The sequence below is a fragment of the Ruegeria sp. A3M17 genome (assembly GCF_003318255.1).
GTDB lineage: Bacteria > Pseudomonadota > Alphaproteobacteria > Rhodobacterales > Rhodobacteraceae > Ruegeria.
The window spans coordinates 111495-166898 of sequence record NZ_QOCF01000025.1 but is presented as its reverse complement, the minus strand read 5'-3'; the positions used below and the strand labels follow the sequence as shown (position 1 = coordinate 166898).

Here is a 55404-nt window from a genome sequence, read left to right as displayed (position 1 = left end):
CCGAGCGAGCGGTGGAGTTTCTTGAATATGATGCCGACGAAAATGGTGTGGTGTCCCCGGATGAATTTGTGGCCATGGAAGTGCGGGATCTCATCGAGTTCCCCGATCCGGAAATGGATGAGCCGCTGTCGGCCGAATGCCTGACCATGGTTGAAAGCGATAAGATCGAAGGAATCGCCAAAGCTTGTATCCCCGCGCATGAGTTGCGGATGGTCATGGCCGAGTTTGACGCGGATTTTGATGGCAGAGTCACATTGCGCGAATTTCTACAGAACTGACCCCTCGTCGCGCGACGAAAAAGGCCGCCCAACGGGGCGGCCTTTTGAATTTGTTTGGGCGGGAAATCAGTCCATCGCTTTGAAATTGAACTCGCCACCTTCTTTGATGCCCGATGGCCAGCGCGCCGTCACAGTCTTCGTGCGGGTGTAGAATTTGAAGCTGTCCGGGCCGTGCTGGTTCAGGTCACCAAACATGGATTTCTTCCATCCGCCAAAGGTGTGGTAGGCCAGCGGAACCGGGATCGGAACGTTGATCCCGACCATGCCGATATTCACACGGCTGGCGAAGTCGCGTGCAGTGTCGCCGTCGCGCGTGAAGATTGCAGTGCCGTTGCCGTACTCATGGTCCATCGCCAGCTTCAGCGCTTCTTCATAAGACCCTGCGCGCACGGTCGACAGAACCGGGCCAAATATCTCTTGCTTGTAGATGTCCATCTCAGGGGTGACGTTATCGAACAAGTGGGGGCCGACAAAGAATCCATCCTCATAGCCCTGCAGGCTAAAGTCGCGGTTATCGACAACCAGCTTCGCGCCTTGTTCTACGCCCGAGTTGATCAGACCAAGAATACGCTCTTTAGCAGCACCGGTTACAACTGGGCCCATGTCGACGTCATCGCCGGCGGTGTAAGGGCCGACCTTCAGCTTTTCGACACGTGGGATCAGCTTTTCGATCAGAGCGTCGGCGGTTTCTTCGCCAACGGGCACTGCAACCGAGATGGCCATGCAGCGCTCGCCCGCCGCGCCAAACCCGGCACCGACCAGAGCGTCGGCAGCCTGATCCAGATCCGCGTCAGGCATGACGATCATATGGTTTTTGGCACCGCCAAAACACTGCGCGCGCTTACCGTTCGCGGTTGCACGGGAATAGATGTATTGCGCGATCGGGGTCGAGCCAACAAAGGAAACGCCCTGAATGGTGTCGCTGTCCAGCAGGGTATCGACGGCCTCTTTGTCGCCGTTGACGACTTGGAAGACGCCCTTGGGCAGGCCGGCCTCAACAAACAGCTCGGCCAGCATCAGCGGAACAGAAGGGTCACGTTCGGACGGTTTCAGAACCACGGCGTTGCCGCAGGCCAGCGCCGGGCCGACGTGCCACAGCGGCATCATCGCCGGAAAGTTGAACGGCATGATGGATGCGACAACGCCCAGCGGCTGCCGCATCGAGTACATGTCGATGCCAGGGCCCGCACTGTCGGTGAATTCACCTTTCAGCATTTGGGGCGCGGCGATGCAGTATTCGATCACTTCCAGACCGCGCTGCAGATCGCCCTTGGCGTCTGGGATAGTTTTGCCGTGCTCGCGGCTCAGTGCTTCGGCCAGCTTGTCCATGTCGCGGTTCATAAGGTGAACCATCGCCATCATGACGCGTGCGCGTTTCTGCGGGTTGGTCGCACCCCAAGCAAGTTGCGCGGCGGCTGCGCTTTCGATTGCGGCCGTGGTTTCGGCAGCACTTGCCATCGGGCATTTGTACTGCACCTCACCGGTGGCCGGATTGAAAATGTCGTCAAATCGTCCTGAGGTTCCGGCGACATTCTCGCCATTGATGAAATGGGACAGCTCGGTCATTGCGGATCTCCTTCAATGCGTTTGCGCACACAATAGGCTTGCATAAATTCCTTGAACAGAGGCAATGTCTCAAAGATGTTTTGCAAAAATGCAAAGGACAGGCGGTGACACCGAACTGGGATGATATGCGGGTCTTTCTGGCCGTCGCGCGAGAAGAAAGCCTTTCGGCTGCTGGGCGTCAGCTGAAGATCGACCCAGCCACCGTCGGGCGGCGGATTGCTCGGTTGGAAGCCTCATTGGAAGCCCCCCTGTTTACCAAGTCGCAACAAGGTTACCTTTTGACCGCTCCGGGTGAGCGCCTAATGGAACACGGGTTGAAAGCCGAAGAGGCGATGCGCGCGGCGGTTGGCGCGATGGCGGGTACGTCGAAAACGCTCAGCGGACAAATACGGATTGGCGCGCCGGACGGGTCGGCCAACTATCTTTTGCCGCAGGTCTGCGCGAAAATCAGCGATGCAAACCCCGATCTGGATATTCAGATCCTGGCCCTGCCGCGCGTGATCAACCTGTCCCGGCGCGAAGCCGACATGGCAGTGACCGTCAGCGCGCCGACGGCCGGGAGCCTTCTGGTCCAGAAGATCACCGATTACAAACTGCACCTGGTTGCGACGCGCGACTATTTGACCTCTTACCCGGCAATCCGGACGATCCAGGACCTGAGTGGCCATCGCATGATTGGTTACATTCCCGATATGATCTTTGACCGCGAGTTGGACTATCTTGTGGATATCGGTGTTGACCGTGTCGCGCTTGCATCGAATTCGGTGTCGGTTCAGTTGCGGCAGGCCACGCTTGGAACGGGGGTTTGTGTGGCGCATGACTTCACCTTGCCGTTTCATCCCAACCTGCAAAAAATCCTGACGGATCAGGTAAGTTTGACCCGGAGTTTTCACCTGGTGCGACATCAGGGCGATCAGCGGAATGAAAGGTTGAACCGCTTCGCGCAGGCCTTGTCGCAGGGTATTCGGGAAGAGGTTGAGCGGCTTGAAGCCCAAGTGTCACCTTGACAGGTTTAAACATTCCGGCAACGTTTTGGAAAACAGGACATTATTTCGGAGGTAACGCTTATGCTCGTTCAGGCCATTCTGAAATCCAAGGGCAGCGGAGGGGTCGTCACTGTCTTGCCGTCAATCACGGTGTCTGATGCTTCGAAAATTCTCTCGGAAAAGCGGATCGGTACAGTGGTCGTGTCGGAAGATGGCGGCGAGACGGCTGCAGGAATTCTGTCGGAACGTGACATTGTAAGAGAGCTGGCCGCAACCGGAAGCGGATGCCTCACGCAACCTGTCAGTGCGTATATGACCCGGGATCTGGTGACGGCCACGAAACAAGATACAGTTCAGGATATCATGACGCGCATGACTGAAGGGCGCTTTCGCCACATGCCCGTTGTCGAAGATGGCAAGCTGGTGGGGATCGTGACGCTGGGCGACGTGGTAAAGGCGCAGCTGGCAGAACTGGCTATGGAAAAAGACGCGCTGCAAGGCATGATCATGGGGCATTGAGGCCCTTGAATCCCAAAGCTGCCTCTTGCACCTGCGGCGAAGTTATGTTTGCTTGCGCAGAAATTTTATTGCGCAGGAGGCCACGATGAGGGTTGGATTATATCCCGGAACATTCGATCCAATCACCCTGGGTCATATCGACATCATTCGCCGTGCGGCTGCTTTGGTGGACAAGCTGGTCATTGGCGTCGCGATCAACCGCGACAAGGGCCCTTTGTTCTCGCTCGAGGAACGCGTTGCGATGATCGAGGCAGAATGCGCCCATCTGACCGAGCAAACGGGAACTGAAATCGTTGCGCATCCCTTTGAAAACCTGCTGATCGACTGCGCTCGTGATGTCGGGGCGCAGATCATTGTCCGCGGACTGCGGGCGGTTGCGGATTTTGAATATGAATTCCAGATGGTCGGGATGAACCGGGCGTTGGATGACACGGTCGAGACAGTCTTCCTGATGGCCGAGGCGCGGCATCAGGCCATTGCCTCCAAATTGGTTAAGGAAATCGCCCGGTTGGACGGGGACGTGTCGAAATTCGTCACGCCCCGCGTTAATGCCGCACTGCGTGAGCGTTTAGGCTAGGGCACCCATCGCTGCGGCGGTGTCCAGCATCCGGTTCGAGAAACCCCATTCGTTGTCATACCATGCCAGCACACGCACCAGTGTGCCGTCGGTCACCTTGGTTTCCGGTAGCGAAACGGTCGAGCTGTGTGGGTCGTGGTTGAAATCTACCGAGATCAGCGGGCGGTTCTCTGCCGCCAAAACCCCGGGGATTCTGGCTGCGGCTTCGGTAAACAGCGCGTTGACTTCATCCTCGGTTGTCGGGCGTGAGACTTCGGCGACCAGATCAACCACGGACACGTTCGGGGTTGGGACACGAATAGCCTGACCTGTCAGCTTGCCGGCCAGTTGCGGCAAGACGAGGCCAACGGCAGAGGCCGCGCCTGTCGTGGTCGGGATCATCGACAATGCTGCCGCGCGGGAGAGGTATGGGTCTTTGCCGGCGGTGTCGTGGACGGGTTGGCTGGCTGTGTAGGCGTGAACCGTGGTCATGTTGCCATGCACTATGCCAAGCCCTGCATCCAGTGCTGCGGCCACCGGTGACAGGCAGTTGGTGGTACAAGACGCATTGGACACAACGTTATCTTCGGCCGTCAGCTCGTGATCGTTAACGCCGAACACGATTGTCTTCACAGCGCCATGGCCGCGGGCAGGGGCCGAGATCAAAACCTTCTTCGATCCGTTCGCAAAATGGCGGGATGCAGCTTCGCGTGTGCGGAATACGCCAGTACATTCCAAAACGACGTCCACATCGGACCAATCCAGTTTTTCCGGCTCGCGTTCGCTGCTCAGGCGGATCGGACCGTTTCCAACGTCCAGGCCTGCCTCGGTCAAAGAGACCGGTTTGCCGTACCGGCCATGGACGCTGTCGAATTCGAACAGATGCGCGTTCATTTCCGGCTTTGCCAGGTCGTTTATTGCAACGATTTCAACGTCCGTGCGCCCGGATTCCATGACCGCTCGCAGCACGCCGCTTCCGATCCGTCCAAATCCGTTGATTGCCAGCTTGAGTGTCATGTCCTGCTCCGTCCGAAATGCGGCTAATGTGAAGTTAGCGCTAACAAAGCCAGATTAGAGAAAAAGTCAAGCAAAACCTCTGTCAACGCCAGAATGCCAGCCAGTCCAGAAAGAAGTAGAGTTTCTTGCCAAGGAACACGAATTGTTCGGATCCAAAGAGGGCATAGCTGATAACGAACAAGCCCAGAATGAGCAGGGCAAGCCAGATGGCGATTTGATTAGTCATGCAGGCCCCGGACGAAAACGCCCGCCCAGTTAACCTGAGCGGGCGGAAAGGTTCAAGATTTCAAAGCAACCTTAGTTAAGGCGACCCATCGCAACTGCAACATCTGCCATGCGGACCGAGAACGCCCATTCGTTGTCGTACCAAGCCAGAACACGAACCATGCGGTCGCCGACAACGCGGGTCTGATCGGGTGCGAAGATCGAGCTTTCCTCGGTGTTGTTGAAATCGGTCGAAACCAGCGGGGCGGGTTCATAGCCCAGAACACGCTGCATCGAACCCTGCGAGGCCTCGCGTACGATGGCGTTCACTTCTTCTACTGTTACATCACGTGCGGCGCGGAAGGTCAGATCAACCGCAGAAACATTAGGGGTCGGGACACGAATGGCCGAACCATCCAGGCGACCTTTCAGATTGGGCAGAACCTCGCCCAATGCTTTCGCGGCACCTGTTGAGGTCGGGATCATCGACATGGCCGCAGCACGTGCGCGGTAAAGATCACTGTGGCGACGGTCCAGGGTCGGCTGGTCGCCTGTATAGGCGTGGATCGTGGTCATGATGCCGTTCTCGATGCCGATGCCCTCGTCCAGTACCTTGGCAAGCGGAGCAAGGCAGTTCGTGGTGCACGAGCCGTTCGAGACCATTTTGTCATCGGTCACAAGGCTGTTGTGGTTTACACCATAAACGATGGTCTTATCGACGTTCTTGCCGGGGGCAGACAGCAGGACCCTTTGAGCACCGCGATCCAGGTGCGTTTTGGCTTTCAGACCGTCATTGAATTTACCGGTGCATTCCAGAACGACATCGCAGCCATCCCAGTCCAGTTCGTTCATGTCATAGGTCGAGAACATCTCCATCGGGCCGCGGCCCAGATCCATGGTTTTACCATTGATTGCGACATCGCGGGGGAAACGTCCGTGGACACTGTCATACTTTAGCAAGTGCGCTGTGGTTTCCAGCGGGCCGGTTGCGTTGACCTTGATCACTTCGATGTCGTTGCGGGCGGATGCCGCGATATGCGACAACGTGCAGCGGCCAATGCGGCCAAAACCATTGATACCGACCTTGATGGTCATGTGCTGTCTCCAAATGCGCTTGCTTTGGACGCCATATAGCGGTCAAAGCGCATTCTCAAAAGACCAAAAGTGACATATTTTTAACGTGTTAGCGCAAACCTATGCCGGTTGCGCTAACGCTTGCGCTAGCCGTCGGATCGGGTAGGCTCCGGTTGCGGCAGGTGAAGTGAAAGGAAACACCATGAGCGGTCTGTTGGCCCTGTTGGATGATGTAGCAGGTATTGCAAAGGTTGCGGCATCGTCTGTGGATGATGTGGTCGCGGCAGCCGGAAAGGCGGGCGCAAAGACCGCAGGTGTGATTATCGACGATGCCGCCGTGACCCCGAAATACGTTCAGGGATTCGCCCCGGCGCGCGAGTTGCCCATCATTTGGCGCATCGCGCGTGGTTCCATATTCAACAAGATTATCCTGCTGTTGCCAGTTGCCTTGCTACTGGCGAATTTTGCTCCGTGGCTGATTACGCCTTTGCTGATGATTGGCGGCTCGTACCTGTGTTTCGAGGGGGCCGAGAAAATATTTCATGTCCTATTCCCTCATGGCAGTCATGTCATCAATGAGGACATGACCAATCGCGATCCCGGCCATCTGGAAGAGCAGAAGGTCAAAGGCGCGATCAAGACGGATTTTATCCTTTCGGCTGAAATCATGACGATTGCATTGGCTGCGATTGAGGCCCCAAACCTGTGGATGCAGGCCGCGACCTTGGCGGTCGTGGGGATAGGTGTCACCGTGGCGGTCTACGGATCAGTTGCCCTTATCGTGAAGATGGACGACGTTGGATTGTACCTCGCGCAAAACGCACCGACACCGATTGGGCGAGGGCTGGGGCGCGGGTTGGTCAAAGCCATGCCGGTTGTCATGAAAATCCTGTCCATAGTCGGCACCGCGGCAATGCTGTGGGTTGGCGGATCCATCATCATTCACGGGATGGAGGTTTTGGGCTTTGGTTGGCTGGGGCACCACATCCACGATTGGGCCTATGCCATTGGGCATTCTGTGTCCGAGCAGTGGACCGGTGTTGTTGAATGGGTATCCAAGGCGACGATGGACGGTGTGTTCGGTCTGGCATGGGGATTTGTTCTGATCCCGGTGGCGACAAAGGTGATCGGGCCGATGATCGGGATGTTTTCAAAGAAGACCGATGCGCATTGAATTGAGAATCCTGAAGTGAGTGACCTGAGCCATTTACCGACTTTTAGACCGGTCCAGAATTGGGTCCGCATACAATTGAAGGGGCGCGCAGCCAAACGCAAAGCGGCGGCCTTATCGGTTACGAACCTTGGCGCGGAACAAATGCCGTTTGAGCCGATCAGGCTTTACCGGGTACTGCAATTCCGGATCGATACGGCGGACACCGCGGCCCGACGCGCCAAGTGGGCAGGGGGTCGGTTGTTCAACCTGCTCAGCGGCCAGTCGACACAATTCATTCCGCTATATGGAACGCATGTTAGGCAGGTTTTGTCTGCTGCCGGGCAGAATGTGCCCGATGGGATTGTGCCAGCAAAACGGTATGAGTTGCGGTTGGATTATGCGAAACGGGCCTATACGGCGTTGATGGCCGATCTGGACCAGGCGAAATAGAAAAGGGCGGCCAAGGCCGCCCTTTGTGTCTGACAGATGAACAGAGCGTTTACAGCTCCAGCAGTTCCTTGACCTTGGCGACGGTCGCCTCGGCGGTGATGCCGAAATGCTTGTACAGCTCACCAGCGGGGGCCGATGCACCGAAGCTGGACATACCGATGAATCCGGCTTTGGCTTCGCGACCACGTTCGCCCAACAACCAGCGATCCCAGCCACCGGCGCGGACTGCGGCCTCAATCCCGACGCGGACGGGGCCGCCCGGCAATACGCGCTTGCGATAGGCTTCATCCTGCTGCGCAAACAGCTCCATCGAGGGCATAGAGACGACGCGGGTGCCGATGCCTTCGGCCTCGAGCATTGCTTTGGCTTCCATCGCCAGCGAAACCTCAGAGCCGGTGGCGATCAGAATGGCCTGACGTTTGCTTTCCGCATCAGCCAGAACATACGCACCTTGCGCAGTCAGGTTCTTGGCCTTGTGATCCTTGCGCACCGTCGGCACGCCCTGACGGGTCAGCGACAGGACCGAAGGGCTGTCCTTGAACGTCAGCGCCAGCTCCCATGCCTCAGCCGTTTCAACCACATCGGCGGGACGGAACACATAAGTGTTCGGTGTCGCGCGCGAGATGGCCAGATGCTCAACCGGCTGGTGGGTCGGGCCGTCTTCGCCCAGACCAATCGAGTCGTGGGTCATCACGAAGACCGTAGGCACCTTCATCAAGGCGGCCAAACGCATCGAGGGGCGGGCATAGTCGGTGAACGCCATGAACGTGCCGCCATAGGGGCGGATACCGCCATGCAGCGCCATGCCGTTCATCGCGGCGGCCATGCCGTGTTCGCGGATTCCGTAGTGGATATAGCGACCCTTGCGGTTTTCCGGCAGGAACACGCCCATATCCGCAGATTTGGTGTTGTTCGACCCGGTCAGGTCGGCGGAACCGCCAACGGTCTCGGTCATGATCGGGTTCACCACGTTCAGAACCTTTTCCGAAGAGGCGCGGGTGGCAAGTTTCGGCTGATCTTCCGACATCTGCTTTTTGAACGAACGGATGGCACCGGCCAGCTTCTTGGGTGCATCAAACGCATAGGCGCGGTTGAATTCGGCCTGTTTGCGTTCGGAAATCTGCGCGAAACGCTCTTCCCATTCGGCGCGCTCAGTCGCGCCACGGGCACCGATGGCCTCCCAAGCTGATTTGACGTCAGCAGGGACCACAAAGGCATCATGGGGCCAGCCATAGCCGTCTTTGGCGGCTTTCAGCTGATCCTGATCGGTCAATGCGCCGTGACCTTTGGAAGTATCCTGTGCGGCGTGACCCAGCGCAATATGGCTTTCGCAGGCGATCATGGATGGTTTGTTCGACGATTTGGCTTGCACAATGGCCGCATCAATCGCGATCGGATCATGGCCATCGATTTCAATCACGTTCCAGCCCGACGCCTTGAAACGGCGTACCTGATCGGTGCGATCGGCAATATCCACGGTGCCGTCGATGGTGATGTTGTTGTTGTCCCAGAAAACGATCAGTTTGCTCAGCTCATGACGCCCCGCCAGGGTGATGGCCTCTTGGCTTACGCCTTCCATCAGGCAACCGTCGCCTGCGATCACATAAGTATAGTGATCGACTACTTTTTTACCGTAGTGCGCACGCTGGATTTCTTCGGCCATGGCGAAACCAACTGCGTTGGAAATGCCCTGACCCAGTGGTCCGGTGGTGGTTTCGATACCGTTCACCAGGAAGTTTTCCGGGTGACCCGCAGTTTTCGCACCCAGCTGGCGGAAGTTCTTGATCTCATCCAGTGTCACGTCCGCATGACCAGTGAGATACAACAGAGAATAGACCAACATCGAACCGTGACCAGCAGACAGGATGAACCGGTCGCGATCAGGCCAGCTCGGGGCCGAGGCGTCGAATTTCAGGTGCTTTTCAAACAGCACGGTCGCAACGTCGGCCATGCCCATCGGCATACCGGAATGGCCGGAATTGGCGACGGCGACGGCGTCAAGGGTCAGGGTGCGGATGGCCGCAGCCTTGTTCCAGTGTTCAGGATTGGCATTGCGCAGCGCAGTCAGGTCCACGGGCGTTGTTCCTTTGGATTACAGGCAGATGGGGCGCTCAATACCATCCACCCCCCAAAGTGCAAGTGGAACCGGGGGTTGCGTCGCGTTCGTGGTTCAAGAATGCTGTCCAAGTGATTGAAAGCAAACAGTGGGTATTTTCCGTTTCATTCGGTTAGACTAGGCCAATACCCGGCCTGTATTGATTCGGATGGGCCGCGAAAAAGTGAACCTTGGTAAAGAGGTGGCAGGGGCATGAGCCAGATCGAAGAATTACAGCGCCGTATCGTTGCCGCGATGGAGAGGATTGGAACCGGTGTCGACGCCCTGCGTGACACGGTGCCCGCAAGTGGCGGTGATGACACCGCTTTGCACACGGCATTGGAAGACGAGCGCGTCGCCAATGCGCAGTTGGAAGAGCGGCTGAAAACCCTCAAGGAACGGCACGAGAAAGAAGTCGACGCTATGCGCGCCGACATGGATGCGCTAAAAGCAACGCCAGCCGAAGATCCTGAAAACGGCGCGTTGCGTCAGCAGCTTTCAGAGGCCACCGCCAAATTGGCGGCGGTCGAAGCGGCCAGGGCCGAGTTGGCAGAGGCTAAAGTTGCATTGGAAAACCAGGACGAACTGGTTGTTCTCAAGACAGAAAACGATGAACTTAAAGCGGTTGTGAGCAAAGCGCAGTCGCTGGAAGATGAGAATAAAAAGTTGCGGTCCGAATTGGCCGACAGCGAGCGTGTTGCAGAGTTAAGCTCAGAGCTTGAGATGCTGCGTGCCGAACGTGCCAGCCACGGCGCGGCCATGTCGCGTTTGGATGATGATCTTCAACGTATGCGCAAGGCGAATGAACAACTGCGCAACTCGGTGGGTGAGTTGCGGGCGGCCAGCAAGGACGGTCTGGCTGATGCCGAGCTGTTGAACCGCGCGACTGTGGCCGAGCTTGAGGCGACGAAGGCTGCGCAGGCGACAGATGCAGCCGAAGCTCAGGCAGTACTTGCCCGGCTGGAACCGTTGCTGTCGCAGGCAAAGCTGGCTGAGGGAGAGGTTGAGTAATGCCCGAATTGAACATTCATATCGGTGGCCGCGGTTTTGAAGTTTCGTGCCAGGACGGTGAAGAGCCATTTCTGCAATCTGCGGCGAAAATGTTGGATGACGAGGCACAGGTTTTGTCTGATCAGATCGGTCGGATGCCCGAAGCACGCATGCTGTTGATGGCCGGGCTGATGCTGGCCGACAAGACCGCCGCTACAGATGACAAGCTCAAACGGGCAGAGGCCAAGCTGGCCGAGGTTGAAGCCGAATTGCAAAGCCTGCGCAACCGGCCCGAGCCCGAACCTGAAAGGATTGAAGTGGCCGTCGTCCCGCCTTCGGTCACGGACACACTGGCCGAGCTGGCCGCACGCGCTGAGGCCCTGGCCTCGGTGGTTGAGGAGAATACGGCGAAATGAATGCGTTTAAAACGGCAGCGTTGGCCGGTTTGTTCGGCCTACCAGGGGGCTTGGCCTGGGCGGACATGGATATCCTGCCGGTTACCTTCACCTGCCAGAATGGCGTTGAGTTGCAGGTTGCGTATTTCAATGCGTCCGACGGCTCCGGTGCAGCGGCGATGATGGTAGACAACCAATTGGTTGCCCTGCAGCAAGTGCCCAGCGGATCAGGTATTCGCTATGAATCCAAAGGAGAGACCGGGTCGTATATCCTTCGGTCAAAAGGGTGGGATGCGACCGTCAGCTTTCTGGCGACCGGAGGGGCCGCCAGTGAGCAGGTTGTTCTGGAGAATTGCAGCAGTCGCTGATCAGGCGTTTGCTTCGCGGATCTTGTCGGCGGCGTCCTTGTCATAGGTCACACCGTTTTCGTCAAACATCGTGTCGAGTTCGCCTGACAGGGTCATTTCGGTGATGATGTCACAACCACCCACGAATTCACCTTTGACGTACAGCTGGGGCACGGTCGGCCAGTCAGAATAGTCCTTGATGCCCTGCCGCAGGTTTTCATCCGCCAGAACGTTCACGTCGGCAAAGTCGACGCCCATGTAGTTCAGCACGCCCGCCACGCGGGACGAGAAGCCACATTGAGGCATCTCTTTGGTGCCTTTCATGTAGAGCACCACATCGTTGGCTTTGACGGTTTCGTCGATCTGAGTCTTAACGTCGGTCATCTTGCTTGTCCTTTTCACCCGCGTCGAGGGCGGTCGTTTCATCCTGTGACGGGTCGGGGACCCATCCTTCTTCCTCTAGTCGCCGATGCTCGGCCTGTGCCAATGCCAGCGGATCCAACCCGTATCTTTCAATGCCGCCGACTTTGCTGATCTTGTCCGGGTCCGGGCGCATGTCGGCCAGCTTACGCTTTCTGTTGCGCTTCACATAGGCTTCGATAAGCGCCGCGGCAACTATCAATGCCGCGATTGCTGATATCCACACCAGCCATGTACTCATTTCTTCGGAGCCATGGCTTTAGCATATTCCTGAGGGTCTCTGGTGACCCGGGAAACTGTTACGTGCCCGCCACCGCCACCCAATACTGTTCCGTGGTCTATCAATTGATCGCCTTGACCAGGTTGCACGCCCCGAATTTTCTCAGAGCGCTCATTTTTTATCACAGATCTGACAATAAGGACGCTGCCGACGACTGCGATCAGCCCGCAAACGCCATATATCAAAAACGTTGTGATCATTCAGGCACTTTTGTGGTCAACGCCAGCGCATGCAACTCTCCGTCCGCGCCGTCCATCTTGCCCTTCAGGGCCGAATAGACCGCGCGCTGCTGTTGCACCCGGTTTTTCCCGCGAAAGCTCTCGTCCACGACCATTGCGGACATATGCACGCCATCGCTGCCGCCAACCTGAATCTCCGCATCCGGAAAGGTTTCACGCAGTAGGGCTTCGATTTCGTGGGCGCTCATCGACATGTAAGTTTCTCCTGAAGGTCTTTCTCAAGATGTAGAGCGCCCGGACGGGGCGTGCAAGGGGAGGATAGGGGCCCTGAAACGACAAAACCTGCGCCGGGACAGGCGCAGGTTTCATGTTGCAAAGATTGCTTCGGTGTTAGGCGACAGCCTCAGCAAAGCTGGTGCGGAACGTGGTAGCCAAATCCTCTAACGCAGCCTCAGAGCTGCCAACCCGAATGCTGTCGCCAGTGAACCGGCCTACAGACACCAGAGGGACGCCTGCCTGACCAGCAGCGATCATCAGTGCCTCGGCCTGATCAAAGTTGCACGCGACCAGATAACGGGCCTGATCTTCGCCGAACAGGAACTCGGTCGAGGCTTCATCGAGGTGAACGCCGACGCCTGCAGATTCCGCCAGCTCAAAGGCGGCCAGCGCCAGACCACCGTCACCCAGATCGGTGCAGGCCTTGATCATCTCACGGTTGGCGCGGATGAACTCGCCGTTGCGTTTTTCGGCATCCAGATCAACATGTGGTGCGTCGCCGTCTTCGCGGTTGAACACTTCGGCCAGCAGGGCGGACTGACCAAGATGGCCATTGGTTTCGCCGATCACCAGTGCCACATGCCCCTCGCGGACCTCATTGCCGATGATGTCGTCCGTGTGAGTCAGCAGGCCAACAGCGCCGATGGTCGGGGTCGGCAGGATCGCCTGACCATCGGTTTCGTTATACAACGAGACGTTGCCCGAAACGATTGGCATATCCAGCGCGGCTACGGCTTCACCGATGCCCTTGATCGCGCCGACGAACTGGCCCATGATCTCGGGCTTTTCGGGGTTGCCGAAGTTCAGGTTATCGGTGGTCGCCAATGGGTTGGCCCCAACGGCGGTCAGGTTGCGGTAAGCCTCGGCCACAGCTTGCTTGCCGCCCTCTACGGGGTTTGCCCGTACATAACGAGGGGTTACGTCGCTGGTGAAAGCAAGCGCCTTGTCAGTGCCGTGCACGCGGACCATGCCTGCGCCCAGACCCGGCGTGCGGGCGGTGTCTGCCATGACCATGGTGTCGTACTGTTCGTACACCCACTGCTTGCCTGCGTAGTTTGGCGAAGCGAGCAGAGCGCGCAGACCGTCGATCGGATCGATTTGTGGGACTTCGGTCAGCTCTTCAGCTTCCGGCGTCGGCTCCCACGGGCGGTCGTATTCTGGCGCCGTCGAGGACAGCTTGGACAGGACCAGATCGGCTTTGACCTCGCCGTTGTGGAGGATCAAGAAACGGTCTTCCGCGATGGTTTCGCCGACGATTGCGAAATCCAGGTCCCATTTTTCGAACACGGCGCGGGCTTCGGCTTCAAGCTCGGGCTTGAGGACCATCAGCATGCGTTCTTGCGATTCAGACAGCATCATCTCATAGGCTGTCATATCCTCTTCGCGCTGGGGAACGTTTTCCAGATCCAGACGCACACCCAGACCGCCCTTGTCGCCCATTTCAACGGCGGAACAGGTCAGACCGGCCGCACCCATATCCTGGATCGAGATCACGGCACCGGTCTGCATCAGCTCCAGCGTCGCCTCCATCAGGCGCTTTTCAGTGAACGGGTCTCCGACCTGAACAGTGGGGCGCTTTTCTTCGATTGTGTCATCGAACTCAGCCGAGGCCATGGTTGCGCCGCCAACACCGTCACGTCCGGTTTTTGCACCCAGATACACAACGGGCATGCCGACGCCCGACGCCGCCGAGTAGAAAATCTTGTCGCTGTCGGCCAGACCAGCGGCAAAGGCGTTCACAAGACAGTTGCCGTTATAGGCAGGGTGGAAACGAACTTCGCCACCTACGCAAGGGACACCAAAGCAGTTGCCGTAACCGCCAATGCCTTCGACCACGCCGTTGACCAGCTGGCGGGTCTTGTGGTGGCCGGGCTCACCAAATGACAGCGCGTTCATCGACGCGATGGGACGCGCGCCCATGGTGAAGACGTCGCGCAGGATGCCGCCAACACCTGTGGCCGCACCCTGATAGGGTTCGATATACGAGGGATGGTTGTGGCTTTCCATCTTGAACACCACCGCCTGACCGTCGCCGATATCCACTACGCCGGCATTTTCGCCCGGTCCGCAGATTACCTGAGGCCCAGAGGTGGGCAGGGTGCGCAGCCATTTCTTGGACGATTTGTAAGAACAGTGTTCGTTCCACATGGCCGAAAAGATGCCGAGTTCGGTAAAAGTCGGCTCGCGCCCGATGATCCCGAGGATCATATCGTATTCGTCGGGCTTCAGCCCGTGTGCAGCAATCAGATCCGGGGTGATGGCGGGCTCTTGCATCGTTTGTCCTTGTCCAGGTTGGCCGGGATTGCGGGCCTTTTAGGGCAAGGTGCCGCTTGTGGAAAGGGTCAAGTCAGCGCAGGCCAATTGTGAAAGTAAAAAACGGAACCGGCGATTGGGCCGGTTCCGTCTGTTGTTTGGACCTTGCGCGTGTCATCCGCTGACTTATCAGCGGATGATCCGATGTCGTTAAGCTGGGTTTTGCGCCTTTCTGGACGCATCCGCCGCCGCAGCGCCAACTGCCGCTTTTTGCTCCTCAGTCAGGTTTTCAGCTTCGTCCAGTCCCGGGATAGCGACGCGAACTTCGCGACGGGCAAAGTCGATACCGTTTTCCTTGAAGGCAGCCTTGACCCGGTTGAAGATCTCTTTGCGCAGGGTGAACTGCTTGCCCGGTTTGGCCATGAACTTGCCGCGGATGATCATGCCGACATCGTCAAAGTCGAACACGCCCTGAGATTTGAAGGGCTGCAGGAAGCCGTCCTTGTGAACTTCATCCTCCATCATCTCGGCACCGATCTTCTTGAAGATCTTCTTCACCTTGTTGGGATCTGTATCGAAGGGCACGGTGAATTTCAGCTTCATGATGACCCAGTCGCGGCTGAAGTTGGTGATCTTCTGAATCTCACCATATGGGATGGTATGTACCAGACCGCGGTGGTGGCGCAGTTGCATGGAGCGGATCGAGATCTTTTCGACCGTACCCATGGTGCCGCCGATATCGACATATTCACCAACCCGGAACGCATCGTCGATAAGAAAGAAGATTCCACCGACAATGTCCGAAACCAGCTTTTGGGCACCAAAGCCGATGGCTAGGCCAAGAATACCGGCACCAGCCAGCAGCGGCGTGATATCTAGACCCAGCGCGCCAAGCGCGAGCAGGACAAAGATCACCGCAATCGCGACCTGAGCAGTCACGCGCAGCAGGGGCAGAACCGTCGCCAGACGTGATCCACCAGAACCGCCGCCTTCGCCCGCTTCCTGATCGGGGCTTTCTTCAGCCGCAGTTTGTTCCTTGGCCAGCCGCCGGTTGATCCACAGCGAAACGACTTCGTTCAGGATGTATCCAACAGCAATGATGATGAAGAACTGTATTAGCTTGCTGCCAGACTCATCTCCACCGCCCGCGATTTCACTGAGGTCGAGATCCCAAGCCCGGGCGATCATCAGGATGACAAGAATACCAGCCAAAACTCGACCGATGCGAATATAGCTGCGTTTGGTAGACTTGTATGCGCGCTCGGCCACCGGCCCTCCGCCCAGCATCGGCGGTTGCAGATGGCGAACCAGCCCACGTATCAGCGTATCCAAGGCAGGTGCGATCAGCAGCCAAGCCATGGTGGTGAAATGCGCCCCCTTGACCAGCAGCGCCAAGGACGAAGGATTGCGTTGCGCTACGATAAACTCGACCAACAACCAGATTACAGCCGACACGCCGATTGCGAAGTAGGGGTAGTAGTGGGCGACTTCCTCATCAAATTTGGAGTGATCAGGGTCGGTACCCAACATCATCTGAGACAGGCCTTCGCGCGCTGTCCAGGCGATCACACCGATATAGATATGGGTTGCCAAGTTTAACCAGAAACCAATGCGCGTCTCATCACCTGTAATGCCGTTCAGCCTGTTGAAATGAAGCAGGAACAGCGTGAAACCAATCAATAAAAGCAGACCGATCAGGTTGCGGTGTAGGTATTTCGCCCAGTGATCATCGATGTTCACCAGCCGGTAGTGAGGTTTGCTTGGTGCAAGTACGAACCGCGAGGCCGCGGCGCCCAAACGCGGAATCCAGATCAGGTAGAAAACGAAGGGTGCCGCGTAGGTGATTTGTTCCGGAGTCAGGAGCCCACGCCCGACCGCGCGGATGACGACATAGAACACGACCAATCCTGCGATCTCGCGGCAAAACCGGCGAAACAGGTAACTGACAGCGCCCCAAAGGTCATTTTCATCCCCGGCTTCGGCATGTTCGTGCCACCGCCGAGTAAGGAACTCGAACAGCTTCTCCGCTAGGAAGCCGACGACAAGCACACTGAGGACTAGGCCCAGCAGTTTAAACGCGCCGGTAGTGCCAAAGGTTGCCGAAAAGTTCTTGAAAGCGTCGGCTTGTGCACTGAATAAGTTCGGAATCGTGACAATAACCTGTGTCCACGAAGCCACCATTTCGGCCCAGATCTCATTGATTTCCGTGATTGGGTCTTCGCGCTCTTCCGCTTCGGCGGCGTTTTTTTCCGCAACCGCGTCCAGACGCTCCAACAAGATCGCGCGGACCTGATCATCGGACATACGTGCGACCATGTCATCGACTTGTTCGGGCGTCAGATCCTCGGGAATTGTGACGGTAGTCGGTGCACTAGAGGTACTAGTGATCTGGGCAAATGCCGGTCCAGATAATAGCGCGATGGAGAAGAACGCCATTAACAGGCGAGTGAGGTGAAACATCGAATCTGTCCTCGACCATAAGTCTTGATGATTTTTTCGTGATCATAGGCTTAAGTGCAGGATTTTCCCAGATGTTTCACCCATTCAGATATGAATTTAGTGTTGCGGGCAAAAAAAAGGCCGAGCACTAAGCTCGGCCGTAGTCCAACAGGGAGGTGAAGATGATGAGCGTTACAGCATCACCGCCTTCGATTGCTCATTTAGGTGGCAGTTTGTGTACTATCAAGGTTTTATAGGCTGATCGCAGATCATTGCCGCTATGCTACTGGTGCATAGCTACAGTTTTCCCATCTGCTTCAACTGTTTACGCTGCGCAATGATCTCATCCTGAACAAAGTCGCGGAACGCCGCAACGCGTTTGGAATGGCGAAGTTCCTCGGGGTAGGCGAGATAAACCGGGACATCGGCGGTTTCGATATCCGACAGGATCGACTGCAGATGCGGAAAGTCATGGGTCACGTAATCCGGCAACACACCGATGCCGAGGTTGTGCAAAACACCCTGTAAAACGCCGAAATAGTTGTTCACCGTCAACAGCGAGGTCGGATTGTAGGTCATCAGGTGCCGGACCATCATCGCGCTCGCACCGACCTGCGGGGCCGAGGGGGTCTGGCAGATCAACCTGTGTTTCGAGATGTCTTCGGGACTTTCCGGGCTGCCGCGTTCTTCCAGGTATTCCGGCGTAGCATAAAGCTGCATCTGCACGGTCATCAGGCGTTTTCGCACCAGATCGGCCTGGCTGGGCTCTTTCATGCGGATAGCTACATCGGCCTCGCGCATCGGCAGGTCGAGAACACGCTCCTCCAGCATCAGGTCGATGTTCAGATCGGGGTATTGCTCGTATAGCTTCGGGAGGCGCGGCGCCAGCCACAGTGTACCGAAGCCAAACGTGGTGGTGACGCGCAGAACTCCGAACACTTCTTCTTCGCTATCGCGAATGCGGGCAGCGGCGGCGTCCAGACGTTTTGACATGGCTGATGTTGCGTCAAACAGCAACTCACCCTGCTCGGTTAGAATCAGGCCACGGGCGTGGCGGTGAAAAAGCGTCGAATCAAGCGACTCTTCAAGCGCTCGGATCTGCCGGCTGACCGCGGATTGGGACAGATTCAGCTTGTCCCCCGCATGAGTCAGGCTGCCCGCATCCGCAACCGCGTGAAATATCCTTAACTTGTCCCAATCCATCGCCGCAACTTTCGTTATCCTTCCGAAGCCCTATATGAAATAGGTAACAAGTTCTACATTCAAACTGTTGAAACGTTACAATAACAGACTGGTAGGTTCTATACAGGTCAGCTTTTTTGACCTAAAATGCGTATGAATGAAGCACACTGATCTGACGAGGGGAGGCGTCTGATGAGTCAGCCACAAATATCGCTAAACGACCGGTTCGATCTTGAGAAAAACCCCGTTCTTTTGAACGGCACACAGGCGCTGGTGCGTCTTATGCTGATGCAGAAGGCACGGGACAATGAGGTGGGCCTGAATACTGCGGGTCTTGTGACCGGATACCGCGGCTCGCCCCTTGGGGCTGTAGATCAACAGATGATGCGGGCCCAGAAACATCTGGCTGAAAGCGATGTGACCTTTCAGTTCGGGCTGAACGAAGATCTGGCCGCCACGGCACTATGGGGCAGCCAACAGGCTGGTTTGCGCGGCGACGGCAAGTTCGACGGAGTCTTTGGACTTTGGTACGGCAAGGGGCCGGGCGTCGACCGATCCGGCGACGTGATGCGCCACGCAAACATGGCCGGAACCGCCAAACATGGCGGCGTTCTGATGGCAATGGGCGATGACCATACAGGTGAAAGCTCGACCGTGTTGCATCAGTCCGAATGGTCTTTGGTCGACATGTACATGCCCGTGGTCAGCCCCGCAGGCGTGCAGGAAATCTTGGACTATGGCATCTACGGGTTCGCACTCAGCCGGTTTGCAGGCGTTTGGGTAGGCCTGAAGACGATGAAAGACACGATCGAGGTTACTTCGGTCGTAGATGGCAGCCCGGATCGCATGAATGTGGTGGTTCCCGAATTCGACATGCCTGAAGGCGGTTTGAACATTCGGTTGGGTGATACACCGCACCTACAGGAAGCGCGGGTCATCGACTATAAGCGGTTCGCGGCCGAGACATTCTCGCGTGCCAACAAGATGGACAAGCGCATATGGGGCAAGCCGGGTGCGAAAATCGGGTTTGTAGCGGCCGGCAAGAACTGGCTGGACCTGACGCACGCCATGTCACTGCTGAATATCGATGAGGCCGAGGCCGAACGCCTGGGCATTACGACCTACAAGATTGGTCAGACATTTCCGCTGGATATGGCGGGTTTCCACGACTGGGCTGAGGGTTTGGACCTGATTGTAATCGTTGAAGAAAAACGAAAGCTGATCGAGGTTCAGGTCAAAGAGGCCATCTTTGACGACCGCCGCGGGCGCCGTGTCTACGGTTGGTACAAGGGCGGGGCCGGGACCTTGCATCGGGAAGAGCTGTTCCCGACACGTGGTGCGCTGGATCCGATCATGATCGCCGAAAAGCTGGGCGATATTCTGATCGAGGAAGGGCGCGATACAGACGGGGTGCGCGCCGGGATGGCTAAGCTATCCGAGGCGCGCCGGGCGGATAATGCAGAAGAGATTGCAACGCGTTTGCCGTATTTCTGTTCAGGCTGCCCGCATAACAGTTCGACCAAACTGCCCGACGGCAGCCGGGCCTATGCGGGGATCGGCTGTCACTACATGGTGCAGTGGATGGATCGGGAAACCACCGGGTTCACCCAGATGGGTGGAGAGGGTGCGAACTGGATCGGCGAAGCACCGTTCTCGACGACCGATCACGTGTTTCAAAACCTGGGCGACGGGACATACAACCACTCGGGCGTTCAATCGATCCGGGCGGCGCTGTCGGCAGGAACCAACATCACCTTCAAGATCCTGTTCAATGATGCCGTCGCCATGACGGGCGGGCAGGACAACGAAGGTGATCTGAGCGCAGAGCGGATCGTGGCCGAGGTCAAGGCCATGGGCGTGCAGCACGTGGCGGTGGTGTACGACGAAAAAGAAGATGTGAACTTCAAGGCGATGCCGTCCGGCGTGGAAACCTTTGAGCGCGCCGAACTGATGAACGTGCAGAAAAAATTCCGCGAGATCGAGGGCGTCTCGGTCATCGTCTACGTTCAGACCTGTGCGGCAGAAAAGCGTCGTCGTCGCAAGCGGGGTACATTCCCGGATCCGGATAAGCGCGTGTTCATCAACTCGGACATTTGCGAAGGATGCGGCGATTGTGGAGTTCAGTCGAACTGTGTCTCGATCGTTCCGAAAGAAACCGAATTGGGGCGCAAGCGCGCTATCGACCAGTCCAGCTGCAACAAGGATTTCTCTTGTCTGAAAGGGTTTTGCCCGTCTTTCGTGACGTTGGAAGGGGCCAAGATCCGCAAAGAAGCCACGACCGAGATCGATTTGCCGGACTTACCGATGCCCGTTCTGCCGACGATCAACGGCACGCATAACGTGGTCATTACCGGGATTGGCGGGACTGGAGTGGTCACCCTGGGCGCCGTGATGGCGCAAGCGGCTCAGATCGACGGCAAGGGCGCCGGTATGATGGAGATGGCGGGTCTGGCCCAAAAGGGTGGCGCGGTTCACATCCACTGCCGTTTGGCCAACCGACCCGAGGATATCAGCGCCATTCGTGTGGCTACAGGCGAGGCGCATGCACTGATCGGAGGCGACCTTGTTGTGTCCGCTGGGGCCAAAACCCTGGGTCTGACGCGCACGGGGCAAACCGGTGCCGTGGTAAACAGCCATGAAACCGTCACGGGCGACTTTACCCGCGACACCAACTTCCAAATCCCCGGCGATCGACTAGAGCTTGCGCTGCAGGCACGGCTGAAAGAGGGTCTGTCGCTGTTCGACGCCACCGATCTGGCGCGCGCGGTGATGGGCGACTCGATTTACTCCAACATGATGGTTTTGGGTGCCGCGTGGCAACGTGGTCTGTTACCGATTAGCCATGAAGCAATGTTACAGGCGATCGAGTTGAACGGGACCGCGGTTGAGCGCAACAAACGCGCCTTTGACATCGGTCGCTGGGCGGTTCTGCATCCGCAGGAGGTCACTGCGATTTTGAGCCCACAGGTGACTGAGTTGCCAAAAACTCTGGATCAGTTGATTGATTTCCGAACGCAGCATCTGACGGATTATCAAAGCGGCCGTCTGGCAAAGCGTTACCGTAAGCTTGTCGATAGCTTCGAGGATGAAACCGTCAAAGAGGCCGTCGCAAGAGGGTATCATAAGCTGTTGTCTTACAAGGACGAATACGAAGTTGCGCGCCTGTTGTTGCGTAGTCGGGAACAGGCTGCGGCCGAGTTTGACGGCGACTTCAAGATGACCCTGCACCTTGCGCCACCGATTTTGGGTGGCAAGGACGCAGAGGGTCGGCCACGCAAGCGGGCATTCGGAGAGTGGATGTTGGGTGCGTTGAAGCTGCTTTCCAGATTGAAAGGCCTGCGTGGTTCTCCACTGGACATCTTCGGCTACAGCACCGAGCGACGGATGGAACGCGCCTTGATCCGGCAATATGAACACGATCTCAAAGAGATAACGCCGTTGGTTACACCACAAACTCACGATGCGGTTGTCGCTTTGGCCAAGCTGCCGCTTGAGATTAAGGGCTTTGGTCCGGTACTGCGCGAAAACGAGGTTAAGGCCGCGAAAAGGCGGGAGGAGTTGTTGGCGACCATCCGAAACGGAGGGCCGGAAATGCGTGCCGTCGCGGAATAATCCGTCACAAGCCTGTCACGATAGCTAGGCAAAATTGTTACTTGCCATTATCTAGCGGATGCCAAGTACCGGAGTCTGAAATGCCCTCGCGCCGCCACGTTGCTCGTGACATCTCCTATGCCTATTCTGCTGAAACCAAAAGCGGACGTATGGTCATCAAGTTGATGGAGAACACAACTGGTCGCCTGCGTCTGATCAAGCGAGCCGATGGCTATGAAAAAGAGGTGGCCGAAGGGCGCGATTTCTGGTCGGTCATGGTCGAGCGGTACGGGCTTACGCTGGATGTGGTCGGCGGGTCGTTGTCGAACATTCCCAGAACCGGGCCGCTGATCCTGATTGCCAACCACCCTTATGGCATTCTGGACGGAATGATGATGGGTCACATTTTGTCCCAAATGCGCGGCGATTTTCGCATTCTGGCAAACCATGTGTTTCGCAAGGCTGAAGACTTGGACAACATTGTCTTGCCGATATCGTTTGAAGAAACGAAAGAAGCGATGAAGCAGAATATTGAAACGCGCAAAACCGCGTTGAATTATCTGGGTGATGGCGGTGCCATAGGGATTTTTCCGGGTGGCACGGTGAGCACGGGCTTAAAGCCGTTCTCACATCCCATGGACCCGGGCTGGCGTGGGTTTACTGCAAGAATGGTAGCCAAATCCGACGCGACTGTCATGCCTATTTTCTTTGACGGTCACACCTCGCGCTTGTTCCAGATCGCAAGCCATTTGCACAACACTTTGCGCATGGGATTGCTGATCAAAGAGTTTAAGAAACGGGTCGATACACCGGTTAAAGTGGTCATCGGAGAGCCGATTTCCCGCGACGAATTGGACCCGTTGGCCACCGACAAACGCAAGATGATGGATTTCTTGCGCAAAGCCACGTATGAGCTGTCCCCAAAGCCGCTGAAGTCCTATGACTACGGCTATGAATTTGAGGAACGGCATCGCGCCTAAAGGGGCAAATGGCAGTAGGCATCTTTGATTCCGGGTTGGGCGGCCTGACCGTCCTGAACGCCGCGCAGAAACGTCTGCCGGACGTGGATTTTCTGTATTTCGCGGACAGCGCACACGCGCCCTATGGGGTGCGGGACGCCGAAAACATCTATGGCCTGACACGCAAGGCTGTAAACGATCTGTGGAACCGGGGCTGTGATCTGGTGATCCTGGCCTGCAATACCGCCAGCGCAGCCGCATTGCGCCGTATGCAGGAAGAAGGTGTGCCCGAAGGTAAACGCGTGCTTGGCGTGTTTGTTCCGCTGATCGAGGCGCTGACGGAACGGCAGTGGGGTGATAACAGCCCGCCGCGTGAAGTCGCGGTCAAACACGTGGCCTTGTTCGCAACGCCCGCCACAGTGTCCAGTCGCGCCTTTCAACGGGAATTGGCGTTTCGGGCCATCGGTGTAGATGTCGAGGCTCAGGCCTGCGGTGGTGTGGTCGACGCGATTGAAGACGGTGATTTGATTCTGGCCGAGGCGCTGGTGCGGTCCCATGTGGACGCACTGAAACGCAAGATGCCCGAGCCGCAAGCCGCGATTCTGGGTTGCACTCATTACCCACTGATGGCGGAAACCTTCCAGCGGGCCCTAGGTTCGGATGTGCAGGTGTACAGTCAGGGTGATCTTGTGGCCGAAAGCCTTGCGGATTACTTGCAAAGGCACCCAAAAATGCAGGGTGATGGCGAAAGTGGTTTTCTGACCTCCGGCAAGCCCGCGTTTGTCAGTGATAGGGCAACGCAATTCCTCCGACGACAAATCACCTTCGAGGCTGCCTGACTTAGGTCAAGGACGCAGCCTAGTTGATCCCGTAATTCAACGACCGTCACATCGGCGATCGTATCCTGTGACACACTGAAACAAGAGGTCTCACATGACCCATAGAATCGCAATTTTGGGCGCATCTGGTTATACCGGCGCCGAACTGGTGCGGCTGATCGCCGAGCACCCGAATATGGATATCGTCGCGCTGGCTGCCGAGCGTAAGGCCGGTCAGTCGATGGCGCAGGTCTTTCCGCATCTGCGGCACATGGAATTGCCGGATCTGTGCAAAATCTCCCAGATCGATTTCTCGCAAGTTGACCTGTGTTTCTGCGCTTTGCCGCATAAAACCAGCCAAGAGGTCATTCGCGATTTGCCCAAGCCCCTGAAGATCGTCGATCTGTCTGCGGATTTCAGGCTGCGCGACCCCGAAGAGTACGAAAAGTGGTACGGAAACCCGCATGTGGCAATGGAGCAGCAGGAAGAGGCCGTCTATGGCCTCACCGAGTTCTATCGGGATGAGATCCGTAATGCGCGCCTTGTGGCCGGAACCGGATGCAATGCGGCGACTGGGCAGTACGTGCTGCGCCCGCTGATTTCGGCTGGCGTCATTGATCTGGATGACATTGTTTTGGATCTGAAATGTGCGGTGTCCGGGGCCGGGCGGTCGCTGAAGGAAAACCTGCTACATGCAGAGCTGAGCGAAGGGTATAACGCCTATGCGATTGGCGGCACGCACCGCCATCTGGGCGAGTTTGATCAGGAATTCTCGGCTCTGGCCGGGCGGACCGTTCAGGTGCAATTCACACCACACCTGATCCCGGCCAACCGCGGAATTCTGGCGACGACTTATGTCAAAGGTGACCCGGCCAGCGTGTATGAGACGCTGGCTAAGGCTTACGTAGACGAACCTTTTATCCAGATGCTGCCATTTGGCGAAGCGCCCTCGACCCACCATGTGCGTGGATCGAACTTCTGCCATATCGGTGTGGTCGCCGACCGGATCGAACGCAGGGCCATTGTGGTCGGCGCGCTGGATAACCTGACAAAAGGTAGCAGCGGACAAGCCTTGCAGAACGCCAACCTGATGTTAGGTGAGGATGAAACCCGGGGTCTGATGATGGCCCCTCTCTTCCCGTGAGGACGGTATGAAAACGCTCAAGAAACGTCGTCGAATTCAGGTCATTGTGCTGGCAGCCGTCGCTTTGGCGCTGTCGACGGCGCTGATTGGGTATGCCATGCGGGACGGTATCAATTTCTTCCGTTCACCAAGCCAGGTAATCGCCGAGCCCCCGAAACCGACCGAAGTGTTTCGGATTGGCGGGCTGGTCGAAGAGGGCTCGATCGTGCGGGGGCAGGGTAAGACGGTACGCTTCGTTGTAACCGATGGTGGCGATAGTGTTCCGGTGGCATTTACCGGCGTTCTGCCGGACCTGTTCACGGAAAATCAGGGAATGATCGGCACCGGATCTTATGTAAACGGTGTTTTTGAGGCCACTGAAATCCTTGCCAAACACGATGAGACCTACATGCCGAAAGAGGTCGTCGATGCCTTGAAGGAACAGGGCGTCTATAAGGAGGTCGACGGAGGCTGATCCGGGACCGAAATCTAGTTTGAAAAAGGGCGTTGCGTGCACATGGCACACAGCGCCCTTTTTCATTGCCACGGATTAACTAATTTGCCCGAGCCTTTGCGCAATCACAGGCGGAGGGTGCGATGCAGACGGTTCGGCAAATTGCGACTGAGATCGTGGGGCGAGAGGGCGGGTTCGTAGATGACCCGGATGATCCGGGCGGCGCAACAAACTATGGTGTGACTGTTCATACCATGCAGCGTCTGGGTCTGGATTTTTCTGGTGATGGAGTGGTGGACCAAACGGATGTGCGAAGGCTCAGCAAAGCACAGGCCATCGACATTTTCGTCCGACATTATTTTGAGCTTCCGCGCCTGAGACTGTTGCCCAAGATGGTCCAACCCTCGGTTTTTGACATGTACGTCAATGCAGGTGCGCAGGCAGTCCGGATTCTGCAGCGATTGTTGCGGGAAATGGGTTTTGACGTGGTCGTGGACGGTGTTGTCGGGCCGCAGACCACCAGCGCATGCCATATCGCAGCAAAGCCGGACCCGGTTACGTTCGCGGATGCCTATGGGGTCGCGCGCCGCAACTATTATTTCCGTCTCGCGGACCGAAGGCCCGCGTCCCGCAAATACGCGCGCAGCAGGGCGGGCGGTAAAGGGGGCTGGGTCCGACGGGCGGAAGAGTTTGTTTCACCCTCCTATCACCTGACAGATGCTGAGTTTCAAAAGAGGGTTTCACGATGGGATTGATCTCGGGTATTTTGGGTTTTTTGTTTGGAAACGAGCGCAACATCATACGCGAAACCGCCGAAGTCTTTCGGGAAAATGCCGAAAACGGCGCCGAGAGGAGTTTGCAGGTCCGACAGCAGACCGTCAGTCAGTTCGGGGCAGAATTTCAGGGCGCTGGAAAAGCTCCGTTTGATCGGTTTATCGACGGTCTTAACCGCCTGCCGAGACCGGCGATGGCACTGGGAACGCTTGGCCTTTTTGTTGCGGCCATGGTCGATCCGATCTGGTTTTCGGCGCGTATGCAGGGGATCGCCCTAGTGCCCGAGCCGTTGTGGTGGTTGCTGGGGGTGATCGTTTCCTTCTATTTTGGTGCGCGCCATCAGGCTAAAGCCCAGGAGTTGCAACGCGAAATTTCCGCAACAATGATGCGCACTCCGCAGGTGCTTGAGAACCTAAAGGCGCTGGCAGCGATGCGTAGCGACAGCGTGGGTGTGGCTAATCCCGGCCCGGACGCGGCACTGACAGCAGACATAACAAAACCCGACGAAAACCCAGCGTTAGAGACATGGCGGCGTAAAAGGACCGGCTGACCCGCGACACTATGTTCGCGGCAAGGGGGCGAAAGTGATTGGTGCTTGTCACGCAACAGGATTATATCCGGGGCATGATTACAGAACTTGGCCATTTCGCCCTGATCCTCGCTTTCCTCGTTGCAATCGTGCAGTCGATCGTTCCCTTGATCGGCGCAGCCAAACGCTGGGTCGGCTGGATGGGGCTCGCGGAACCCGCAGCAATCGTCCAGTTCTTGCTGGTTTCTTTTTCGTTCGGAGCCTTGGTCTGGGCGTTCGTGACTTCGGACTTTTCCCTGCGTGTGGTCGTCGAGAACAGCCATTCGGCCAAGCCGATGCTGTACAAGATCAGCGGGACATGGGGAAACCACGAGGGCTCGATGCTGTTGTGGGTTCTTATCGTGTCATTGTTCGGAGCGATGGCTGCGTTCTTTGGAGGTGGCTTGCCACCGACGTTGAAAGCGCGGGTTTTGTCGGTACAATCGATGATTGCGGTCGCCTTTTTTGCGTTCATCCTGTTCACGTCTAACCCGTTTGACCGGCTGATCGTTGCCCCGTTTGATGGTCGCGATCTGAACCCGTTGTTGCAGGACCCCGGCTTGGCCTTCCACCCACCGTTCTTGTACTTGGGCTATGTGGGTCTGAGCATGGCCTTCAGCTTTGCCGTTGCCGCCCTGATCGAAGGGCGCGTTGATGCCGCATGGGGCCGCTGGGTGCGTCCGTGGACGCTGGCCGCGTGGATATTCCTGACCATTGGCATCGCGCTGGGATCATGGTGGGCCTATTACGAGCTTGGCTGGGGCGGTTTCTGGTTCTGGGACCCGGTGGAAAACGCCTCGTTCATGCCATGGCTTTTGGCCGCTGCCCTGTTGCATTCCGCCATCGTCGTGGAAAAACGCGAAGCGTTGAAAAGCTGGACCATCCTTTTGGCCATCATCGCATTCGGCTTTTCGCTGATCGGGACATTTATCGTGCGTTCAGGCTTGCTGACATCTGTGCATGCCTTTGCAAATGACCCGGAACGCGGCGTCTTTATCCTGATCATTCTGGTGCTCTTCATCGGTGGCGCACTGACCCTGTTCGCGGCCCGCGCACAAGCGATGGAGGCAAAGGGTGTGTTCAGCGTGGTCAGCCGCGAAAGCGCGTTGATTCTAAACAACATCCTGCTGGCGGTCAGCTGTTTTGTGGTATTCTTCGGAACGATGTGGCCGATGGTGGCCGAGATGGCGTTTGACCGTAAGCTCTCGGTCGGGGCGCCATTCTTCAATGCGGCCTTCACGCCCTTCATGGTGGCTTTGGGAATTGCTTTGCCAATAGGGTCCATGTTGCCGTGGAAACGGGGCAAATTGGGCAAGACGGCCTATTCCTTGCGCTATGTGTTCATCTTGTCGGTCGCGTTGGCCCTGTTGGTCTGGGTTATGCAGACCGGACGCAGCGCCCTTGGGCCAATCGGACTGTTTCTTGGGGCCTGGATCACTTTAGGTGCGGCCGTTGACTTGTGGAGCCGCACCGGTCGCAAGGGCAGCATCCAACGTCTGTTCCGCTTGCCGGGCGCGGACTGGGGTAAAGCGGTGGCTCATACCGGGCTTGGCGTGACTATCTTTGCCATTGCCGGGCTGACCGCGTGGGAGGTTGAAGATATCCGCGTTGCGCAGCCCGGTCAGCCGTATGAAGTTGGGCAGTTCACACTGACGCTTGGAAACGTCCGCGAAGTTAAGGGACCGAACTATTTCTCAACCACTGCGGATGTTCAGGTTGAAAAGAACGGGCGGTCTATGGGCACGCTGCATCCCGAGAAACGCAATTACCCCGTTGCCCGGATGCCTACTACCGAGGCGGCGATCGACTATCGCTTTTGGGGCGACCTCTATGTCGTGATAGGGGACCAGCAAGCCGATGGTGGTTGGGTCATGCGGACCTACATCAAACCTCTGGCCAACTGGATCTGGGGCGGATGTATCCTGATGGCATTGGGCGGGATTCTGAGCTTGACTGACCGCAGGTTCCGGGTGGCAGCGGGTGCACGCAAAGCACCCTCGGGCGGAGTACCGGCGGAATGAAGCGTCTGATCCTGATTTTCGCCCTGATCGCATCGCCCTTGTTTGCGGTGCAGCCAGACGAGGTACTGGAGGACCCGGTCCTGGAGCAACGCGCGCGTGACCTGAGCACCGGCCTGCGCTGCCTTGTCTGCCGAAACGAAAGCATCGACGAAAGCAATGCCGAACTTGCCCGCGACCTACGTTTGTTGCTGCGCGAACGGCTGGTCGCGGGTGATACGGATGAAGAAGCGGTCGATTTTATTGTGGATCGTTATGGTGAATACGTTCTGTTAAAGCCGACGGTTACGGGGGCGAACCTGATGCTTTGGCTGGCCGGTCCGATCATGCTGTTGATCGCCACCGTGATAGGTTGGAGTTTTTTACGCAACCGATCTCAGGCGGTGGGCACGGAAGTCAAGGACGGCCTCAGCGAAGCTGAGAAAGAACGCCTGCGCCAGATTCTTGACGACTGACCCACCGTATTTCTTTCCCTTCGCATTGAATTGAGTCAGGGTTCCCCAATGCCGTGAGCATGGGGAGAGGACTACATGGATTATGAGGCTATACTGCTGGAAATCACTGACAATCTGGCAGTGGTAACCCTGAACCGACCAGACAAGATGAACGCGCTGACCGCACAGATGCGGGCCGAGGTCACCCATGCGATGACACACGCGGCCCGGCATGCGCGGGCAATCGTGATGACGGGGGCAGGGGGCGCCTTCTGCTCCGGTCAGGATCTGGGCGATTCTTCCAGCACTGGCCGGATTGATCTGGAACGCACACTGCGCGACGAATACGATCCCATGCTGGAGTCCATCTACAACTGTCCGGTCCCAACCATCGCAGCGGTCAACGGACCAGCAGCCGGCGCTGGGGCAAACATTGCGCTCAGCGCCGATGTGGTGATTGCGACTGAAAGCGCGTATTTCCTGCAGGCGTTTTCCCGTATCGGCCTGATGCCGGATGCGGGCGGCACTTGGTTCCTGCCACGCCAGATGGGGTTCGCCAAAGCCATGGGCGCGGCGCTGTTTGCCGACAAGATCAGCGCCAAACAGGCGGATGAATGGGGCATGATCTGGGAAGCGGTCGCTGACAACAAATTCGATGCGCATTGGCGCAAGAGGGCCGCTTATCTGGCAAACGGTCCAACCACTGCGTTTGGCGCAATCAAACAGGCGATCCGCGGAACTTACGACAACACTTTGCCGCAGCAACTGGAGATGGAGGCGCATTTGCAGGGTGATTGCGGCCGTTCGCGAGACTTTGCCGAGGGCGTCGTAGCCTTTACGGAAAAACGCCCCCCGAAATTCGAGGGGCGCTGATCGGTTTAAGCGCGACGCCGGCGACGATTGCGCCGCTCAGGCACTGCCGCATCAGCTTCGGTTCCGTCCGAGGCCGATGTGAACGGGCCCAACGCATCCGTGATCTGATCCAAAGTCGGGCGCGTGCTGCGGCTGGTAGTGTCCAGTGCCTCACGCATTTTGCGCAGGTGATCCGGCATGGTGCCACAGCACCCGCCGATGATGGTGGCACCCGCATCCCGGGCCATAGCGGCGTACTGACCCATCAATTCAGGCGTGCCGTCATAGTGGATATGGCCATCGACATACTTCGGAATGCCCGCGTTGCCTTTGGAAATCACTGGGCGTTCCGTGCCTTGCGCGGCAAATCCAAGCACCGTGCGCAGGATGTCTGAGGCACCGGTGCCGCAGTTGGCCCCAAATGCGATTGGCGGATTGGGCAGGGTCTCGACCAGTTGGGCCAGATCGGCCGAGGTCACACCCATCATAGTACGTCCAGCAGTGTCAAAGCTCATGGTGCCGCACCAGGGCATGTCGGCCAGCGCAAAAGCTTCTGCCGCCGCTCTGAATTCTTCGGGTGCGCTGATGGTTTCGACCCATAGAACGTCCGCGCCACCTTCTTTCAAAGCTTCGGCTTGCTCGTGAAACATCTCGACTGCGCCAGCATGGGACAGGCTGCCAATCGGCTCCATGATCTCACCGGTCGGACCAACCGAGCCTGCGACAACAACGGTGCGTCCGGACTTGTCCGCCACTTCACGGCCCAGTTCGGCACCGATCCGGTTCAACTCACCAACGCGGTTCTGGGCGTCGTGCAGTTTCAGGCGCGCGGATGTGCCGCCAAAGGTGTTGGTCAGAAACAGGTCGCTGCCTGCGTCAACCGAGCCTTGGTACAAAGCGCGGATTTTGTCCGGAGCTTCGACATTCCACAGCTCGGGCGCGTCACCTGATTGCAGGCCCATATTGAACAAGTTCGTGCCCGTGGCACCATCGGCCAGCAAAGCATCATTTGTTTCCAGAAGTTTATTGAGCGCATTTGTCATGGGGGTATTCCCAAATAGCCGAATGGGGCCGTTAAAAATAGAGACGCCCCGTGTCTCATGACCGGGGCATCAAATCAAATTCATAAAACTCATGAAGATCATGAGCCGAGTGTTTTTTATTCGGTTTCGCTCAGGACCTGCGCTTTGGCTTCAGGCAAAAGCTCGGCCATTTTTGCGCGGATTTCCTCGTCGGACGACCGCGCGCCCAAGTCACCGGAAACCTTGCGCACGACATCTTCGTGCCCGGCCTCTTCGAAATCGGCGATTACTACGGTTTTGGCATAGGCTTCGGCATCCTCGCCGGACTTGCCCATCTTTTCTGCGGCCCAGAGGCCCAACAATCTGTTGCAGCGCGCCTGTGCTTTGAACTGCATTTCTTCGTCATGAGCGAATTTGGCTTCAAAAGCGTTTTCGCGTTCGTCAAAAGTGGTCATTGTTTGCGGACCTCATAGCTTACATCTTCTTAATTGATGATATGACTATAGCTGAGCGCCTGTGCAAGGGAATTGCGCTGCGTCAAAGCCTCTCGGTCCGCTGAACTTGCGGGAAAGGGGGGCTTGGACTATGAGGGCGCCAACGCGAAGGGACTCATTCCCTCGCCCCGGACTGGAAAGGTCGCACATGGCGCGTCGCAAAAAGATTTACGAAGGTAAGGCCAAAATTCTGTATGAAGGCCCGGAACCGGGAACAATTGTTCAGTATTTCAAGGATGATGCCACCGCGTTCAATGCGGAAAAGAAAGACGTCATCGACGGTAAGGGCGTGTTGAACAACCGCCTGAGCGAATACTTCATGACCGGCCTCAACCAGATCGGCGTTCCAACCCATTTCATCCGTCGCCTGAACATGCGCGAGCAATTGGTCCGCAATTGCGAGATTGTTCCGCTTGAAATTATTGTTCGCAACTATGCTGCCGGTACAATGTCGAAACGTCTGGGTATTGCCGAAGGCACGCAACTGCCACGCCCGATTGTTGAATATTGCTACAAAGACGACGCGCTGGGTGATCCGCTGGTCACCGAGGAACATATCGCCGCTTTTGGCTGGGCCAGCCAACAGGACATGGACGATATCCTCAGCCTCGCGCTGCGCGTGAATGACTTCCTGAGCGGTATGATGCTGGCCGTCGGCATTCGTCTGGTCGATTTCAAGATCGAGATCGGTCGCGTGTACGACGGAGATTTTCAGCGTTTGATCGTAGCAGACGAAATCAGCCCCGACAGTTGTCGTCTGTGGGATATCGAAACCGGTCAAAAACTGGACAAAGACGTATTCCGCCGCGATCTGGGCAATCTGACGGACGCCTATTCCGAAGTTGCGCGCCGTTTGGGCGTTTTGCCGCAAAGCAACGTGCCAAAACCGACGCTGATCAACTGATCACCCTGTGGGTCAGTAATATTGCAAAAGCGTTGCAGGGACATCTGCAGCGCTTTTTCTTTGCAAGGTGAAATTGACAGACTAATCAATTGTCTCACATTGTCGGGTAAAATAATTGGACGGTGGCTCAAGCAATGGCTGAACTATTCGATCAGGCAGTTTTTCTTAAGTTTCTTGCGGCTCTGCTGGCGATATTTAATCCGCTATACGGCATACCGATCTTTCTCAGCATGACCGAAGGATATTCTCCGGCGGAGCGAAAACGCGTGGCGTTGGTTGTGACAGGAACTGTCGTAGTAGTTGCCTTGATTTCCGTCGGGATTGGTGAGGAAATCCTGGCTGTTTTTGGCATTGATATTCCATCCTTTCGGATTGCCGGTGGCCTGATTATTCTGGGCGTCGGCATGTCGATGTTGAATGCGTCCGACCGCCCGCAAGGGGATCAGGCGGCGGTTGAAGCGGGCGCAAAGAAGAAGAGCAATATCGCCGTTGTGCCCCTGGCCATTCCGCTAATAATTGGTCCGGGCACGATTGCGACCACGATTGTCTTTGCCCATACGCTGTCTGACGGGGCCGAGATTGTGACGCTTGGGTCAGCCGTCCTGATCGCTTGTGCCATCGTTGGACTAGGGCTGTTGTTTGCCGATCCGATATCACGGTTTTTTGGACCCACGATGATCAACGTAATAACGCGGGTGATGGCAATCATTCTGGTGGCTGTCGCCGTTGAGATGGTTCTGACCGGCACGTTCGACGCAATCGACAAGCATTACCCTGGGCTATCGGGCGGCAGCTGAAGAAAACCAACTGCGTCAAACTGCGTGCTGACAAGGGTTGTCGAACGCCTTTCAGCACGTTATCCCCCGCGCAACGGAACGGGCCGGCAACATTGGCCCTTAGCTGGAGTTGCGAGAATGAAAGCACGTGTGCATGTGATGCTCAAGAACGGGGTCCTCGACCCGCAGGGTGAGGCGGTGCGTCACGCATTGGGTGCCATGGGCTTTGATCAGGTCGAAGGCGTGCGGCAGGGCAAGGTGATCGACCTTGAGCTGGCTGAAGGCGCGACCGAGGCGGACATCACCGAGATGTGCGAAAAGCTGTTGGCCAACACGGTCATCGAACGCTACGAAGTCGAACTGGTCTGAACCTTATCCCCGGAGGCCCCGCCATGCGCGCAGCTGTCATCGTATTCCCAGGTTCCAACTGTGACCGGGATCTTGCCGTCGCTTTTGAACAGGCGGGTTTTCAGGTTGATATGGTCTGGCACAAGGACGCCGCGCTGCCCGAAGGCGTGGATATCGTCGGTGTTCCGGGCGGCTTTTCCTACGGCGACTACCTGCGCTGCGGCGCCATCGCCGCACAGTCGCCGATCTGCAAGGCCGTGGTCGATCATACCAAACGTGGCGGTTATGCCGTTGGTGTCTGCAACGGGTTCCAGATCCTGACTGAAACCGGCATCCTGCCGGGCGCTTTGCTGCGCAATGCCGGTTTGAAATACATCTGCCGCACGGTCGGCCTGAAGGTGGAAACCAGCGATAGCGCATTCACCGAAGGTTACAATGCGGGTGATGTGATCGGTATTCCAATCGCGCACCATGATGGCAACTATTTTGCGGATGACGCCACGCTGGCCAAACTGCAGGATCAGGATCGGGTCGCGTTCACCTATACCGAGAATCCGAACGGCTCGGTCGGGGATATTGCCGGTATCCTGTCTGAAAACCGCCGGGTGCTGGGAATGATGCCACACCCTGAACGTGCGGCGGATGACGGCCATGGCGGAACCGACGGAACGGCATTGTTCCGCGCATTATCCGGCGTTCTTGCCCCAGCGTGACTTGAGCTTACGATCCAGCCCGCGTAACTTTCCGGGATGAGTTCCGAAGTTCGCTCTGGCTGGTCCTTTCTGACAAAACCGTTTCGTGGTGCGCCATTGGGTTGGCGGCTGCGCTTGGCGGTTCTCTTTCTTTTGATCGCTACAGTCACCACGGTTTACGTGACCAACCGGCTGCTGACGGACCGGTTTACCGAATCCACGCGAAACCGGGCCGAAGTGCGGCTGGCACTGTACTCAGGCAATTTGCTGAGCGAACTGCGCCGAAATGCAATTGTTCCGCAGCTATTAGCGCGCGACCCCACGTTGATTTCCGCGCTGCAGTCCAGTGACTATTCGCTGTCCACCCAGCGTTTGATCTCGTTTGTTGAAGAGATCGGTGCGGCCTCGCTGATGTTGCTGGACGGTGATGGACGTACCGTTGCGGCCACTGATCGTGCGCGCTTGGGCGAGCCACACCGGAGTTCGCCGTATTTCATTGATGCGGTGCGGGCGAATTCGACGATCTTCACGGTTATTGAAAAGGAATCGGGCGGCTACAGCTTTGTCTATTCAAGACGAATGGAGGCCAATGCCGAGGTTCTGGGCGTTATCGTGGTCGAAGTTGACCTGCAGAAATTCGAGCGCGCCTGGGCAGGTATTTCCGACGCTGTGATGGTGACGGACAGTACCGGAACGATCATTCTGTCGACTGAACCGCAATGGCGGGGGCTTGAGGAAAGCGCTGCATTGCTTCGCCAACCTGCGCAAGGTGCTATCCAGCGTGCAATTCGTGCCACGACAGACTGGACCGCGTTGCCGCCAGACGCCTACTTGCAGGGCGAAGCAGTGATGCGGATGGCAACGCGCATCCCGTTCCGGGGATGGAAAATGACCTCGTTCACCACTTACGAGTCGATTCGGGAAAAGGTGAACAGTGTTATCGCGCTTGAGATCATGGGTTTTGCGATTCTTCTGGCCTTGGCCTTCTACGCGCTTAGCCGTCGAGCCACGTTCCGCATGGCGTTGTTCCAGCGCGAGTCGGCAGAGCTTCGCGCATTGAACTCAAGGCTAAAGCGGGAAATTGCTGAGCGGGAACGGGTTGAAAAAACACTGGAAGTTGCCGAACAGACGCTGGCGCAAAGCTCGAAACTGGCCGCTTTGGGCGAGATGTCGGCGGCCGTGAGTCACGAGCTAAATCAACCTCTGGCTGCAATGAAGACCTACCTGGCTGGCGCGCGTCTTTTGCTGCGTCGGAATAGGCCGGAAGAGGCGCTGGCAAGCTTTGGTCGGATCGATGGTCTGATCGAAAGGATGGGGGCGATTACCCGTCAGCTCAAATCCTATGCGCGGAAGGGTGCGGATACGTTTTCCCCAGTAAACCTTAGTGAAGCACTGGCATCGTCCCTGTCCATGATGGAGCCGCAACTGCGCCAGCGTCACGTCAAGATCACCCAGATACTGCCCGACGAACCGGTGTCGGTCATGGGCGACCGGATGCGGATCGAGCAGGTGATGGTGAACCTCTTGCGCAATGCGCTGGACGCTACCAAATCAGTATCCGAACCGGATCTCGAAATCATACTGGCAGCAGGCGAGACGGCGGTGCTGACAGTGCGCGATAACGGCCATGGAATCGAGGACATCGAAAACTTGTTCGAACCGTTCTATACTACGAAACAGCCCGGCGACGGGGTCGGTCTGGGGCTTGCCATCTCATCCGGGATCGTGAACGACCATGGTGGACGGCTGACTGCACGAAACAGCCCGCAGGGCGGGGCCGTGTTCGAGATGCAGTTGCCGATACTGGGAAGCGACGGCCTAGAGGCCGCGGAATAACGAGGAAAGACTATGGCACAGGCCATGAAGATCGCCATTGTGGATGACGAACAGGACATGCGCCAGTCGATCAGCCAATGGCTGGCACTGTCGGGATATGACACGGAAACCTTCGCCAGCGCAGAGGACGCGCTGAAAGTGTTGGGACCGGAATATCCGGGTATCGTGATCTCGGATATCAAAATGCCCGGCATGGACGGCATTCAGCTCCTGAAAAAGTTGATGGGCGCCGACAGTACGTTGCCGGTCATCATGATCACCGGTCATGGCGATGTGCCGATGGCAGTTGAGGCGATGCGCGTCGGGGCGTTTGATTTCCTTGAAAAGCCTTTTAACCCTGATCGCATGTCGGAACTGGCCAAACGCGCCAGCAATGCGCGCCGCCTGACCTTGGACAACCGTGCCCTGCGGCGCGAGCTGTCAGGCGGAACCCAGATCATGAACAAACTGATCGGCGCAAGCCCGGTCATGGAACGTCTGCGCGAAGATATCCTCGATCTGGGTCAGGCCGATGGACATGTACTGATCGATGGTGAGACCGGCACTGGTAAGACACTCGTGGCCCACGCGTTGCATGCGGTTGGCAGCCGCGCTGGCAAGAAGTTCGTTCTTGTGTCCTGTGCCGCGCTTGAGGAAGAGGCTCTGTCGAAACGCCTGTTTGGTCCGATGATGCCGGAAGATGCGCAGTTGCCTGCGATCGAAGAGGCGCGGGGCGGTACACTTGTGCTGGAAGACGTAGAAGCGCTGAGCGATACGCTGCAGGCCCGCTTGCTGAGCGTGATGAATGATCAGGGCACTCCGGCCGAAACCCGCATCATCGCAATTTCCAACCTTCAGGAAGCGGGAAAGACCAGCGAAGACGTTCTACGCCCGGACCTGTTCTATCGTCTTGCTGCGTTGCGGATCACCATGCCACCTCTGCGCCAGCGTGGCGAGGACATCCTGACGCTGTTCACCCGTCTGAGCGAGCAGTTTTCTGAAGAGTACGGCTGCGAAGCGCCGCAGGTGAGTGCCCAAGAAGCGGCGCAGCTGTTACAGGCGCCATGGCCGGGAAATGTGCGGCAGTTGATCAACATCGCGGAACGGGCTGTTCTGCAATCGCGGCGTGGATCGGGGACGATTGCGTCGTTGTTGATGTCCGATCACGAAGAGATGCAGCCCGTCATGACGACCGAAGGCAAGCCGCTTAAGGAGTATGTTGAGGCGTTCGAACGGATGTTGATCGACAATACAATGCGGCGGCACAAGGGATCGATCGCGTCTGTGATGGACGAACTTTGCCTGCCACGCCGGACCTTGAACGAGAAGATGGCGAAATACGGGCTGCAACGCTCGGACTATTTGTGAGAAAGAGAGGGGGCCAGCCCCCTCTTGAGCCTGCGGCTCAATTCACCCCCGGGATATTTCTGGCCAGATGAAGTGATCCCGGGGCTTTGGATTGTTCTTCTCGCAGTTTGCCCATTGTGTTTTCCACAGGACTGCTTTTATTGTATCTGGACGGGCAGGGCTAATTTGCGCCCAAAAGTCCCGAATCTTTGAGTTTCGCTGCTATGCCGTTGATGGTGATCAATCCCGCAAGGCAAAGCAGACCGATTATGCCCCATCGGGGCAGATGAACGCCTGAGCCCGCATCAGCGGGCGAAAGGAATAAATGGGCAGGCGGCGGTTAGATCTGCGCCTGTCGGAGAAGAACCGCGATGACGCGCGCGCAACGATTGAGTATACGGGCAGGGGGCCACAGCGCCAGACCCTGCCGCGCGCCGTCCGAAATCGCCCTGACAAGACACCACCCCAAAAGCGCCTGTCCCCCCGGACGGGTAAGGACAACGCGTTTGGCGCGGTGCACCAAGGACACATGGCTAAGAAAATGCTTATCGATGCCACCCACGCGGAGGAAACTCGCGTCGTGGTGGTTGATGGAAACAAGGTCGAGGAATTTGATTTTGAATCCGAAAACAAACGCCAGCTTGCTGGCAACATCTATCTTGCAAAAGTAACCCGGGTCGAACCGTCCCTACAGGCGGCCTTTGTTGATTATGGCGGGAACCGGCATGGTTTCCTGGCGTTTTCGGAAATCCATCCGGATTACTATCAGATCCCGGTTGCCGATCGCGAAGCACTGATGGAAGAAGAGCGGGCTTATGCTGAGGCAATGAAAGCGCGCGACGAAGCCGAAGAAACCAAGCCGAAGAAACGCCGATCGCGGTCGCGGACGAAGGCTGCGGATGTGAAATCCGACGATGCGGTCGAGTCGATTGAAGTATCGAACGAACCCACCGGCATGGAAACCATTGATCTGGACGAAAGCGAAGACGGCGCTGATGGCCCGGACCTTGAGGGGACATCCCCGGCAGATCGCGTTGCTGAAACACCGGTAGAAGAGCCTGGTGATGATGCGGGGGCGTCTGAAGCAGATGCTGAAGGTGCAGCCGAAGGTGCGTCGTCGGAAGACGATAGCGAGGCAGCGAATAGCTCTGATGCGCCTGCAATCGAGGCGACAGAAGCCAAAGATGAAGAAGCCGCCGACAAGTCCGATGACGCGGTTAGCGAAACTGGGGCGCAAGATGCACCCGAAGCTTCGGAGGACGCGACCGAAGAAAACGAGGGCAAGTCTGAAGAAGAAGCGCGGCCCGATGCCACCGCGAAGGACGATTCAATTGAATCCGTCGCCGACGAGGATGACAGCGAAGACATTCGCCCGGTGCGCAAGCCTCGGCCACGTCGCTATAAGATTCAAGAGGTTATCAAGGTCCGTCAGGTCTTGCTGGTGCAAGTCGTCAAGGAAGAACGTGGAAACAAGGGCGCTGCCCTTACCACCTATTTGTCTCTGGCAGGTCGGTACTGCGTTCTGATGCCGAACACGGCCCGTGGCGGCGGGATCAGCCGCAAGATCACCAATGCGCCGGACCGCAAAAAGCTCAAGGAAATTGCTGCGGAAATTGACGTTCCAACTGGTGCGGGTCTGATTATCCGGACAGCCGGTGCTAAGCGGACGAAATCTGAGATCAAGCGCGATTATGAATACCTGCAGCGCATGTGGGAGCAGATCCGCGAGCTGACGCTGAAGTCGATTGCGCCCGCGAAAATCTATGAAGAAGGCGATCTGATCAAACGTTCGATCCGCGATCTCTATAATCGCGAAATTGATGAGGTTCTGGTCGAAGGTGAAGGCGGGTATCGCATCGCCAAAGACTTCATGAAGATGATCATGCCGTCACACGCGAAGAACGTGAAACGGTACGAGGATGCGCTGCCGCTGTTTGCACGCTATCAGGTCGAAAGCTATCTGGCGGGCATGTTCAACCCGACCGTTCAGCTGAAATCGGGTGGTTACATCGTGATCGGCGTGACCGAAGCGCTGGTCGCGATTGATGTGAACTCGGGTCGGGCGACCAAAGAGGGCTCGATCGAGGAAACCGCGCTCAAGACCAACCTTGAGGCCGCAGAAGAGGTAGCTCGCCAGCTGCGTCTGCGCGACCTGGCCGGTCTGATCGTCATCGACTTTATCGACATGGACGAGCGCAAGAACAACCTCTCCGTCGAAAAGCGTATGAAGGAACGGCTGAAAACAGACCGTGCGCGTATTCAGGTTGGCCGTATCTCGGGCTTTGGCCTTATGGAAATGAGCCGCCAGCGTCTGCGTCCCGGTATGTTGGAGGCGACCACCCAGCCATGCCCGGCTTGCCACGGAACAGGCCTGATCCGATCGGACGACAACATGGCGCTGTCGATCCTGCGGCAGATCGAGGAAGAGGGTACACGCCGCCGCTCAGGCGAGGTGCTTGTTCGTTGCCCTGTTAGCATCGCCAACTTCCTGATGAACCAGAAGCGCGAGCATATCGCTCAGATTGAGGCCCGTTATGGCCTGTCTGTACGTGTTGAAGGCGACGTACATCTGGTCAGCCCGGATTTCTCGATGGAGAAATTTAAGACGGCAAGCCGGATCGTTCCCGAAGCCAGCGCGCCCGTTGTTTCCGTGGATGCGTCCCTGATGGATCTTGTCGACGCCAGCGAGGATGAGCCGGTCGAAGAGGATGCCACTGTTCAGGCCGAAGAGGATGCCAAGCCCAAGCGCAAGCGTCGTCGTCGCCGTCGGAAAAAGAGCAATGGTTCTGACGAAACTCCTGAGGTAAACGCTGAAGAGGGTGACGCAGCGGCGTCCGAGGAATCGGATGAAGCCAAAACCGAAGCGGCGGATGACGCAAAACCTGAGGGTGAAGCATCTGAGCCTGCCGAAGAAGAAAAAGCGGCCAAGCCCAAGCGTCGCCGTGCACCGCGCCGCAAAAAGAAGGACGCGGAACCTGTTGAAGCTACAGAAGAAGTCGCTGCTGAATCTGTTGTGAGCAAGGATGCCCAGACCGCAAGCCCTGAAGCGCCGGCCGAGGAAACTGGTGCGACTGACGCACCTGTTGAAGGTCCTGTCGAAACCGCCGAAAAGGCTGAACAGGCCGAAACGGCAGCAGAGCAACCCGTGCCCGAGGCGGAAAGCGTCGTTGAAGAAAAGGTTGAACCTGCAGAGGCCGAACAACCCGAACCTGTGGCCGAAGTGGCCGCAGAAGACCCGCAGGAGCCAGCGGAAATCATGGTTGAAGAAGCGCCTGAGCCGGTTCTGGAGGTCGTAGCCGAAGAGCCGGAGCAGCCCGCCAAACCCAAGCGGCGTGGCTGGTGGTCACTGGGTCAGTAACAAGAAAAGGCGGGCCAGGTGCCCGCCTTTTTCTTTTTGGCCGATCTTAGTGAGATTTCTGGATCAAATAGATCTGATGGCCGTCCGCGTCTTCCTGCGACAGCAATTGGTGCCCGCTCTCAACACAGAAATGCGGGACATCAATTATGGCGGCAGGATCATCTGCCAGCACGCGCAAAACGGCCCCGGCAGGCATGGATTTCAAACGCTTGCGCGCTTTCAGGACGGGCAGAGGGCACAAAAGACCCAGCGCATCGAGTGTTTCTGACGGATTTGACATAAGGTTCAGATATTTCCACTTTGGCGGGGTGTCCAGCGTGCAACCACGAGGATGTGACCGATTGGCCCCGTGACGTTGGCCGCCTCATACCATATGTGCTTGGACATGTTCGGAATAGATATCATAGACGCGGGTCTGCTGCCTGCCATGTTCATCGCGATGCTGGGCGGGCTGATCAGCTTTCTGTCGCCCTGCGTTCTGCCCATCGTTCCGCCGTACCTGGCTTATATGAGCGGTGTGACGATCAACGAAATGCAGGATGAGGCGAAAGCACGCCGCAAGGCAACCTTGGCCGCCCTGTTCTTTGTTCTGGGCCTGTCTACGGTGTTTTTGTTGCTGGGTTTCACCGCTTCTGCCTTCGGAGTGTTTGTCTTGCAGAACCAGGTGTTGTTCGCAAAAATCTCTGGCGCAGTGGTCATCGTCTTTGGCCTGCATTTTCTGAACGTCTTCCGTATCCCGTTTCTGGACCGCGAAGCGCGGATTGAGACCGGTGACTCCGGTGGATCAGTGTTTGGCGCTTATATCCTTGGTCTAGCTTTTGCGTTTGGCTGGACGCCGTGCATTGGGCCGCAGCTGGGGGCGATCCTGTCGCTGGCGGCGTCCGAGGCCTCGGTCGCGCGTGGCACCCTGTTGCTGGGCGTCTATGCGGCGGGCCTGGGTATTCCGTTCCTGCTGGCTGCTATGTTCCTGAACCGGTCGATGTCGGTGATGAACCGGATCAAGCCATACATGGGCACGATCGAAAAGGTGATGGGTGGCTTGTTGCTGTTCGTGGGCATCATGCTGATCACCGGCCTGTTTACTGAATTCAGCTGGTGGCTGTTGGAGACATTCCCGGCGCTGGCGAATTTCGGATGATCTGCAGATCTGACTTACCTTGACGCTTAGCCTGCGTTAACCTGCGCTGCAGAAGGTAAGGCCATGAGCAGTCAGAAAAATCAACCTCGGGTGTGTAAACGCCGGGTATTTTATATACCCGGTTATGACCCGATTCCGCCGCGGCGGTATCGGGAGCTTTACCGTACCGAAGGCAAGCTGCAGGCCGAGATCTCCGGTTATGAAATTTCGACGTCCGCCAAGTCAGGCGATGGCCCCTATGGGTGGCATGTCACATCACGGCAGGACGGCGACGAGGTTCAGGTCGATGTGGATGTTCTCGTCTGGTCGGACCTAGTTCGTGACAGCATGTCCAACTCAATCCCGGCGACATATCTGCAATTGGTGCGGACCGCATGGATCTATATGCCGTCCGGAACGCTGTGGCGCCTGATGCGGTTGCGCAAGGGCCCGGTTATTGCCGCGCTATACCCGGTTGGGATGTTGATGGCCCAACTGCTGCTTGCGATCTTGCTGGCCGTTGTCATGACGTGGCTTGTGATGCCGTTTATGGGGTGGTTGGGTGCGGTCCCGGCGGTTGTGGCCGCTTACGGCCTGATGCGTTGGTTTCGCAAGCTCGACGGTCGGCTGTACGCGTATTATCTGATGCATGATTACGCCTACTCTGCGGCGCTCAGGGGGGCGATGCCGGCTGAATTGCGCCTTCGTTTGCGTGAGTTCGGCGAGTTGATCCAAGAGGCGCTGAATTCAGACGTCGACGAGGTGCTGGTCGTTGGCCACAGTTCAGGGGCCCATCTTGGCGTCAATGTTCTGGCCGATGTCATCCGAAACAGCAGGCCGCGCGACGATAGCCCCGCGTTTTCGTTTCTGACATTGGGGCAAGTCGTGCCCATGGTGTCATTTCTACCCGAGGCGCAGGGTTTGAGGGCGGATTTGCAATTCTTGTCCATGCAGGAAAGCCTGACATGGGTCGACGTCTCGGCCCCCGGTGATGGCTGTTCTTTTGCGCTGTGCGATCCGGTTTCCGTCAGCGGTGTCGCCACCGCCCAAAAGAAATGGCCGCTGGTTCTGTCTGCGGCCTTCACACAGACCCTGTCCCCCGAACGCTGGAAGAACTTGCGATGGAAATTTTTCCGCCTGCATTTCCAGTATCTCTGCGCCTTCGACAAGCCCGATCGGTATGACTATTTTCGTATCACTGCGGGGCCTCAAACCTTATGGCAGAGGTTCGAGGGGCGGGCACCGTCGAAATCGCGGATGGATAAGCCGGTCTCAAAATACGTTTCGGTGAAGGCATGACGCCGCCCAAACCAACTTCGCGCCCTGATAAAGTATCGCTTTGGCGGTATCTGAGGTTGTTTCGCAAGGACATTCTGTCAGCCCAGCCCCAAAGGCTGTACCGCGCCTGGATGGCTGAATTTCGCACGCCGTTCTTTCGATCATATTTGGTAAATCAGCCAGAATTGATCGACACGGTTCTGAAAAAACGCCCTGATGATTTTCCCAAATCAAACCGCATAAGTGAGGGGCTGCGTCCGTTGCTGGGGGACTCTGTCTTTCTGACCAACGGGGACACCTGGAAGAGGCAGCGCAGGATCATCGATCCCGCGTTCGAGGGCGGCCGATTGAAAGATACGTTTCCGGCGATGCATGCGGCTGGTAAAGCAGCGGTGGATCGGTTGCGTCCGCAGTCAGGTGGTGTCGTTGAGTTTGAAGAGGTCACCAGCCATATCGCGGCGGATGTCATCTTTCGCATCTTGTTTTCGGTGCCCATCGAACACGAAATCGCTGCGCAGGTTTTTGACAAGTTTCGCAGCTATCAGCGTGAACAACCCATTCTGAACATTGCGGCCTTTATCCCTCTGCCAAAGTGGTTGCCGCGATTGCATTCAAGACGCACCAAGAAGAATGCAAATGATATCAGGGCGCTAATCCAGCGACTTACGGCGGATCGGACTGAACTGATCGCTGGTGGTGATGCGCCGAATGATCTGGCAACCAAGATCATGACCACGCGTGATTCCGAAACCGGGCGTGGGTTTGACACGCAGGAAATGGTCGATCAGGTGGCGATCTTCTTTCTTGCCGGGCACGAAACCAGCGCGTCCGCACTGGCCTGGACGCTGTACCTGATGGCAATGTATCCCGAATGGCAGGACAGGCTGGCCGAGGAGGCTGTGGCGCTCGACACGCCCGATTTTTCTGTAATTTCGCGGCTAAAGCTAAGCCGGGATGTGTTCCGCGAAGCGCTGCGGCTTTATCCGCCTGTACCGATGATGGTGCGCGAGGCGGCATGCCCCGAACGTTTCCGGGACACGGATGTGCCCGAAGGGTCGCAAATCGTGATCAGCCCGTGGCATCTGCATCGGCAGGAAAGGCTCTGGGAACGTCCCGACGAATTTGATCCGACACGGTGGGGGACTGAGAATGGAAAGACTTGTCAGCGCAACGCCTACATTCCGTTCTCGACGGGAACCCGTGTATGTCCCGGTGCCGGGTTCGCCATGATCGAGGGGCCGCTTCTGTTGTCCATGCTGCTGCGACACTTCCGGTTCGAGCTAGTCGAGGGACAAACACCGGTTCCGGTCGCGCATTTGACCGTTCGGTCGAAGGATGGAATTTGGTTGCGCTTGGTTGAGCGCTAACAAACTACCATCCTTTCACGCCTTGCTGTATGCGGTTTGAAATCGCGGAATCATATTGAACGGGAAAGTCTTATGTCATCAGCAGAACAGCGCGCACAAATGTCCAACGGCGCAGGATTCATCGCAGCATTGGATCAAAGCGGTGGCTCGACCCCCAAGGCGCTGGCGCTTTATGGCGTGGACGCATCTGAATACACCTCGGACGAAGAAATGTTCGGTGAAATCCAGAAAATGCGTGCGCGGATCATTCTGGCGGATGATTTCACCAAGGACAAAGTGATCGGCGCGATCCTGTTCGAACGCACTCTGGGCGAGCAAATTGATGGTCAGAAGGTCGCCGACTACCTTTGGTCAGTGAAGGGCATTGTGCCTTTCCTGAAGATTGACAAAGGCTTGGAAGACGAAGCGAATGGCGTTCAGATGATGAAACCCATCCCGGGTCTGGCCGCAACATTGGCCAAAGCCGACGGTGTATTCGGCACCAAGGAGCGCTCGGTCATTCATGAGGCAAACGCCGAAGGCATCGCGGCGGTTGTTGCACAGCAGTTCAACTTTGCGCGCGAAGTCGTGGCTTCCGGAATGGTTCCGATTGTTGAGCCCGAGGTGAACATCAACTCGGCCACCAAAGCCCAAGCCGAAGACATCCTGAAGGCCGAAATCCTGAAGAACCTGGATCAGCTGGACGAGGGACAGGATGTCATGCTCAAGCTGACGATCCCTAACCAGGCTAACCTGTATGACGAATTGGCCGATCACCCGCGTGTTCTGCGCGTGGTCGCGCTGTCGGGCGGATATTCGACGGAACAGGCCTGCGATCTGCTGGGCCAGAACGGTAAGATGATCGCATCCTTCTCGCGCGCGTTGACCGAAGGCCTGTCAAAACAGCAATCCGATGCCGAGTTCAACGCGGCCCTGGGCGGAAACATCGACAAGATCTTCCGCGCGTCAGTCTAAACACTATTGGGGTTTGGTGAATTCGCGGCGCAACTGCGCCGCTTTTTCACGCATGACGCAACCTTCGGCGTGATCGTTCACCAGCCCCATTGCCTGCATAAAGGCAAACACGGTCGTCGGCCCGACAAACTTCCAGCCCCGTTTTTTCAGATCTTTCGACATGGCCACAGATTCCGGCGACGTTGAAGCGGTTTGCGGGGCAGGCGGTGTATCCGCCTCGTATCGCCACACATAAGCGGCCAGAGACCCTTCGGCAGCAATTAACTCTTGCGCGCGGCGTGCGTTGTTAATCACAGCCTCGATCTTCCCACGATGCCGCACAATCCCTGCATCTAGTAACATGCGCTGCGTATCTGCATCATCAAACGCGGCTACTGCGTTGATATCAAAATCTTTGAAAGCCTTCCGAAAGTTCTCGCGCTTGGACAAAATCGTGCGCCAGCTTAGGCCGGACTGAAAGCTTTCGAGGCATAGCTTTTCGAACAGACGCTGGTCGTCACCAACCGGATACCCCCATTCCTGATCGTGGTAGTCAAAGAATTCGGGCGCGGCCTGACACCACGCGCAGCGTGGTTTTCCGTCTGGCCCTAGAACTGTATCAACCACCGGTTCGTACTCCTTTTGTTCCCTCTTACTGTAAGCGGTTTCAGGATGTCAGAGCAAGACTGATTTACTTGGATTGATACCAATTCAGAATGAAAACCCGTATGGCGGATGCAAGTCCAATTTCCGGGTCACGCTCGACATCAATTTCGGCCGCCAGAGCGTTGATCGGTACGTTTTTTTCCTTGGCGATGGTCCGGAACGCCTGCCAAAATTCGTCTTCAAGCGAAACGGATGTCCGATGGCCTTTCAGCGTCAGGGATCGTTTGACCGGGCGTCCGCTCATTTGTCCAACTTACGGCCTTCATGGTGTTGGTTCAGCTTGTGTTGCTGCTTTTTTACCAGATCCTTTTCGGCCTTGGTGCGGCCAAAAGCGACGGCATTTTGATCAGCGCGGGCCTTGTTTTCGGTCCGCGCTTTTTCCTTTCGAAATTTGTTCAGATTGACCGGTTCCGTCATTGCGCATGTCTCACTTTGGTCAGACTATCGAACAATTCCGCACGGCTGTCATCTGAAAGGCATTCGACATTCACGGTGTCCAGAAAATCGGCCTGCGATGCAGTTGAGACCGGTGGTTGATCCGACAATGTCTCAAGGATCTTCCCGCCCAGATCTAACAGTGCAGGGCGTACTTCGGTTGTCAGGTCCGCATAGCTTTCGGGAACAGAGATTTGGTCTTCGGTCCACCGTTCAATCCAACAGGATTGAATCTCTTTCGCGGCTTCGATCTGCACTTCGAAAAACAGCTGCGCGCTGTCCGGGTCAACGCCCGCAAGCGCTGCTTGTTCCAAGGTCTTGTCGATCACGACTTTTTCACGCTCAAGGTCTTCGACCGGGCGGTCATTGGCGTGTTTGAACGCAGCAACGTCCTGCATCCATTCCAGCCGAGAGTCGATCAGGTCGAACAGGTCAGCCTGAGCTGAGGTCGCTGTGCCTGCGATCAGCAGGCACAGACAGGTTGGTTTGCGCCACGCGATCATTTGGGGCCGATCATGTGCTCGGGCCGGACGACCGCATCGAATGTCTCCTCATCGACAAAGCCCAGCGCAATGGCCTCTTCCTTGAGGGTCGTGCCGTTCTTATGCGCCGTTTTGGCGACAGTAGTGGCGTTGTCGTAACCGATGGTCGGGGCCAGCGCTGTGACCAGCATCAGAGACTCTTTCATCAGTTTGTCGATGCGCGGTTCATTTGCCTTGATGCCCAGCAGCATGCGCTCGGTAAAGCTGTCGGTGGCGTCACCCAGCAGCTGAATGGATTGCAGCAGATTGTACGACATCATCGGATTGTAGACGTTCAACTGGAAATGACCCTGTGAGCCAGCGAACTTCATCGCCGCATCGTTGCCGATTACATGCGCGGCCACCTGAGTCAGCGCTTCGGCCTGTGTCGGGTTCACCTTGCCGGGCATGATTGACGATCCAGGCTCATTCTCCGGCAGGATCAGCTCACCCAGGCCAGAGCGCGGGCCAGAGCCCAGGAACCGGATGTCGTTGGCGATCTTGTAGCAAGAGCCCGCAATCGTTGCCAGCGCGCCTGATAGGAACACCATGGCGTCATGGGCGGCAAGCGCTTCGAACTTGTTGGGCGCGGTAACGAAGGGCAGGCCGGTGATGTCAGCCATGTTCTTGGCGACGGCCTCATCCCAGCCATCATGCGTGTTCAGACCGGTGCCAACAGCTGTGCCGCCCTGTGCCAGTTCATAGATGCCGGGCATTGCGGCCTTGACCCGGGCAATACCCTGGCGGATCTGGTGCGCATAGCCACCAAACTCCTGTTCCAATGTCAGTGGGGTCGCGTCCTGAGTGTGTGTGCGGCCGATCTTGATGATACCGGCAAACTCTTTGGCTTTCGCTTCCAGCGCCGATGCAAATTTCTCAAGCCCGGGCAGCAATACGTCCCGCACGCTCATCGCGGTGGCGATGTGCATTGCTGTCGGGAACGTGTCGTTTGACGATTGCCCCATGTTGCAGTGATCGTTCGGGTGCACCGGCTCTTTGGAGCCGATCACACCGCCCATGATCTCAATCGCGCGGTTGGCGATCACTTCGTTCGAATTCATGTTCGACTGAGTGCCCGAACCGGTTTGCCACACGACCAGCGGGAAGTTGTCGTCAAACTTACCCTCAATCACTTCACCCGCAGCCTGGATAACAGCGTCGGCGATCGTTGCATCCAGCTTGCCGATGGCTTTGTTCTCCATCGCACAGGCCATTTTGATGACGCCCAGCGCACGCACGATGGCAACAGGTTGCTTTTCCCAGCCGATCGGAAAGTTCATGATCGAACGTTGAGTTTGTGCACCCCAATATTTGTCGGCGGGAACTTCCAACGGGCCAAAGCTGTCGGATTCGGTGCGGGTCTGGGACATCGGTCACTCCGTCTAGTATGCAGTCGTATGCCGTTTACCCGTGACGGCGTCATCACGCAATCGGCCTGTTGCGCGCACCATAATGGCAACCCTACCAAAGGTATAGGCGTTAGGATGCGGCATTTTCTTTGCGACGGCAGCGTGAGAGCCATTGTGCGCGCCCGCGGCTGGGGTAGAATAGCAAGATCAAAACGCTGGAGGGTCAGGTGCTGCAAATAAACGGAAAAAATCCGCTGCGGCTTATCGCATTCGCGGTGGGTGCTGTATTCTGGCTTGTCTTTGCCAATCTTCAGGCCCAGGCCGGCGACATCACCCCCTTTATCGGGGATTACGTCGGTTCAGCCAATTTAGTTGACGATGACGGTACCGAAACCCCACGCGATATGAGCGTTTCGATCCATGAAACCAAAGAGGGATTTAACGTTAGCTGGAAGACCACGACCTATAAGCCGGATGGCCGTGTCAAAGATCAATCTTTCTCGATCGATTTCAAGCAATCTGACAGGTCCGACGTGTATTCAGCGGCGATGAAGCGCAATGTATTTGGTCACGAGGTGCCCCTGGACCCGATGCAGGGTGAACCGTTCGTCTGGGGCCGGATCGAGGGCGAGACGCTGACGGTGTTCTCGTTGTTCATTGATGAAAACGGTGGCTACGAATTGCAGCAGTTCGATCGCACGTTGGCCGACGGTGGGCTGAACTTGTCCTTTTCGCGGTTCCGCAACGGGATTAAATCCCGCTCGGTCGATACGTTCCTCAAAAAACAGTAAACCCCGCGAGAGGCTGGTTTTGCAAGTCTGAGCTTACTTTCTGAAACTGTCCAGTGAAACGACATCTGCGTCTTGCTGGACCGGAGTTTCCTCAACCTCAATCGTTTCATCAACGATATGTGTCGCAACCTCTTCTTCGTCTTCCGGACTTTCGAAACGCAGTCCGAATTCAACCGACGGGTCCACGAAAGTTTTGATCGCATCATATGGAATATAAAGCGGTTCGGGCGCGTCACCGAAATTCAGCGTGATCGCGAAACCATTGTCGCCGACCTCGAGGTTTTCGAACCAGTGCTGCATGACGACCGTCATTTCTTCGGGGTAGCGTTCGCGCAGCCAGTCGGCCAGTTCAACACCGTCCTGCCGGGTATCGAAGGTGATGAAGAAATGATGCGCCCCAGGCAGACCGTTTTCAGAAACGTTGGTCAGAACCTTCTGAATGAGGCCGCGCATGGCGGTGTGCATCAGGGTTCCATAGTCAATGTCCTGCGACATGTTTGATCCTCAAAAGTGGTTATCCCAAGCATAGGGGATTCGTTCGGAAACGAAAGACCGGGAGTTGGTGGATTGTTCAAAGAAAATGAAAACCGACTCCGGCCACGGCCATCAGAGCCAGGGTCATTGCCATGCCGAATTTTAGCTTGAATATCAACACCCCGGCCATGAACGTCAAAAACAGCGCTTTTATGTTCAGTGTCGCAAGTTCGGGCCATGGGATGGTTAGGGGTCCCCATGCCAATTCCGGGATTGTTCCGAAAAGAACGTTAAGAGCAAACCACACGGAAAGGTTGAGAATCACGCCAACAACCGCTGCTGTTATTCCGTGCAAGGCTGCGGACAGCCGTGGACGGGCGGCCAGCTGGTCCAGATAGGGCGCGGCAAGAAAGATCCACAGGAAACACGGAACAAACGTGGCCCAGAGCGCGACGGCACCGGCAGCAAGTGCCAAAGGGATGCCGCCCGAAATCTGCCCCGTCAGCATGGCCACAAATTGCGTCACCAATATCAAGGGACCCGGCGTTGTTTCCGCCAGCCCCAGCGCATCAATCATCTGATCTGTGCTGATCCACTGATACTTGTCGACGACGGTTTGGGTCATATACGCTAGAACCGCATAGGCGCCGCCGAAGGTAACAACAGCCAGGCGGGCGAAGAACCACCCGAGATCGCTCAGCAATTTTTGCCCAGTCACGCTCAGCAACACCAATGGGCCAAGCCATAGGGTCAGCCAGATGGCACAGGTGCGCAGCGGGCGCGTCGCACTTGGGGCAGGGGGTGTTTGGGCGGTGCTGGCCTCACCCTTGAAACTCAGATACCCCCAAAGCGCTGCAGCTAGAATGATCAAGGGAAAAGGCAAGTTAAAGGCAAAGATTGCAACAAAGCCCAATCCGGCGATTGCCCGGTGTTCCACATCGGTCAGGGCTTTGCGCGACAGGTTTCTAAGCGCCTGAAGGACAATGATGATTACCGTGGCCTTCACCCCAAGGAAAGCGGCCTGAACCAGAGGCAGATCACCAAAAGCTGCGTAAAGCCCGACCAAAACGGCGATGATCAGCGCGCCAGGGATGACGAACAGGCCGCCGGCGATCAACCCTCCGGTCACGCCGCGCAGCCGCCAGCCGGCGTAAGTGGCAAGTTGCATGGCCTCGGGCCCGGGCAACAGCATGCAAAGAGACAGCGCCCGCAGATACGATTGTTCGTCCAACCACGGGCGTTTTTCCACCAATTCGTGATGCATCAGTGAGATTTGCGCCGCAGGCCCCCCAAAGGACAAAAGCCCGATGCGTCCAAAGATACGAACCAGCTCCGATAGGGTCGGGGTCATGATTTGCGATCCATTGGCCAGTCGTGTTGTTCTTCAAACCCGTCGCGCGCCCAGCGATACAGCGCATCGTACAGGTGCATTCCTGCAGCAAGATTTTCGTGATCGTCGCGGTATTGCCGGGACAACCCGACAGAGACCGCAAGCAACCCGGCAGCTTCTGGTGCAAGGTCATGCCGATTGGTGTCTGCGGCCCGAACGACCGTTGCAAGCCGATCCAGCGCGGGCGTGTGCAGTGCGAATTCGTCCAGCATCGTGTCAAAGGTGCATTTGTCTTGCCTGTGGCTCCAATGAGCGCCTTCGACGTCAAAAGGGGTCGCGTCAAATATTGCAGCGGTGGCTTCGACTTCCGACGGGGCAACAAACAGGAACCGAGCATTTGGGTCCACAAACCGCCGGATCAGCCAGGGGCAAGCGATGCGATCGATCTTTGGGCGGTGTCGGGTCACCCAAAGGGAACCTTTGGGCTGCAGCATCGAAAATGCTTTCGCAGGCACACGCGGAGCGTCTGGCATGTCTCGCCACGCAAACATACCTCCCTCCAGATATTCGGCTTTTACACCTTCGCCTCGCAACCAAGAAACAACGGCCTGGCTGAGCTTCTTGCCTTTCTGGCAAACCACGACTGCAGGTCGCTCACCGATCAGGTTGACCAGCCCTTCGATATCCTTTGCAGGATGGCGCATAGAGCCGGGAATAAGATTGGGGTCAGCCTCAAAATCCGCATCCATACAGATGTCGATCAGTATGGGGCCCTGCGGCGTACCTATCAGTCTCAACAATTGCTTTGGGGTGATCGAGTATGGTGCGGGCATAGCATGTCTCCTGGTTTTGTCGGATACATGCGAAACTTGGGCTGACGCCTCACGGGGTGTTCGCAATCTTACCCCATGGCACTTGCTACCGCGTAAGCGCCGAGGGGGTCAAGAATGCTTAGGCGATCAAGCCCAATCCAGCCTTTGACCGGTCATACACACAGGCAAAGTGTCCTGCGGAAACTGGCCGAGCTGTTCGAAGAGTGAGATGAAATCGAACTGGTTATACGCCTCAACCATTCGACCGTTTTTGATCCGCCCCATGACGCTGCCGGTGGCCTGAAGCGGGGCACCATTATCGGCGCGTGTCGTACGCAAGTGAATGATGGCGGATACCCAATCGCCGTTTTCGATGATTTTGGGCATGTCGACCTGAATATCGCCAAGGATATGGCGAAAGGCCATGACAAGATCCCGGAAATCATCCGCGCCGACCAGCATTTCCGGAATAAGCCCTTCAGCCATGGCTTCGGGGGCAAAATACTGGTCAATCGCGTCTGTATTGCCGTTTTCCCAAACTTCGGAATACCACTCTCTGAGTAGATCTGCGTGCGACATCCCAGCTCTCCTTATTCTGCTGGGGTCAGCATGAGACCAAATAGTGAAAAAACTCTGAACATGAACATGCTCAGCGAAAAACTCAGACTTTAAGTAGAAAGTGCAGGTTTCTGTTGCCAGGTACCTGCGAACCCCGCCTTACGCGGCTAGGCGCAAGGGCTTAAGTTTCGGTCTTGCTACTGCTTACGCAGCAACTGCAACCGGAGCACGATTGTCATTTGCAATTGTACTTTTCGGGCCGATACGGTGGCACCCCGCCGAGACAAAGCTAACCCCTTTAGACGTTCGTCGATCCTATTTCGGCCCCATGATCCCCAAATGAAGGATGTTGGTGGAGCCGCCGGGTACCGCCCCCGGGTCCGATCCGCTTATTACGAGCGCGTTTATGTCCATAGTCCCGAAGGACATACCCTATATAGGTGAGCCAGCGGCCGGATGCAAACCGGGAATCGTACCGGGCCTTTGAAATAATTACAGTAGGTTAGGCGGCCCTATTGATGTTTGCCAGTATCAACCAAAGCGCAAGGACCAGTTCGATTCCACCAAAAGTAACCGCTTTGAACAAAGGCGGGTTGTCCAGAAAGACTGAAACAAACCGGCCCAATGCCGCGCCCGCATAGACAACCCCTAGCATGGCGTAGGCCATCGGGTTGTTGAGGATCAAAACCGCCACCCCAGTGACGACGAAAAGCCCGCCGACCGAAGCACGCATCTCGCTCAGTCCCATGTTGCTGTTGGTGGTGCTCAGATCCAGCGCGCCCAAGGTAAAACTGGGCGCGAGAAACCCGAACAGGCCGAACCCAATGGTCATGAGGGCTGCAATCACGTTCAAAGCGGTGGTCATTTCATTTTCCTTACGCCGGATTACGTCGCTGCTGCGCCACGTCTTGCGCTAATTGTCTTGTGTAGCTCTCAAGTTCAACTAGCGTCGTGTCCACTTTGGTCGAGTCGCGATCTTCCAGCGCGTCGGCGATCTGATTGTGGAAGGCAATAATTGCTTCCCGAGACCGCGCCGTGAAAGTGATCATGTTCATCAGCGGCTGCATCGCCTCGACCGCGCCGGCCAGTTGATAAGACAGTACGGGATTGCCGGCACCATCAACCAGCGCTCGGTGAAACGCCACGTCCGAGGCGCAGAATGCCTCATCCGTCAGGCCCGGTTGGGATTGGCGGTGAACTTCGGCCCGCATGGTGGCCAGTTGATCTGCGGTTCGGCGTTGCGCGGACAAGGCGGCGCAGGCGCGTTCGAGAGCGAAGCGCGCTTCGCAGGCGGTGTCGAAACTGATCGCATTCATCGACAGCAACAGGGTCGAAGTCGTTATCTGCTGAGAATACGCGCCCTCAAAACTCAACCGGTTCACAAATGCACCACCGCTTGCACCGCGTTGCGTGCGGATAAGGGATTGTGCCGCCAGACGCTTCAAAGCCTCGCGCACGGTTGGGCGAGACACCTGGAATTGCTCGGACAATTCCGCCTCGGACGGCAAACGTTCATCCACGATCAATTCGCCAGAGATGATCGCGTCACGAATGGCCTGAGCGATCTGCGCAGACAGATCAGCAGGTTTTTTTGGGTCGATTTTCATATTCCGGGGACCGTCGGTGAATTTTTATTTGTCTGACATTTAAAAGTCTGACATTTGAAAAGCAAGGATTGAGTCGGGAGGAGCGCGTGAGTCGCACAGTTCTACGCACTGCATTTTGGCTGGGGTTTTATGCCCTGATCCTGTCCGCGTGGTGGGTCATGTTCACCATGAGTCGCGACATGGATCTGGATTGGATCGGTCGTCCCGGTCCAATGGGACAGGCCATGGCCGCGATGGATCCGCGCATGGACATGTATATGCCCATGGCCGAGTTTGGCCCGCTGTTCTGGATGTGGGCTATCATGATGGCGGCTATGATGCTGCCGACGCTCGTGCCGACGTTGCGCAGCTATGACGATCTGATCCGCAGTGCCAATGGCTCGCGCGCAGGTTGGTTGGGTGTTCTATCCGGGTATCTGGTCGTCTGGGTTGGCTTTGCAGCTTTGATCACCGGTGTTCAGTTGGTGCTGTTGTTTGGTGGGGTCGTTGACATGCTGGGCATCGGCAAATCCGGGTATTTCGCGGGCGGCCTGATGATCGCCATCGGCGCATTTCAGTTCACCCGCGCGAAAGAGGTCTGCCACGGCGTCTGCCATGCCCCCATGACCTATTTTCTGGGGCACTGGAAAACCGGGTTCACTGGCGGATTGCGCATGGGGCTGGGACTGGGCGCGTTTTGTGTGGGCTGCTGCTGGGGCTTCATGGCGCTCGGCTTTGTTGGCGGTGTCATGAGCCTGTTGTGGATGGGCCTAGCGACCCTGTTCATGGTTTTGGAGAAACTACCCCAGATCGGACACGCAGTGACCCGACCGATGGGATTTGCATTGATTGCGGGCGGTCTTGTTCTGCTCGTCTATCCAATAAGCTACGGAGGATAAACCTATGGCTAAGAACAGAAAAACAGAGGCCGACAAGCTGCCGATCAGTCAGCGCATTGACAGCCGTATGCCTAATCCCAAGCGGCGCGAGATGAGCCCGACAGATTGGGCAATCAAAGGCGAATTGATCCTGAACTGCTCATGCGATGTGTTCTGCCCCTGCGTGGTTTCGTTGGGCGCGCATCCTCCGACCGAGGGGCATTGCCACGCGTGGATGGGTATTATCGTTGATGACGGTCACTATGAGGGCGAAGATCTGTCCGGTCTGAATGTCGGGCTGCT

General features: G+C 56.9%; 60 protein-coding genes and 1 other RNA gene (2 of these 61 running past the window's edge). 33 read left to right on the top strand and 28 right to left on the bottom strand.

Features of this window, described 5'->3' with window-relative positions; all coding sequences use genetic code 11:
- Positions 1-278 carry the 3' end of an EF-hand domain-containing protein gene (locus DS906_RS13850; protein ID WP_158541328.1) on the top strand. It extends 508 nt beyond the left edge of the window, so the window shows 278 of its 786 coding nt (coding positions 509-786); the start codon falls outside the window, past its left edge; its stop codon occupies positions 276-278.
- Between the two features lie 66 nt (positions 279-344).
- On the opposite strand, the gene DS906_RS13845 is transcribed toward DS906_RS13850, so the two are convergent.
- Positions 345-1844: a CoA-acylating methylmalonate-semialdehyde dehydrogenase gene (locus DS906_RS13845; protein ID WP_113790722.1), complete on the bottom strand. Its 1500-nt coding sequence runs from the start codon at positions 1842-1844 to the stop codon at positions 345-347.
- A 104-nt stretch (positions 1845-1948) separates the two neighbouring features.
- Between DS906_RS13845 and DS906_RS13840 the strand changes: the two genes are divergently transcribed.
- The 3 genes from DS906_RS13840 (at position 1949) to coaD (ending at position 3926) form a co-directional block, all read left to right on the top strand.
- Positions 1949-2851, top strand: a complete 903-nt coding sequence (locus DS906_RS13840; RefSeq protein WP_113790742.1) for a LysR family transcriptional regulator — start codon at positions 1949-1951, stop codon at positions 2849-2851.
- Between the two features lie 60 nt (positions 2852-2911).
- Complete coding sequence (locus DS906_RS13835) at positions 2912-3349, top strand: CBS domain-containing protein (RefSeq protein WP_113790721.1); 438 nt, start codon at positions 2912-2914, stop codon at positions 3347-3349.
- Between the two features lie 85 nt (positions 3350-3434).
- Positions 3435-3926, top strand: coding sequence for a pantetheine-phosphate adenylyltransferase (gene coaD / locus DS906_RS13830; RefSeq protein ID WP_113790720.1), 492 nt, complete (start codon positions 3435-3437; stop codon positions 3924-3926).
- Here coaD and gap (DS906_RS13825) read toward each other — a convergent pair.
- From gap (DS906_RS13825) to gap (DS906_RS13820), 3 genes are all read right to left on the bottom strand, one after another.
- Complete coding sequence (gap, locus tag DS906_RS13825) at positions 3918-4922, bottom strand: type I glyceraldehyde-3-phosphate dehydrogenase (protein WP_113790719.1); 1005 nt, start codon at positions 4920-4922, stop codon at positions 3918-3920. The genes coaD and gap (DS906_RS13825) overlap by 9 nt on opposite strands.
- Before the next feature lie 82 nt (positions 4923-5004).
- Positions 5005-5148 carry a hypothetical protein gene (locus tag DS906_RS22315; RefSeq protein ID WP_199528573.1) on the bottom strand — a complete coding sequence of 48 codons (144 nt, stop codon included), beginning with the start codon at positions 5146-5148 and terminating at the stop codon, positions 5005-5007.
- Positions 5149-5219: 71 nt separating this feature from the next.
- Positions 5220-6221, bottom strand: coding sequence for a type I glyceraldehyde-3-phosphate dehydrogenase (gap, locus tag DS906_RS13820; RefSeq protein ID WP_113790718.1), 1002 nt, complete (start codon positions 6219-6221; stop codon positions 5220-5222).
- A 181-nt stretch (positions 6222-6402) separates the two neighbouring features.
- On the opposite strand from gap (DS906_RS13820), the gene DS906_RS13815 reads away from it, so the two are divergent.
- Positions 6403-7374 carry a DUF808 domain-containing protein gene (locus tag DS906_RS13815; RefSeq protein WP_113790717.1) on the top strand — a complete coding sequence of 324 codons (972 nt, stop codon included), beginning with the start codon at positions 6403-6405 and terminating at the stop codon, positions 7372-7374.
- A gap of 75 nt (positions 7375-7449) precedes the next feature.
- Positions 7450-7803 carry a hypothetical protein gene (locus tag DS906_RS13810; RefSeq protein ID WP_113790716.1) on the top strand — a complete coding sequence of 118 codons (354 nt, stop codon included), beginning with the start codon at positions 7450-7452 and terminating at the stop codon, positions 7801-7803.
- A gap of 49 nt (positions 7804-7852) precedes the next feature.
- Here DS906_RS13810 and tkt read toward each other — a convergent pair whose 3' ends face one another.
- Positions 7853-9877, bottom strand: coding sequence for a transketolase (tkt, locus tag DS906_RS13805; RefSeq protein ID WP_113790715.1), 2025 nt, complete (start codon positions 9875-9877; stop codon positions 7853-7855).
- Positions 9878-10111: 234 nt separating this feature from the next.
- Between tkt and DS906_RS13800 the strand changes: the two genes are divergently transcribed.
- From DS906_RS13800 to DS906_RS13790, 3 genes are read left to right on the top strand one after another with little or no spacing between them, the layout of a single operon-like run.
- Positions 10112-10909 (top strand): hypothetical protein, encoded by a 798-nt coding sequence (locus tag DS906_RS13800; RefSeq protein ID WP_113790714.1) that lies wholly within the window; start codon positions 10112-10114, stop codon positions 10907-10909.
- Positions 10909-11304: a cell division protein ZapA gene (locus tag DS906_RS13795; RefSeq protein WP_113790713.1), complete on the top strand. Its 396-nt coding sequence runs from the start codon at positions 10909-10911 to the stop codon at positions 11302-11304. The genes DS906_RS13800 and DS906_RS13795 overlap by 1 nt, the downstream gene beginning before the upstream one ends.
- Positions 11301-11651 (top strand): MliC family protein, encoded by a 351-nt coding sequence (locus DS906_RS13790; RefSeq protein ID WP_113790712.1) that lies wholly within the window; start codon positions 11301-11303, stop codon positions 11649-11651. The genes DS906_RS13795 and DS906_RS13790 overlap by 4 nt, the downstream gene beginning before the upstream one ends.
- On the opposite strand, the gene grxD is transcribed toward DS906_RS13790, so the two are convergent.
- From grxD to DS906_RS13755, 7 genes are all read right to left on the bottom strand, one after another.
- Positions 11652-12014, bottom strand: coding sequence for a Grx4 family monothiol glutaredoxin (grxD, locus tag DS906_RS13785; RefSeq protein WP_113790711.1), 363 nt, complete (start codon positions 12012-12014; stop codon positions 11652-11654).
- On the bottom strand, positions 12001-12291 hold the full coding sequence (locus DS906_RS13780) for a hypothetical protein (protein ID WP_113790710.1): 291 nt from the start codon (positions 12289-12291) through the stop codon (positions 12001-12003). The genes grxD and DS906_RS13780 overlap by 14 nt, the downstream gene beginning before the upstream one ends.
- Positions 12288-12530, bottom strand: coding sequence for a hypothetical protein (locus DS906_RS13775; RefSeq protein WP_113790709.1), 243 nt, complete (start codon positions 12528-12530; stop codon positions 12288-12290). The genes DS906_RS13780 and DS906_RS13775 overlap by 4 nt, the downstream gene beginning before the upstream one ends.
- Complete coding sequence (locus DS906_RS13770; RefSeq protein WP_113790708.1) at positions 12527-12763, bottom strand: BolA/IbaG family iron-sulfur metabolism protein; 237 nt, start codon at positions 12761-12763, stop codon at positions 12527-12529. The genes DS906_RS13775 and DS906_RS13770 overlap by 4 nt, the downstream gene beginning before the upstream one ends.
- Positions 12764-12899: 136 nt before the next feature.
- Complete coding sequence (gene purL / locus DS906_RS13765; RefSeq protein WP_113790707.1) at positions 12900-15059, bottom strand: phosphoribosylformylglycinamidine synthase subunit PurL; 2160 nt, start codon at positions 15057-15059, stop codon at positions 12900-12902.
- Positions 15060-15248: 189 nt separating this feature from the next.
- Complete coding sequence (locus DS906_RS13760) at positions 15249-17498, bottom strand: mechanosensitive ion channel family protein (RefSeq protein ID WP_113790706.1); 2250 nt, start codon at positions 17496-17498, stop codon at positions 15249-15251.
- Positions 17499-17774: 276 nt separating this feature from the next.
- A complete protein-coding gene (locus DS906_RS13755) occupies positions 17775-18680 on the bottom strand; it encodes a LysR family transcriptional regulator (protein ID WP_058271530.1) in 906 nt (301 codons plus the stop codon).
- Positions 18681-18851: 171 nt separating this feature from the next.
- On the opposite strand from DS906_RS13755, the gene DS906_RS13750 reads away from it, so the two are divergent.
- The 10 genes from DS906_RS13750 to DS906_RS13705 all read left to right on the top strand — a co-directional run bounded on the left by DS906_RS13750 (position 18852) and on the right by DS906_RS13705 (position 30271).
- Entirely contained in the window at positions 18852-22271 is a 3420-nt protein-coding gene (locus DS906_RS13750; protein ID WP_113790705.1) for an indolepyruvate ferredoxin oxidoreductase family protein, read from the top strand.
- A gap of 80 nt (positions 22272-22351) precedes the next feature.
- Positions 22352-23230 (top strand): lysophospholipid acyltransferase family protein, encoded by an 879-nt coding sequence (locus DS906_RS13745; protein ID WP_113790704.1) that lies wholly within the window; start codon positions 22352-22354, stop codon positions 23228-23230.
- A gap of 8 nt (positions 23231-23238) precedes the next feature.
- Complete coding sequence (gene murI, locus DS906_RS13740; RefSeq protein WP_113790703.1) at positions 23239-24048, top strand: glutamate racemase; 810 nt, start codon at positions 23239-23241, stop codon at positions 24046-24048.
- Positions 24049-24142: 94 nt separating this feature from the next.
- Positions 24143-25171: an N-acetyl-gamma-glutamyl-phosphate reductase gene (argC, locus tag DS906_RS13735; RefSeq protein WP_113790702.1), complete on the top strand. Its 1029-nt coding sequence runs from the start codon at positions 24143-24145 to the stop codon at positions 25169-25171.
- Positions 25172-25178: 7 nt separating this feature from the next.
- Positions 25179-25625 carry a cytochrome c maturation protein CcmE gene (gene ccmE / locus DS906_RS13730; protein ID WP_108858699.1) on the top strand — a complete coding sequence of 149 codons (447 nt, stop codon included), beginning with the start codon at positions 25179-25181 and terminating at the stop codon, positions 25623-25625.
- A 122-nt stretch (positions 25626-25747) separates the two neighbouring features.
- The gene (locus tag DS906_RS13725) at positions 25748-26359 is read left to right on the top strand and encodes a holin-associated N-acetylmuramidase (protein ID WP_113790701.1); all 612 of its coding nucleotides are present in this window, start codon (positions 25748-25750) and stop codon (positions 26357-26359) included.
- The gene (locus tag DS906_RS13720; RefSeq protein WP_113790700.1) at positions 26350-26928 is read left to right on the top strand and encodes a holin family protein; all 579 of its coding nucleotides are present in this window, start codon (positions 26350-26352) and stop codon (positions 26926-26928) included. The genes DS906_RS13725 and DS906_RS13720 overlap by 10 nt, the downstream gene beginning before the upstream one ends.
- Positions 26929-27002: 74 nt before the next feature.
- Entirely contained in the window at positions 27003-28967 is a 1965-nt protein-coding gene (locus DS906_RS13715) for a heme lyase CcmF/NrfE family subunit (RefSeq protein ID WP_113790741.1), read from the top strand.
- Positions 28964-29419, top strand: a complete 456-nt coding sequence (locus DS906_RS13710) for a cytochrome c-type biogenesis protein (protein WP_113790699.1) — start codon at positions 28964-28966, stop codon at positions 29417-29419. The genes DS906_RS13715 and DS906_RS13710 overlap by 4 nt, the downstream gene beginning before the upstream one ends.
- Positions 29420-29494: 75 nt before the next feature.
- Positions 29495-30271: an enoyl-CoA hydratase-related protein gene (locus DS906_RS13705; RefSeq protein ID WP_113790698.1), complete on the top strand. Its 777-nt coding sequence runs from the start codon at positions 29495-29497 to the stop codon at positions 30269-30271.
- Positions 30272-30276: 5 nt separating this feature from the next.
- Here DS906_RS13705 and bmt read toward each other — a convergent pair whose 3' ends face one another.
- Together bmt and DS906_RS13695 are read right to left on the bottom strand one after the other, a co-directional pair.
- Positions 30277-31293, bottom strand: a complete 1017-nt coding sequence (bmt, locus tag DS906_RS13700; RefSeq protein ID WP_113790697.1) for a betaine--homocysteine S-methyltransferase — start codon at positions 31291-31293, stop codon at positions 30277-30279.
- Positions 31294-31409: 116 nt separating this feature from the next.
- Complete coding sequence (locus tag DS906_RS13695) at positions 31410-31727, bottom strand: DUF1476 domain-containing protein (protein WP_113790696.1); 318 nt, start codon at positions 31725-31727, stop codon at positions 31410-31412.
- Positions 31728-31914: 187 nt separating this feature from the next.
- On the opposite strand from DS906_RS13695, the gene purC reads away from it, so the two are divergent.
- The 6 genes from purC (at position 31915) to DS906_RS13665 (ending at position 37669) form a co-directional block, all read left to right on the top strand.
- Entirely contained in the window at positions 31915-32670 is a 756-nt protein-coding gene (gene purC, locus DS906_RS13690; RefSeq protein ID WP_113790695.1) for a phosphoribosylaminoimidazolesuccinocarboxamide synthase, read from the top strand.
- Between the two features lie 134 nt (positions 32671-32804).
- Positions 32805-33467: a MarC family protein gene (locus DS906_RS13685; protein ID WP_113790694.1), complete on the top strand. Its 663-nt coding sequence runs from the start codon at positions 32805-32807 to the stop codon at positions 33465-33467.
- Positions 33468-33584: 117 nt separating this feature from the next.
- Positions 33585-33815 carry a phosphoribosylformylglycinamidine synthase subunit PurS gene (purS, locus tag DS906_RS13680; protein ID WP_058271544.1) on the top strand — a complete coding sequence of 77 codons (231 nt, stop codon included), beginning with the start codon at positions 33585-33587 and terminating at the stop codon, positions 33813-33815.
- 23 nt (positions 33816-33838) lie between these two features.
- Complete coding sequence (gene purQ / locus DS906_RS13675; RefSeq protein ID WP_113790693.1) at positions 33839-34507, top strand: phosphoribosylformylglycinamidine synthase subunit PurQ; 669 nt, start codon at positions 33839-33841, stop codon at positions 34505-34507.
- 36 nt (positions 34508-34543) lie between these two features.
- Positions 34544-36322 (top strand): ATP-binding protein, encoded by a 1779-nt coding sequence (locus DS906_RS13670; protein WP_113790692.1) that lies wholly within the window; start codon positions 34544-34546, stop codon positions 36320-36322.
- Between the two features lie 12 nt (positions 36323-36334).
- On the top strand, positions 36335-37669 hold the full coding sequence (locus tag DS906_RS13665; protein ID WP_108858689.1) for a sigma-54 dependent transcriptional regulator: 1335 nt from the start codon (positions 36335-36337) through the stop codon (positions 37667-37669).
- Between the two features lie 319 nt (positions 37670-37988).
- Here DS906_RS13665 and DS906_RS22505 read toward each other — a convergent pair whose 3' ends face one another.
- Complete coding sequence (locus tag DS906_RS22505) at positions 37989-38210, bottom strand: hypothetical protein (RefSeq protein ID WP_186437365.1); 222 nt, start codon at positions 38208-38210, stop codon at positions 37989-37991.
- Between DS906_RS22505 and DS906_RS13660 the strand changes: the two genes are divergently transcribed.
- On the top strand, positions 38178-41006 hold the full coding sequence (locus DS906_RS13660) for an Rne/Rng family ribonuclease (protein WP_113790740.1): 2829 nt from the start codon (positions 38178-38180) through the stop codon (positions 41004-41006). The two genes, DS906_RS22505 and DS906_RS13660, sit on opposite strands and share 33 nt — an antisense overlap.
- Before the next feature lie 46 nt (positions 41007-41052).
- Here the strand turns inward: DS906_RS13660 and DS906_RS13655 are convergent, their stop codons facing one another.
- On the bottom strand, positions 41053-41286 hold the full coding sequence (locus DS906_RS13655) for a sulfurtransferase TusA family protein (RefSeq protein ID WP_113790691.1): 234 nt from the start codon (positions 41284-41286) through the stop codon (positions 41053-41055).
- Positions 41287-41391: 105 nt separating this feature from the next.
- On the opposite strand from DS906_RS13655, the gene DS906_RS13650 reads away from it, so the two are divergent.
- The 4 genes from DS906_RS13650 (at position 41392) to DS906_RS13635 (ending at position 45722) form a co-directional block, all read left to right on the top strand.
- Entirely contained in the window at positions 41392-42144 is a 753-nt protein-coding gene (locus DS906_RS13650; RefSeq protein ID WP_058271899.1) for a cytochrome c biogenesis CcdA family protein, read from the top strand.
- Between the two features lie 63 nt (positions 42145-42207).
- Positions 42208-43422 (top strand): hypothetical protein, encoded by a 1215-nt coding sequence (locus DS906_RS13645; protein WP_113790690.1) that lies wholly within the window; start codon positions 42208-42210, stop codon positions 43420-43422.
- Entirely contained in the window at positions 43419-44768 is a 1350-nt protein-coding gene (locus tag DS906_RS13640) for a cytochrome P450 (RefSeq protein ID WP_113790689.1), read from the top strand. Before DS906_RS13645 ends, DS906_RS13640 begins: the two co-directional genes overlap by 4 nt.
- A gap of 72 nt (positions 44769-44840) precedes the next feature.
- Positions 44841-45722, top strand: coding sequence for a fructose bisphosphate aldolase (locus tag DS906_RS13635; protein WP_113790688.1), 882 nt, complete (start codon positions 44841-44843; stop codon positions 45720-45722).
- A 3-nt stretch (positions 45723-45725) separates the two neighbouring features.
- On the opposite strand, the gene DS906_RS13630 is transcribed toward DS906_RS13635, so the two are convergent.
- The 5 genes from DS906_RS13630 to fumC all read right to left on the bottom strand — a co-directional run bounded on the left by DS906_RS13630 (position 45726) and on the right by fumC (position 48693).
- Positions 45726-46328, bottom strand: a complete 603-nt coding sequence (locus DS906_RS13630; protein ID WP_113790687.1) for a DNA-3-methyladenine glycosylase I — start codon at positions 46326-46328, stop codon at positions 45726-45728.
- Positions 46329-46392: 64 nt separating this feature from the next.
- Complete coding sequence (locus DS906_RS13625) at positions 46393-46611, bottom strand: ribbon-helix-helix domain-containing protein (RefSeq protein WP_113790686.1); 219 nt, start codon at positions 46609-46611, stop codon at positions 46393-46395.
- A complete protein-coding gene (locus DS906_RS13620) occupies positions 46608-46784 on the bottom strand; it encodes a DUF4169 family protein (protein ID WP_113790685.1) in 177 nt (58 codons plus the stop codon). Before DS906_RS13620 ends, DS906_RS13625 begins: the two co-directional genes overlap by 4 nt.
- A complete protein-coding gene (gene aroQ / locus DS906_RS13615) occupies positions 46781-47305 on the bottom strand; it encodes a gamma subclass chorismate mutase AroQ (RefSeq protein WP_113790684.1) in 525 nt (174 codons plus the stop codon). The genes DS906_RS13620 and aroQ overlap by 4 nt, the downstream gene beginning before the upstream one ends.
- The gene (gene fumC, locus DS906_RS13610; protein ID WP_113790683.1) at positions 47302-48693 is read right to left on the bottom strand and encodes a class II fumarate hydratase; all 1392 of its coding nucleotides are present in this window, start codon (positions 48691-48693) and stop codon (positions 47302-47304) included. The genes aroQ and fumC overlap by 4 nt, the downstream gene beginning before the upstream one ends.
- A 206-nt stretch (positions 48694-48899) precedes the next feature.
- Here fumC and DS906_RS13605 point away from each other — a divergent pair, with 206 nt between their 5' ends.
- Complete coding sequence (locus DS906_RS13605; protein ID WP_369934863.1) at positions 48900-49463, top strand: hypothetical protein; 564 nt, start codon at positions 48900-48902, stop codon at positions 49461-49463.
- A gap of 33 nt (positions 49464-49496) precedes the next feature.
- Here the strand turns inward: DS906_RS13605 and DS906_RS13600 are convergent, their stop codons facing one another.
- The 7 genes from DS906_RS13600 to DS906_RS13570 form a co-directional block, all read right to left on the bottom strand.
- The gene (locus tag DS906_RS13600; protein ID WP_113790681.1) at positions 49497-49958 is read right to left on the bottom strand and encodes an SspB family protein; all 462 of its coding nucleotides are present in this window, start codon (positions 49956-49958) and stop codon (positions 49497-49499) included.
- A gap of 76 nt (positions 49959-50034) precedes the next feature.
- On the bottom strand, positions 50035-51288 hold the full coding sequence (gene chrA, locus DS906_RS13595) for a chromate efflux transporter (RefSeq protein ID WP_113790680.1): 1254 nt from the start codon (positions 51286-51288) through the stop codon (positions 50035-50037).
- Positions 51285-52100: a chromate resistance protein ChrB domain-containing protein gene (locus DS906_RS13590; protein ID WP_113790679.1), complete on the bottom strand. Its 816-nt coding sequence runs from the start codon at positions 52098-52100 to the stop codon at positions 51285-51287. Before DS906_RS13590 ends, chrA begins: the two co-directional genes overlap by 4 nt.
- Before the next feature lie 126 nt (positions 52101-52226).
- Positions 52227-52658 (bottom strand): ester cyclase, encoded by a 432-nt coding sequence (locus DS906_RS13585; RefSeq protein WP_113790678.1) that lies wholly within the window; start codon positions 52656-52658, stop codon positions 52227-52229.
- A 99-nt stretch (positions 52659-52757) separates the two neighbouring features.
- Positions 52758-53103, bottom strand: a transfer-messenger RNA (tmRNA) gene (gene ssrA, locus DS906_RS13580).
- Between the two features lie 36 nt (positions 53104-53139).
- Positions 53140-53502 carry a DUF4345 family protein gene (locus DS906_RS13575; RefSeq protein ID WP_113790677.1) on the bottom strand — a complete coding sequence of 121 codons (363 nt, stop codon included), beginning with the start codon at positions 53500-53502 and terminating at the stop codon, positions 53140-53142.
- Positions 53503-53512: 10 nt separating this feature from the next.
- A complete protein-coding gene (locus DS906_RS13570; RefSeq protein WP_113790676.1) occupies positions 53513-54244 on the bottom strand; it encodes a FadR/GntR family transcriptional regulator in 732 nt (243 codons plus the stop codon).
- Positions 54245-54330: 86 nt separating this feature from the next.
- Between DS906_RS13570 and DS906_RS13565 the strand changes: the two genes are divergently transcribed.
- A complete protein-coding gene (locus tag DS906_RS13565; protein WP_233494788.1) occupies positions 54331-55122 on the top strand; it encodes a DUF2182 domain-containing protein in 792 nt (263 codons plus the stop codon).
- A gap of 4 nt (positions 55123-55126) precedes the next feature.
- Positions 55127-55404, top strand: partial view of a DUF1326 domain-containing protein gene (locus DS906_RS13560; RefSeq protein WP_113790675.1) — the start only. 427 nt of this gene lie beyond the right edge of the window; 278 of the gene's 705 nt are visible here — the first part of the coding sequence; the start codon lies at positions 55127-55129; its stop codon lies beyond the right edge, outside the window.

Excerpts from the sequence above, each read along its gene's own strand:
- grxD (WP_113790711.1), bottom strand. The coding sequence starts at position 12,014 with ATGACCGACGTTAAGACTCAGATCGACGAAACCGTCAAAGCCAACGAT.
- DS906_RS13770 (WP_113790708.1), bottom strand. The coding sequence starts at position 12,763 with ATGTCGATGAGCGCCCACGAAATCGAAGCCCTACTGCGTGAAACCTTT.
- DS906_RS13665 (WP_108858689.1), top strand. The coding sequence starts at position 36,335 with ATGGCACAGGCCATGAAGATCGCCATTGTGGATGACGAACAGGACATG.
- DS906_RS13710 (WP_113790699.1), top strand. The coding sequence starts at position 28,964 with ATGAAGCGTCTGATCCTGATTTTCGCCCTGATCGCATCGCCCTTGTTT.
- DS906_RS13625 (WP_113790686.1), bottom strand. The coding sequence starts at position 46,611 with ATGAGCGGACGCCCGGTCAAACGATCCCTGACGCTGAAAGGCCATCGG.
- murI (WP_113790703.1), top strand. The coding sequence starts at position 23,239 with ATGGCAGTAGGCATCTTTGATTCCGGGTTGGGCGGCCTGACCGTCCTG.
- DS906_RS13800 (WP_113790714.1), top strand. The coding sequence starts at position 10,112 with ATGAGCCAGATCGAAGAATTACAGCGCCGTATCGTTGCCGCGATGGAG.
- purS (WP_058271544.1), top strand. The coding sequence starts at position 33,585 with ATGAAAGCACGTGTGCATGTGATGCTCAAGAACGGGGTCCTCGACCCG.
- DS906_RS13750 (WP_113790705.1), top strand. The coding sequence starts at position 18,852 with ATGAGTCAGCCACAAATATCGCTAAACGACCGGTTCGATCTTGAGAAA.
- DS906_RS13620 (WP_113790685.1), bottom strand. The coding sequence starts at position 46,784 with ATGACGGAACCGGTCAATCTGAACAAATTTCGAAAGGAAAAAGCGCGG.
- DS906_RS13715 (WP_113790741.1), top strand. The coding sequence starts at position 27,003 with ATGATTACAGAACTTGGCCATTTCGCCCTGATCCTCGCTTTCCTCGTT.
- gap (WP_113790718.1), bottom strand. The coding sequence starts at position 6,221 with ATGACCATCAAGGTCGGTATCAATGGTTTTGGCCGCATTGGCCGCTGC.
- DS906_RS13755 (WP_058271530.1), bottom strand. The coding sequence starts at position 18,680 with ATGGATTGGGACAAGTTAAGGATATTTCACGCGGTTGCGGATGCGGGC.
- DS906_RS13790 (WP_113790712.1), top strand. The coding sequence starts at position 11,301 with ATGAATGCGTTTAAAACGGCAGCGTTGGCCGGTTTGTTCGGCCTACCA.
- DS906_RS13845 (WP_113790722.1), bottom strand. The coding sequence starts at position 1,844 with ATGACCGAGCTGTCCCATTTCATCAATGGCGAGAATGTCGCCGGAACC.
- DS906_RS13635 (WP_113790688.1), top strand. The coding sequence starts at position 44,841 with ATGTCATCAGCAGAACAGCGCGCACAAATGTCCAACGGCGCAGGATTC.
- DS906_RS13815 (WP_113790717.1), top strand. The coding sequence starts at position 6,403 with ATGAGCGGTCTGTTGGCCCTGTTGGATGATGTAGCAGGTATTGCAAAG.
- purQ (WP_113790693.1), top strand. The coding sequence starts at position 33,839 with ATGCGCGCAGCTGTCATCGTATTCCCAGGTTCCAACTGTGACCGGGAT.
- DS906_RS13650 (WP_058271899.1), top strand. The coding sequence starts at position 41,392 with ATGTTCGGAATAGATATCATAGACGCGGGTCTGCTGCCTGCCATGTTC.
- DS906_RS13760 (WP_113790706.1), bottom strand. The coding sequence starts at position 17,498 with ATGTTTCACCTCACTCGCCTGTTAATGGCGTTCTTCTCCATCGCGCTA.
- DS906_RS13655 (WP_113790691.1), bottom strand. The coding sequence starts at position 41,286 with ATGTCAAATCCGTCAGAAACACTCGATGCGCTGGGTCTTTTGTGCCCT.
- aroQ (WP_113790684.1), bottom strand. The coding sequence starts at position 47,305 with ATGATCGCGTGGCGCAAACCAACCTGTCTGTGCCTGCTGATCGCAGGC.
- DS906_RS13720 (WP_113790700.1), top strand. The coding sequence starts at position 26,350 with ATGGGATTGATCTCGGGTATTTTGGGTTTTTTGTTTGGAAACGAGCGC.
- DS906_RS13585 (WP_113790678.1), bottom strand. The coding sequence starts at position 52,658 with ATGTCGCACGCAGATCTACTCAGAGAGTGGTATTCCGAAGTTTGGGAA.
- DS906_RS13780 (WP_113790710.1), bottom strand. The coding sequence starts at position 12,291 with ATGAGTACATGGCTGGTGTGGATATCAGCAATCGCGGCATTGATAGTT.
- DS906_RS13670 (WP_113790692.1), top strand. The coding sequence starts at position 34,544 with ATGAGTTCCGAAGTTCGCTCTGGCTGGTCCTTTCTGACAAAACCGTTT.
- DS906_RS13640 (WP_113790689.1), top strand. The coding sequence starts at position 43,419 with ATGACGCCGCCCAAACCAACTTCGCGCCCTGATAAAGTATCGCTTTGG.
- DS906_RS13795 (WP_113790713.1), top strand. The coding sequence starts at position 10,909 with ATGCCCGAATTGAACATTCATATCGGTGGCCGCGGTTTTGAAGTTTCG.
- gap (WP_113790719.1), bottom strand. The coding sequence starts at position 4,922 with ATGACACTCAAGCTGGCAATCAACGGATTTGGACGGATCGGAAGCGGC.
- DS906_RS13645 (WP_113790690.1), top strand. The coding sequence starts at position 42,208 with ATGAGCAGTCAGAAAAATCAACCTCGGGTGTGTAAACGCCGGGTATTT.
- DS906_RS13705 (WP_113790698.1), top strand. The coding sequence starts at position 29,495 with ATGGATTATGAGGCTATACTGCTGGAAATCACTGACAATCTGGCAGTG.
- DS906_RS13745 (WP_113790704.1), top strand. The coding sequence starts at position 22,352 with ATGCCCTCGCGCCGCCACGTTGCTCGTGACATCTCCTATGCCTATTCT.
- DS906_RS13590 (WP_113790679.1), bottom strand. The coding sequence starts at position 52,100 with ATGCCCGCACCATACTCGATCACCCCAAAGCAATTGTTGAGACTGATA.
- fumC (WP_113790683.1), bottom strand. The coding sequence starts at position 48,693 with ATGTCCCAGACCCGCACCGAATCCGACAGCTTTGGCCCGTTGGAAGTT.
- DS906_RS13660 (WP_113790740.1), top strand. The coding sequence starts at position 38,178 with ATGGCTAAGAAAATGCTTATCGATGCCACCCACGCGGAGGAAACTCGC.
- purL (WP_113790707.1), bottom strand. The coding sequence starts at position 15,059 with ATGCAAGAGCCCGCCATCACCCCGGATCTGATTGCTGCACACGGGCTG.
- DS906_RS13570 (WP_113790676.1), bottom strand. The coding sequence starts at position 54,244 with ATGAAAATCGACCCAAAAAAACCTGCTGATCTGTCTGCGCAGATCGCT.
- DS906_RS13600 (WP_113790681.1), bottom strand. The coding sequence starts at position 49,958 with ATGTCGCAGGACATTGACTATGGAACCCTGATGCACACCGCCATGCGC.
- DS906_RS13685 (WP_113790694.1), top strand. The coding sequence starts at position 32,805 with ATGGCTGAACTATTCGATCAGGCAGTTTTTCTTAAGTTTCTTGCGGCT.
- DS906_RS13835 (WP_113790721.1), top strand. The coding sequence starts at position 2,912 with ATGCTCGTTCAGGCCATTCTGAAATCCAAGGGCAGCGGAGGGGTCGTC.
- bmt (WP_113790697.1), bottom strand. The coding sequence starts at position 31,293 with ATGACAAATGCGCTCAATAAACTTCTGGAAACAAATGATGCTTTGCTG.
- DS906_RS13575 (WP_113790677.1), bottom strand. The coding sequence starts at position 53,502 with ATGACCACCGCTTTGAACGTGATTGCAGCCCTCATGACCATTGGGTTC.
- coaD (WP_113790720.1), top strand. The coding sequence starts at position 3,435 with ATGAGGGTTGGATTATATCCCGGAACATTCGATCCAATCACCCTGGGT.
- chrA (WP_113790680.1), bottom strand. The coding sequence starts at position 51,288 with ATGACCCCGACCCTATCGGAGCTGGTTCGTATCTTTGGACGCATCGGG.
- purC (WP_113790695.1), top strand. The coding sequence starts at position 31,915 with ATGGCGCGTCGCAAAAAGATTTACGAAGGTAAGGCCAAAATTCTGTAT.
- DS906_RS13725 (WP_113790701.1), top strand. The coding sequence starts at position 25,748 with ATGCAGACGGTTCGGCAAATTGCGACTGAGATCGTGGGGCGAGAGGGC.
- DS906_RS13775 (WP_113790709.1), bottom strand. The coding sequence starts at position 12,530 with ATGATCACAACGTTTTTGATATATGGCGTTTGCGGGCTGATCGCAGTC.
- DS906_RS22315 (WP_199528573.1), bottom strand. The coding sequence starts at position 5,148 with ATGACTAATCAAATCGCCATCTGGCTTGCCCTGCTCATTCTGGGCTTG.
- ccmE (WP_108858699.1), top strand. The coding sequence starts at position 25,179 with ATGAAAACGCTCAAGAAACGTCGTCGAATTCAGGTCATTGTGCTGGCA.
- DS906_RS13695 (WP_113790696.1), bottom strand. The coding sequence starts at position 31,727 with ATGACCACTTTTGACGAACGCGAAAACGCTTTTGAAGCCAAATTCGCT.
- argC (WP_113790702.1), top strand. The coding sequence starts at position 24,143 with ATGACCCATAGAATCGCAATTTTGGGCGCATCTGGTTATACCGGCGCC.